The organism is Proteus sp. CA142267, assembly GCF_003336825.1.
Classification (GTDB): domain Bacteria; phylum Pseudomonadota; class Gammaproteobacteria; order Enterobacterales; family Enterobacteriaceae; genus Proteus; species Proteus terrae.
Genome location: NZ_QPMG01000001.1, coordinates 346,030 through 403,700, shown reverse-complemented (window position 1 = coordinate 403,700; position 57,671 = coordinate 346,030). Strand labels below are relative to the sequence as shown.

The following is a 57,671-nucleotide window of genomic DNA, read 5'->3' as shown; positions in this document are numbered from 1 at the left end:
CACAACATATTTTCTGCTCTTTTCGCCACGGTTTTAGTGTTGATAAGGTGTTTTGGCCCTACGTTTTCAGAAATGGAGTTACCACCCCATGAACCACAACCTAATGTTAGAGAAGGAGCAAGTTTAAAGTTGTATAAGTCACCAATACCACCTTGAGATGCTGGAGTATTGATTAAAATACGAGATGTTTTCATCTTGTCGCCGAAGTAGGCAACATGTTCAGGGCAGTTATCTTGATCTGTATATAAGCAAGAAGTATGACCGATACCACCCATCTCAACTAATTTTTCAGCTTTTAGTACTGCATCTTCAAATGATTGAGCATGATACATTGCTAATAGTGGAGATAATTTCTCGTGAGCAAACGGCTCAGCTTCGGTTGTTTCTTTTACTTCACCAATTAAAATTTTGGTATTTACGGGTACTTCAATGCCGGCCATTTCAGCAATTTTTGTTGCAGGTTGACCTACAATAGCTGCGTTTAAGTTACCGTCTTTTAAGATAATATCTTGAACAGCTTTTAATTCTTTACCTGTCAGCATGTAACCGCCGTGAGTAGAGAAACGCTCACGAACTTGTTTATAAATGCTGTCAACAACGATAACAGATTGCTCTGACGCACAAATTACGCCGTTATCGAAAGTTTTAGACATTAAGATTGAAGCTACGGCACGTTTGATATCAGCAGAGTCATCAATAACAACTGGTGTATTACCTGCGCCAACACCGATAGCTGGTTTACCAGAACTATACGCTGCTTTAACCATGCCTGGACCACCTGTCGCTAAGATCAGGTTAATATCATCATGGTGCATTAATGCGTTAGATAGAGCGACTGAAGGCTCATCAATCCAACCAATAATATCTTTTGGTGCGCCTGCTGCGATAGCTGCATTTAAGACGATTTCAGCCGCACGGTTTGTCGCTTCTTTTGCACGAGGGTGTGGAGAAAAGATAATACCATTACGTGTTTTTAAGCTAATTAATGCTTTAAAAATCGCAGTAGAAGTTGGGTTAGTTGTTGGTACGATACCACAGATGATCCCAATAGGTTCAGCGATGGTCATTGTGCCGTAAGTCAGATCTTCAGATAAGATCCCGCAGGTTTTTTCGTCTTTATACGCATTGTAGATATACTCAGAAGCAAAGTGGTTTTTAATCACTTTATCTTCAACGATACCCATACCAGACTCTTTAACAGCCAATTTTGCAAGAGGAATACGGGCATCAGCGGCAGCTAATGCAGCAGCACGGAAAATAGCATCAACTTGTTCTTGAGAGAAGTTAGCAAATTCACGTTGAGCTTTTTTTACACGAGCAACCAAATCATTGAGTTCAGTAACGTTAGTTACAGACATAAAGAGACTCCTGATAAAATGTTAAATTTTTTAAGCAAATTAGCCGTTTTCATCATAACTAATAAGAATAGCCTAGATAGATGATAGTGTGCTTATTTCAGTAATAATTATTAGAGGGCATAATTTGCTTAAAAAACTTAAAAAAAACAATAATAAAGACAAATATATTTTCGAAGTAACCCTCTTTCTTCGAATGATAACAGCTTATCATCTTTCTAATTAATTAACGTGATATATGTCACAAAAATAGCAAGCTGACACCTTTCAGCATGGCTATTTATGAGAATAATTCTTATATGCAATAAATGTTCAACGATTTTTTTGTCGTACAGTTTATTTCGATATAAAATTAAACCACTAGGTTTTGATCGGTTTACAAGAGAATATTTTAGGTAAAAACTTGTTAACTAATAGAATTAACTGGTTTATTGATTTAAAGTAACGCGCATTTTTTGGAGTTACTCTATCTTTTATAGAATAATTCGCATGTTTATTAGCCAAGAAGGGGCTTTTCATGGGGTCACTGCTGGATTTATCCGGTTATATTAAATTTTTTGTCGGTCTTTTTGCGATTGTAAACCCAATTGGTATTTTGCCTGTCTTTATCAGTATGACGAGTTATCAAACTGATGCAGGGCGTAACAAAACAAACTTAATTGCGAATGGCTCCGTTGCAATTATTTTAGTTTCTTCTCTGTTAATCGGTGATTCTATACTGAGTATTTTCGGTATTTCTATCGACTCGTTTCGTATAGCAGGGGGAATGCTGATTGTTACTATTGCGATGACCATGATAAATGGGCGTTTAGGAGAAGATAAACAAAATAATCAGGAACGAAACGAATCCGCAGTACGTAATAGTGTTGCTGTTGTGCCTTTAGCATTACCATTAATGGCCGGGCCTGGAGCAATCAGTTCTTGTATTGTGTGGAGTTCTCGTTGGGAAGGTTTTACTAACTTTTTAGGATTAGCCGCAACCAGCATCTTTTTTGCATTTTGTTGTTGGTTGCTGTTTCGCAGTGCAACACTATTAGTGAAATATTTAGGACAAACAGGCATTAACGTGGTTACTCGTATAATGGGTTTATTATTAATGTCGTTAGGTATTGAATTTATTGTGACCGGATTACGTTCTATTTTCCCGGGCTTATTAGTTTAAACACAGCGCAGAACAATTAAAAAACGGTACGACTAAACAGTACTATTAAAAACGAGCAGTATTAATAACGTAATACTGCTCGGTTCCTTTCTTTTATTTATTCTCTTTTATCTCAATCAAGACGATGTATCCCTTTTGATAACGCATCTCGATCGTAATGTTGTGTTAATTCACCATTTTCCATTAATGCCGCTCGGTCCGACATATGTGCAATAACATCTGCATCATGGCTGACAAGTAAATAAGTCATATTATGCTGTTTTTTCAGTGTGTTAAGCAGATTTAAGATCTCGGCTTGTACTGACATATCTAGCGCTGAAGTTGGTTCATCTAAAAGTAATAGTTGAGGTTGCAATAAAAGGGCTCTTGCAATGGCAACACGTTGACGTTGTCCTCCCGAAAGTTGATGAGGATAACGACTCGTCACATCGACAGGCAAACCAACTTGGGTTAATGCTTGCTCAATTGTCTCTTTATCAAAAGGAATTTGGTGGATTTTTAAAGGCTCAGAGAACGCTCGTTCAATACGGTGTTGAGGGTGTAAAGAGGCGTAGGGATCTTGAAACACCATTTGTATATTACGGCGCAAAGCCCCTTGAAAACGTTGTTGAGGTTTAATTGTTTGCCCTAAAAGCGATATATTACCTTGCCAATGAGGCAATAATCCTGCGATCACGCGCAACACAGTCGATTTTCCACAACCAGAACGACCAATTAAGCTAAAGGTTTCGCCTTGTTGAACATGTAGATTTATCCCTTTTACAACGTGCTTTGCTTGTTTACCTTGTTCAAATTGAACATGTAAATCATGAATATCAATTAGCATGATGTAGCCCCTTAAAATTAAGCGTTCTATCTAATACTGGCAATTGAGTGCCATAAGTGCTTGCATTAGGTCTACATGTCCAAAGTGTACGAGTATAAGGATGTGACGCAGTCGGTAGCGTTTTAGCATCGAGTTCATCAACTTGTTCGCCTTGATACATCACCATGACGCGCTCGCAATATTCAGCAACAAGGGGTAAATCATGGCTAATCAGCAATAAACCCATATTACGCTGTTCACACTGAGTAGTGATCAGTTCAAGGATTTGATGGCGTAACTGAGCATCCAGTGCAGATGTTGGCTCATCGGCAATTAAAATAGTCGGGTTATTAATTAGCGCAATAGCTATCATTGCTCGTTGCCCCATACCACCTGATAATTCACCGGGATAACGATAAATATTCTGTTCAGGTAAGCCGACAGACAGCAGGGTATCGATGATAAGTTGACGCCTATCTTGACGTGAAAGTTTTTGATGTTGTTTTACGGTTTCTTCTACTTGCTGATAAATAGTTTTTACAGGATTTAATGCATAGCGAGGATCTTGTAATACCATTGAAATCGTATTACCGCGGATGTTATTCCATTGGCGAGATGAAAAATCTAATAGATTATTTCCTTGTAGGTTCAGTGTCTCTGCACTGATTTTTCCCGGATGACGAACAAGCCCCATTAATGCACGAGCGGTCATTGATTTGCCAGAGCCAGATTCACCAACAACCGCCAAACGTTCTTGACCCAAAGTAAAAGAGACATTATTGACAACTCTTGCCTTTGGAAAATCGATGCAGAGGTTGTTTACCTCAATTAATGGTGTTTTATTCATGGGTATCTCCTAATACATCACGTAATCCATCACCCAATAAATTAAATGCCAGACTGCTGATTAAAATTGCCATACCCGGAATAGCTGCAACCCACCATTGATCAAAAATAACGGGCATACCTTCTGCGATCATCGCTCCCCATTCCGCCATCGGCGGGCGTGCACCTAATCCAAGGAAGCCCAATCCGGCTGCCGCGAGAATAATCACGGCTAAGTTCAGTGCTAAACGCACAATGGCTGAAGGTAAACATAGCGGTAAGATATGTCCCCATAACAGTCGAATACCTTTAATTCCCATCATTTCGGCAGCAGCAAGATAATCGCTATTGCGTAAATGTTGTATTTCACTACGAGATTGTCGTGCATAAGCTGGCCATGCAGTTAAAGCCAATGCTAACGCGCCATTCAGCAGACCAGGCCCCAACATTGCGACAAAGGCGAAGGCGAGAATAAGAGAAGGCATCGACATCACAATATCAGTGAATCGCATTAAAATGCGTTCAGTCCAACCACCGTAATACCCAGATAAAATCCCAATTAATAATCCTAAAGGTAGCGTAATAAGCGCCACCAGCCCCACTAAGCCTAGCATTGGGCGAGTACCGTAAATAAGTCGAGAAAGAATATCGCGCCCATAATTATCTGTCCCTAACCAATGTTCAGCATTGGGGGGTAATAAACGTTGGGCAGCATGTTGCAAATTCGGATCGTAAGGAGCTAACCAAGGTGCAAAAATAGCAATAATTAACAGCACAATAAGCAACGATAAACCGATAAATGCAGAAGGCGAACGCGCTATTTTTCTTAAAAATGGAGATGACATTAGCGGAGCCTCGGATCAGTCAAACGAATAACGATATCGGTCATATTATTGATAAAGACAAAGCATAAACCGATAACTAAAGTACCGCCCATAATGGCTGTGGTATCACCTGCAAAAAGTGCTGTTGTAAGATATCGACCAATTCCTGGCCAAGAAAAGACTGTTTCTGTTAATACGGCACCTTCTAACATGCCAGTGTAAGACAAGGCGATAATGGTCATTAAGACACCACAAATATTAGGCAGTACGTGATAAAAAAGAATACGTAATTCGCCAATACCTTTTGCTCTTGCTAACGTGACATACTCTTTATTCATTTCGTTTAAACAGGCTGAACGAGTTAAACGAGTAATAGAAGCAAGGGCAAAATAAGATAATAAAGAAACCGGTAAAATAAGGTGTGATAACGCATTAAAGAAAGCATCTTTATCGCCAGCTAATAACGTATCAATTAGTGCAAAACCCGTTACGGGTTCAATGGTGAATTGATAAATATCGTCTAATCGTCCGGGGCCTGCTGTCCATTGTAATGTGGCATAGAAAAGCAATAGCAAAATCAAACCTAGCCAGAAAATAGGGACTGAGCTCCCTAATAGCGTCAGAATTCGCAAAATAAAATCGAGCGGTGTTCCCACAAAACGTGCACATAAAACGCCGAATAAAATACCAAGACTGGCACCAATCAGTAATGCAACAGTTGCTAATTCCAATGTGGCGGGAAAAGTCGCCAATAAATCATCAAGAACGGGTTGTCCTGTTGATGTTGCTGTACCTAAATGCCCTTGTAACAGCGCTTCTACATAATGAAAAAACTGCATGTAGATAGGTAAATCTAGCCCTAATTCATGTTTTACTTGGTTATAGGTTTCGAGGCTTGCGTGATCACCAACAATTTGTAAGACAGGATCAACCGGCGAAAGAGCTGAAAGCGTAAAAGTGATGACAAGAAGCCCTAAAAGAGTCAGTACCAGAGTCAATATTCCTTGAGCAAAGGTAATTAACTGATCTTTTAAACGAATAGGTAACGTCATAGCAGTATTCATACAGCAATAGCCTAGTGAAATGGCAAAAATAGACCATCCACAGTAACATGACTGTGGATGGTTTCAGAAAAAATATTACTTAGTTACTTTGTCATAATAGACCATATCTGCATTTAGACCTTGCGCATAACCGTTGACGTTATCGCGCATGACTATCTGGTTTTTACCTTGGTCAATAAACACATAAGGTGAACTACGCTGTAACTCTTTTTGCATTTCAGTATAGAGCGATTGGCGTTTTACTTTGTCCGCTTCATTAAGTGCAGATAATGTCTGCTGGCTTAACTCAGGGATTTTCCAGCCATTTAACCAAGCAACAGTATTGGATTGTCCATCATTATAAGCGAAGGCACTGGCATTTGAGTGCGCATCAAAATAATCAGGGATCCAAAAACGAATGGCTGCTTGATGTTGTTTAGCGCGTACACGGCTATACACTTGGCTACCTGCTGCGGGTAATAAATCAACTTGTACACCCGCTTGAGCAAAGCTTGCTTGAATAGATTGCGCCACAGTGATGTAAGGAACTTTGTTCTCAACATCTAATGTAAAGCGTGCATTGGTAATACCCGCTTTAGCTAAAATTGCTTTAGCTTTTTCGGGATCAAAAGTAAAAGGATTATCTTTTAATGCACCCGGTAAGCCTACAGGTAAGAAGCTTTGGTGAATAAAGTACTGACCACGCATTAAATTTTCAGTAATGCCTTTGTAGTCAATTAAATAACGAGACGCTTCCCAAAAAGCGGGGTTACTCAGCGCTGGGTTTCCACTGGCGGTATTAAAAGCCATATAAACTTGCTCAGCAGAAGGAATATCTAAAATTTTGATACCAGTTTTACCCGCTAAAGCTGCAGTTTGATCAGTACCTAAGTCACGCGCAATATCCGCATCACCTTTTTCAATTAATAAACGACGCGATGCCGGATCGGGCACGTTTTTAATAATAATATTGGCTATTTTAGGCGCGCCAGTTGGTGAGAGTGGGTTAGCTTCTAACACAATAGCTTGACGTGGTTGATAGGCACGCATTTTGTATGCGCCACTTCCTGCTGAGTTCATCTTCAGCCAGCTATTCCCAAAGTCATTATTTTTAACATGAGCGGAAACCAGTTTTTCATCAACAATAGACGCAATTGGAGTTGAAAGGATATTTAGCACAACATCAGGGCTGACATCGGCTGTCCAACGCACTTCTAATTCATTATCACTGACTTTTTTCAGCAGTGAATTAATGTTATCTGTTTTCCAACCCAGCACATTTAGAATAAAAGCAGGTGATTTGTTCATGGTGATCGCACGCTGATAAGAGAAGATAATATCTTCAGGACGTACAGCGTTACCTGATGCAAATTTTGCATCTGGCTTAATTTTAAATACGATCGTTTTTTGTTCAGGGTTCGCTTGCCAGCTTTCAACTAAAATCGGTTCATTAATTTCTGGATTATCACGATTAGGTTGAACAATACGTTGATATAAACTAGGTACAGTTTGAATACTGGATAGTTCATTACTTTCAGCAGGATCAAGGCTGACAATATCATCAAGCCCTTGTACCACAATTAATGTATTAGCAGGTGTTGCTGCAAATGCCGGTACGGAAAGGGCACCCACAACGAATAATGATAATAATTTTGTTTTCATGAGACGCTCCCTGAAACGGTGTAGCTAAAATCGTTATGTCAATAACTTATTAGAGCGTGTTAGCCTTTTATGGTCAATTTTTATTCGAATTAAAAGCATTTTAGGCAAGGCGATAAACACTAGCCTAGTGAACTAAGCTAGTGTTTATCAACGCAGAATAAAATGAGTAAAACGTCTTTTAATCGAACCTGTAAGGCAGCTTTCAACACTTGTTTTTATCTTAAGTGGACATTATTAATGGCAATCAATGTCTATACTCGTTGAGTCGTTTGCTTTACTCGGTTTTCTTGCTGTAAAAATAAGCAAAAAAGGTTAACACGCTCTAATTATTATTACTTTGTGAAATTAACTTAGGCAAAACGTGACCAATGCGCAAAGTTTTAATTACGCTTACATATAACTCTTCGTTATAAGTGGCTAAAATTAATTATGGTAGAAGAATAATTAACCGCAAGAACATGATGATAAAATACTCCTTTAGTAGTAACTCATTGACTATTAAGTTGTAGTAGCTGAATTGATTAAGCTGTATTTGATATCCATCAATATCTCTTATGAGTAGTTTCGTATTTTAGCCTTAGAAATCTTTAAATCTGAGGCAAAAATGAGCAAGAAAACACTCGCAATCATCGGTAACGGTATGGTGGGACACCGTTATATCGAAGAGTTGATTGATAAAGGTGGCAATGAAGAATTTAATATTGTTGTCTTTTGTGAAGAACCTCGCGTTGCATATGATAGAGTCCATCTCTCCTCTTATTTTTCACATCACACCGCTGAAGAGCTCTCCTTAGTTAAACAAGGTTATTATGAAAAACACCAAATAGAAGTATTAATTGGTGAGCGCGTGATAACCATTAATCGTGACGAAAAAGTGGTACACACGAATACTGGACGTTGTGTCAGTTACGATAAATTAGTGATGGCAACAGGCTCTTATCCGTGGGTTCCTCCAATTAAGGGAAATAACTCGCCAGACTGTTTTGTCTATCGAACTATTGAAGATTTAAACGCTATCGAATCTTGCGCACGTATTAGTCGTAAAGGGGCGGTGATTGGTGGTGGGCTGCTAGGTTTAGAAGCAGCTGGTGCGTTAAAAAGCTTAGGTATTGAAACTCACGTTATCGAGTTTGCTCCAACCTTAATGGCAGAGCAGCTGGATACATTAGGTGGTGAGCAACTTAAGCGAAAAATAGAGCGTATGGGTGTAAAAGTTCATACCTCTAAAAACACCCAAGAAATATTATCGACAGGAGAAAGCGCGCGTAAAACACTGCAATTTGCAGATGGTACTTCTCTTGAGGTTGATTTTATTGTGTTTTCTACAGGTATTCGCCCGAAAGATAAGTTAGCTCGTCAGTGTGATTTAGATATTGCCCCACGAGGCGGCATTGTTATTAATGATTATTGTCAAACAACAGATCCTGATATTTATGCTATAGGTGAGTGTGCATCTTGGCAAAATAAAACCTTCGGCTTAGTGGCGCCAGGCTACAAAATGGCACAAGTTGCTGTTGATAATTTATTAGGGCATCACTCTGTCTTTCAGGGGGCTGATTTAAGTGCAAAATTAAAACTTCTTGGTGTTGATGTCGGCGGTATTGGTGATGCCCATGGGCAACACACAGGGTGTCGTAGCTATATTTATCTGGACGAAGGCAAAGAAATTTATAAGCGCCTGATTGTTAGTGAAGATAATAAATATCTATTAGGTGCTGTATTAGTGGGTGATACCGAAGATTATGGTAATCTTTTACAACTATCACTCAATACCATTGAATTACCAGAACACCCAGACTCTTTGATTTTACCTACACATGCTGGAAGTAAGCCGGCAATTGGTGTTGATTCACTACCTGAAACCGCACAAATTTGCTCTTGTTTTGATGTTACAAAAGGCGACATTATTCGAGCAATTGAACGAGGATGTCATACGGTTGCTGCAATTAAGGCAGAAACCAAAGCGGGTACAGGATGTGGTGGCTGTATTCCTCTTGTGACTCAAGTCTTAAATGCAGAATTAGCCAAACAAGGTATCGAAGTTAATCACCATCTTTGTGAGCATTTCCACTATTCTCGCCAAGAGCTTTATCATCTTATTCGTGTAGAAGGACTAAAAAGCTTTGATGAGTTATTGAAAAAACACGGTCAAGGCTATGGTTGTGAAGTGTGTAAACCAACAGTCGGTTCATTGCTTGCTTCATGTTGGAATGATTATATCTTGCGTGATGATTTAGTTTCTCTGCAAGATACTAACGATAACTTCCTTGCGAATATGCAAAAAGATGGGACTTATTCCATTATTCCTCGCTCTCCTGGTGGTGAAATTACCCCAGCAGGTATTATTGCTATTGGGCAAATCGCTCAAGAATACAATTTGTATACCAAAATTACTGGATCGCAACGAATGGCGATGTTCGGTGCGCACAAACAGGATTTACCCGCTATTTGGGAAAAACTGATAGCGGCGGGTTTTGAAACAGGCCATGCCTATGCGAAAGCACTGCGAATGGTAAAAACATGTGTAGGCAGTAGTTGGTGTCGTTTCGGTGTGGGTGACAGTGTTGGTTTGGGCGTTGCACTAGAGCATCGTTATAAAGGCATTAGAACACCTCATAAGATGAAATTTGGCGTATCAGGTTGTACTCGTGAATGTTCTGAAGCACAAGGAAAAGATGTCGGTATTATCGCCACAGATAAAGGCTGGAACCTCTATTTCGGTGGAAATGGTGGTATGAAACCACGCCATGGAGATCTCTTTGCTTCCGATCTCGATGAAGAAACTTTAGTGCATTATATCGACCGTTTTATGATGTTCTATATTCGAACTGCCGACAAGCTGCAACGCACTTCAGTGTGGTTAGATAATTTAGAAGGCGGTATTGAATATTTACGTGATGTCATAATTAACGACAAATTAGGTTTAAATGCACAACTGGAAAAAGAACTTAAAACCTTACAAGAACGCGTTGCTTGTGAATGGAAAGAAACAGTTGATTCTCCAAAAGCATTAAAACGGTTTGCCCACTTTATTAATAATCCAATGCCTGATCCAACAGTGCAAACAGTAAAAGAACGATTTCAGCATCGTCCCGCACGTTTACATGAACGTATTGATATCAAACAGATCACTGAGGAGGCGCAATTATGAGCCAATGGATAGCTGTTTGCCAATTAGATGATATTACTCCGGGAACGGGCGTTTGTGCGCTGGTGGAACAAGATCACGTTGCCATATTTCGTCCTTATTCTGATGCGCGTTTATATGCGTTAAGCAATATAGATCCCTTTGCACATTCTAGTGTTCTGTCTCGAGGATTGATCGCTGAACATGAAAATGAGCTGTATATCGTCAGTCCGCTAAAAAAACAGCATTTTCGTTTAACGGATGGTTTTTGCCTTGAAGATGAGAATTTCTCGATCACTCATTTTGATATCAAGGTTGAAGGTAACACCGTTAGCGTGCGTAGTCGTAATAAGTCATCACAATAAATAGGGGAACGGATATGGATTACTTTCCAATATTCTGTCAGCTAAAAGATAAACCTTGTTTATTAGTAGGAGGTGGTGAGATTGCTGAACGTAAAGCGAGATTGCTTATGGAGGCAGGCGCCATTATTTCTGTTGTTGCCCCTTCATTTACAGGGCAATTTATGCAGTGGCATACGGAGCAAAAACTAAACTGTATTACAGGAATATTTAATGAGGTTCATTTGTCTGGTAAATGGCTTGTTATTGCTGCAACAGATAGCGAGCAAGTGAATCAACAGGTTTTTCAAACAGCAACAGAAAAACAGATATTTTGTAATGTGGTGGATTCACCAGAGCAAGCCAGTTTTATTATGCCTTCTGTTATCGATCGCTCTCCTATCGTGGTGGCAATTTCATCGGGCGGAAAAGCACCTGTGTTAGCTCGTATTTTGCGAGAAAAAATTGAGCAATTACTTCCTAATTATCTTGGTGCGCTAGCACAACTTGCCGGAAAATTACGAGAGCAAATAAAACAACGTTTTTCATCGATGAGTGCCAGACGTTATTTTTGGGAGCAATTTTTCGAGGATAAATCATTACAAGCTGAAATAGATGCGCAAAGAGATGACGGTATTGAGCGACGTATTAGCGCACTGTTATCTGAAAATCAGCAACCTCAAGGCAGCGTTGTTTTAGTCGGAGCAGGACCGGGTGATGCTGGGTTAATGACCATTAAAGGTTTACAGCAGTGCCAGCAAGCTGATGTGGTGGTTTACGATAGACTAGTGTCTGATGAAGTAATGGCATTAGTTCGTAGAGATGCACAACGTATTTATGTTGGTAAGCAAGCGGGATTTCACTGCGTTCCTCAAGACGAAATCAATCAAATCTTAATCAAAGAAGCCATGGCAGGAAAACGAGTGGTGAGATTAAAAGGGGGCGATCCCTTTATTTTTGGCCGAGGCAGTGAAGAACTAGAAGCTTTGATTGAACATCAGATCCCATTTTCTGTGATCCCCGGAATTACGGCTGCATCAGGTTGCACGACTTATGCGGGTATTCCTTTAACGCATCGAGATTATGCACAAAGTGTTCGCTTTATTACGGGGCATGGGAAAGGATTAAATGAAGCACAGTGGCAATGTATTGCACAAAAAAATCAGACCTTAGTGTTTTATATGGGATTAAGTAAAGCCCATTATATTCAGCAAATGCTACTTAGCCAAAACATGTGCGCGACTATGCCTGTCGCCATTATCGAAAAGGGGACGTTAACAACACAAAAAGTGATTGTTGGTCAATTACGTCAACTGGCAGAGATGGCAGAAACAATGGAAAGCCCAGCACTGATTATCGTGGGAGAGGTCGTCTCATTGAATGAGAAGCTACAATGGTTTCAATCAAAGTCGGCTCAATAGCTGAAAAAAATTGAAGTTATTATTTTAAAATAAAAAACCTCTTTAATATTCGAGATGTATATTAAAGAGGTTTTTATCTAACTCATAGAAATATAAATGAAAATTTTTTTATTTTTATTTCCATTAAACATTTAGATTAAATTTTAAAAATAAACAATAAAAGTGAATATTTAATAATCTATAAATATTTTTAGATTAGAATTGTTATTCAGCCTAAAGATGAATTTATTGTTATTTGTAATTAATTTCAAAGAGAAACTCTTTACAAATAAAGCATCATAAAGTTCTGCAAGTCAGTTAAAAGCCATCCTAATTATATTAATTTTGTGAGCTAAGTAGGTTTTCTATCTATAAAACTTGCATGATGTTAATTTAATGTTTATTTGTTGTTTTGCCTCTCTTGATATGTACTTTTTATTTTCTCAAGATAGAACGCTAGAGGGCTCAATAAAGTTAAGTGATAAGAATACCGCATTAATTGACAAAATTTACGATAAGTGTAAAAAAGAAGTGTGTTGTTATCATTTTTATCTCGTTAATATCAGCAAATATCTAAGAGCCATAAATATTACAATCAAAATTTAACAACGATACTTATCGTTAATTGATCGACCCCGCTATAAATTATTGTTTATTAGGAGAGGTACCCATGAAAAATAAAGTTACGTTAAAAACAGTGTTTCCGCTCAGTATTATGTCACTTGTCTTAACCTCCTTTTTTTCTCATGCCGTCACTCTTCCTGAAGGTACTATTCTGGCGAAACAGCAGAATATTGTGATTAATAACGGAACTGAAGTTTCATCACTTGATCCACATAAAGTAGAAGGTGCACCAGAAACTAATATTATTTTAAATTTATTAGAAGGTCTGACTTATGTTGGGCCGAATGGTGAAAGTATGCCAGGCGTTGCACAACGCTGGGAAACTGATGATAACAAGGTGTGGACATTCTATTTGCGAGAAGATGCAAAGTGGAGTGATGGTTCCCCAGTTACTGCTGAAGATTTTGTTTATAGCTGGCGTCGAGTGGTAGATCCTAAAACAGGTTCACCTTATGCCAGCTACCTCGAATATGCTTATGTTGAAAATATTGCAGATATTCTTAGTGGCAAAAAATCCCCTGAAACATTAGGTGTGAAAGCGATTGATCCTCACACTTTGCAAGTTAATTTAACCAAGCCAATTCCTTATTTAATCGATATGGTGAGTCACACACCATTAAAGCCCGTTAAAAAAGAGATTGTTGAAAAATATGGCGTAAATTGGACTCGTCCTGAAAACTTTGTTGGCAATGGTGCTTATGTTATTGAAAATTGGGTTGTGAATGAAAAGGTGACTTTAAAGCGTAATCCACTTTATTGGGATAATAAAAATACCATTATTGAACAAGCCATATTTTTACCAATAAGCTCAGAAACCAGTGATGTTAATCGCTATCGTAGTGGTGAAATCGATATCACTAATAGCGCAATTCCTCCTGTTCTTTATAAAAAAATGAAGCAAGAACAACCAGAGAATTTACATGTCACACCGTATTTATGTACTTTCTATTATGAATTAAATAATAAAAAAGCGCCTTTTGATGATCCGCGAGTTCGAGAAGCGGTAAAGCTTACTCTTGATAGAGAAGTGATTGCCGAAAAAATAATGGGGCAAGGACAAATACCTGCTTATTCTTTTACACCTTCTTTTATTGGTAACGGTAATTTTAAAGCTCCTAAATGGGCTTATTGGACGCAACAACAACGTAATGAAAGGGCGCGTGAATTATTAAAAGAAGCGGGGTTTGATGGGAAAAATCCTCTGACTTTTACATTGCTCTACAATACTTCAGATCAAAATAAACAGCAGGCAATAGCGGCAGCATCAATGTGGAAAAAAAGTATTGGTGCAAATGTAACGTTGCAAAATCAAGAATGGAAAACGGCATTAGAAAACCGTAATCAAGGAAATTACCAAGTTGCAAGAGCAACATGGTGCGCAGATTACAATGAACCTACCTCATTTTTGAATTCATTTCTTTCCACAAGCAGTCTAAATACCGTTTTTTATGAAAATAAAGATTACGACGATGCATTAAATAATGCCTTAATCGCAGTGGATAAAGGGGCTAGGCATCAACTCTATCAACGTGCTGAAGCCTTGCTAGACAAGGATTCGGCGATAGTGCCTGTTTATTATCGTGTCAGTGTTAGATTAGTTAGTCCAAAAGTAGGTGGATTTACAGGTAAAGACCCCTTTGATTATACGGACTTAAAGCGCTATTTTATAAAGGCAGATAACTAAAACTGGTAAATTATCGATATTCTATAGTTATGTGTGATTTAACTTATTAAAAGTTACTTAAAAAGTAGTAACACAATAAAAAGCTACACAAAAAAGCTAGCGGCATAAAAAAATTATAAGGCTATCAAGCAATTAAGCACAGATGGCAAATAAGCAAGATTGATTTATTTTTTGTAAAAACAATAAGTTGTGTAAACCGTTCTAAAACACAACTGAACATCACAGAATGGTTGTCAAACAACCAACTCACTAACTGGGAGTATTTTATAAGATGAGTAATTTAACTAAAAAGAGTGCGTTGGCGATTGCTATAAGCGCAATCTTTGGATTATCAGCATTAACAGCTAATGCTGCTATTGTTCCAGACGGAGTGAAACTAGCTGAAAAACAAGTGCTTGTACGTAATAACGGCTCTGAACCACAATCGCTTGATCCTCATAAAATCGAAGGTGTTCCTGAATCTGCATTAGCGCGTGATCTTTTCGAAGGTGTGACAATTGTTGGTCCAGATGGTGAGATTTTACCGGGCTCTGCAACTAGCTGGGAAAATAAAGACTTTACCGTTTGGACATTCAAAATTCGTGAAGGCGCTAAATGGTCAAATGGTGAACCTGTTACAGCACAAGATTTCGTCTATAGCTGGCAACGTTTAGCTGATCCTAATACGGCATCTCCTTATGAAAGCTATCTGCAATATGCGCATATTGTAAATATCGACGATATTATTGCCGGTAAGAAAAAAGCCACAGAATTAGGTGTTAAGGCATTAGATAACAACACATTAGAAGTCACTTTATCTGAAGCGGTGCCTTATTTACCAAAATTATTAGCTCACTCCTCCATGTCGCCAGTAAACCAAAGAGTCATTGAAAAATTTGGCGAAAAATGGACGCAACCTGCTAACTTCGTCGGCAATGGTGCTTATGATTTAAAAGACTGGACAGTCAACGAACGTATTGTTTTAGAGCGCAGCCCAACTTATTGGGATAACAAAAGTACCGTTATTGATAAGGTCACGTTCCTGCCTATCTCATCAGAAGTCACCGATGTAAACCGCTATCGTGCGGGTGAAATTGACATGACATACAGCAATTTACCGATCGAATTTTTCCAAAAGCTGAAAAAAGAGATCCCAGATGAATTGCGTATAAGCCCATATTTATGTACTTATTATTATGAAATTAATAATGAGAAAGCACCGTTTAACGATCCACGTGTTCGTGAAGCACTTAAGCTTTCAATGGATAGAGATATCATCACTTATAAAGTGAAAAACCAAGGTGATATTCCAGCTTACGGCTTTACCCCTCCATTCACTGATGGCATTAAAGAGAGTAAACCAGAGTGGTTTGCGACTTGGACTCAAGAACAACGTAATGAAAAAGCACGTCAATTGTTAGAAGAGGCGGGCTATAACAAAGCCAATCCACTGAAATTTAAACTGCTGTACAACACTTCTGATCTTCACAAAAAAGTGGCCATTGCTGCCTCTTCAATTTGGAAGAAAAACTTAGGTGCAGATGTATCTCTTGAAAACCAAGAGTGGAAAACTTTCTTAGATACACGTCACCAAGGAACTTATGATGTCGCACGTGCGGGCTGGTGTGCGGATTATAACGAACCTTCTTCATTCCTGAACATGATGTTGTCTTACAGCAGTAACAACACCGTTCACTATAAAAACACAGAATTTGACGCATTGATCAAAGAGTCTTTACGTGTGAAAACTGATGACGAACGTGCCGCTATTTATCAAAAAGCTGAAGGCGTATTAGATAAAGATTCGGCCATTGTTCCACTTTACTACTATGTAAACACCCGTTTAGTTAAACCTTATGTGGGTGGTTATTCAGGTAAAGATCCATTAGATAATTTACATACTAAAGACTTGTATATTATTGCTAAGTAATCGGGCGAGACCTTGTCTTTTTTAAGGCAAGGTCTTTTTATCGTCACGCCTGAATAGGTTTGTGTTATAGGAACGGGCAATGCTCAAATTTATTTTTCGTCGCTTTTTAGAAGCGATACCGACTCTATTTATTCTAATAACGATTTCGTTTTTTATGATGCGCTTAGCACCCGGTAGCCCTTTTACAGGTGAAAGGAAACTTCCACCGGAGGTTATGGCAAACATTGAAGCGAAATATCACTTAAACGATCCCATTTATAAACAATACTTCGATTATTTAATTCAATTGTCGAAAGGGGATTTAGGGCCTTCTTTTAAATATAAAGACTACAGTGTAAACACCTTAGTCGGTAAAGCATTCCCTGTTTCAGCTAAATTAGGGCTGTCGGCATTTATTTTTGCTGTCATTTTAGGTGTGGGGGCAGGCGTAATAGCCGCACTGAATCAAAACACCAAATGGGATTATACCGTCATGACTTTTGCCATGACGGGGGTTGTAATACCGAGTTTCGTTGTCGCACCACTGCTAGTTCTTATTTTCGCTATCTCGCTAAGGTGGCTACCGGCTGGTGGTTGGAATGGCGGTGCGGTGCAATATATGCTGCTACCGATGATTGCGCTGTCGCTTTCTTATATCGCCAGTATTTCACGTATTACCCGTAGTTCAATGATTGAAGTGTTACATTCAAACTTTATCAGAACGGCAAAAGCGAAAGGCTTGCCGATGAAAAGAATTGTACTGCGTCATGCTTTAAAACCTGCGTTGCTACCTGTTATCTCTTATATGGGGCCTGCATTCGTCGGTATTATTACGGGCTCAATGGTTATTGAAACCATCTTTGGATTGCCAGGTATCGGACAATTATTTGTTAATGGTGCTTTAAACCGTGATTACTCATTAGTATTAAGCTTAACCATTATCGTAGGTGCATTAACGATTTTCTTTAATGCGATTGTCGATATTTTATATGCCGTTATTGATCCGAAAATTCGTTATTAATAGACACTGGAGCGCGTTATGTTATCACTGAAGGAAAACAGCGAAGCTCTGGGGAATTTCTCGGAGCAGCTAGATATTGAAGGCCGTAGTTTATGGCAAGACGCTCGTCGTCGTTTTATGCACAATAAAGCGGCTATCACGAGTCTTGTATTACTTTTCTTTATTTTATTATTTGTTATTTTTGCCCCAATGTTATCGCCCTTTGTTTATGACGATACAGATTGGGAAATGATGTCAATGGCACCTGATTTTGCCTCCTCTCACTATTTTGGCACTGACTCATCTGGGCGTGACTTATTAGTCCGTGTTGCGATTGGTGGGCGTATTTCATTAATGGTTGGTATTGCTGCCGCTTTTGTTGCTGTTATTGTTGGTACGCTGTATGGCGCAATGGCAGGCTATATTGGTGGACGTGTTGACTCTGTGATGATGCGTTTACTGGAAATCTTAAACTCATTCCCATTTATGTTCTTTGTTATCTTATTAGTGACATTTTTTGGTCAAAATATCTTACTGATTTTCGTTGCGATCGGGATGGTATCTTGGCTGGATATGGCGCGTATTGTAAGAGGGCAGACCTTAAGTCTAAAACGTAAAGAGTTTATTGAAGCCGCATTAGTCTGTGGTGTGTCATCACGGAATATTGTGTTAAGACATATCGTGCCTAACGTATTAGGTGTGGTGGTGGTTTATGCCTCTCTATTAGTGCCTAGTATGATTTTATTTGAATCCTTCTTAAGCTTCTTAGGTTTAGGAACACAAGAGCCATTAAGTAGTTGGGGCGCACTATTAAGTGATGGTGCAAACTCAATGGAAGTTTCTCCTTGGTTGTTACTTTTCCCGGCTTCGTTCTTAGTTGTCACACTGTTTTGCTTTAACTTTATCGGTGATGGCTTACGTGACGCATTAGACCCGAAAGATCGTTAAGGAGAACAAAATGACAAATTCAACAAGCAAGTCGTTATTAAGTGTTAAAGATCTCTGTGTGACTTTTGGTACACCAGATGGTGATGTTACTGCCGTTAATAAACTCAACTTTGAATTAGCCGCAGGTGAAACCCTAGGGATCGTCGGTGAATCGGGTTCAGGTAAATCCCAAACCGCATTCGCATTGATGGGATTATTAGCGAAAAATGGTCGTACAGCAGGTAGCGCAAATTTTAATGGTCGTGAGATCTTAAATCTTCGCCAAAGTGAATTAAATAAAATGCGCGCTGAAGAAATATCCATGATATTCCAAGATCCAATGACTTCATTAAATCCCTATATGAAAGTCGGCGCACAGCTTATTGAAGTATTAATGTTGCATAAAGGCATGAGCAAAAATGATGCTTATGCAGAATCTGTGCGTATGTTAGATGCGGTAAAAATGCCTGAAGCGCATAAACGTATGAGTATGTATCCTCATGAGTTTTCAGGTGGTATGCGCCAACGTGTCATGATTGCGATGGCATTGCTTTGTAAGCCAAAACTTTTAATTGCAGATGAACCAACAACGGCACTTGATGTGACGGTTCAAGCACAAATCATGACCTTACTCAATGAGCTTAAGAATGATTTAAATACCGCGATTATTATGATCACCCATGACTTGGGCGTGGTTGCGGGTATTTGCGATAAAGTATTGGTGATGTATGCAGGGCGTACTATGGAGTACGGTAAAGCGCGTGATATTTTCTATCAACCTTCACATCCATACTCTATCGGCTTGTTACAGGCTGTTCCTCGCTTAGACGGTGAAGATGAGCGACTCGCTACCATTCCGGGTAATCCGCCTAATTTATTACGTTTGCCAAAAGGCTGTCCATTCCAACCTCGTTGCCAATATGCAACAGAGCAATGCTTAACGAGCGAACCTCAATTAGAGCAATTTGCACAAGGGCGATTACGTGCCTGTTTTAAAGCGGTGGAGGAATTGGTATGACTCAAGCCATATTACAAGATAGAAAAGTTATTCTTGAAGTGAATGACTTAAAAGTTTATTTCGATGTTCAAGATAATAAACAGTGGTTTTGGCAACCTAAAAAAAGCCTCAAAGCCGTTGATGGTGTCACACTGCGTTTATATGAAGGTGAAACACTCGGCGTTGTTGGTGAATCTGGTTGTGGTAAATCGACATTTGCTCGAGCCATTATTGGATTAGTCAAAGCCTCTGGCGGTACAGTCACTTGGTTAGGTAATGATTTACTGGGAATGGGAAATAAACAATGGCGCGATATTCGCCAAGATATCCAGATGATTTTCCAAGATCCGCTGGCTTCTCTAAACCCAAGAATGACGATTGGCGATATCATAGCCGAACCGCTTAAAACTTATCATCCTAAAATGAAACAGGCTGAAATTGTTGAAAAAGTGAAAGCAATGATGATGCGAGTCGGATTATTGCCAAACTTAATCAACCGTTACCCACACGAATTCTCAGGTGGACAATGCCAACGTATCGGCATTGCTCGCGCGTTAATTCTAGAGCCTAAATTAGTAATTTGTGATGAACCCGTTTCAGCATTAGACGTATCAATTCAGGCTCAAGTGGTTAACTTGCTGAAAGATATTCAAAAAGAGATGGGATTATCGTTAATCTTTATTGCGCACGATCTGGCAGTGGTAAAACATATTTCAGATCGTGTGTTGGTGATGTATTTAGGACATGCGGTGGAATTAGGGACTTATGATGAAGTTTATCATCATCCATTACACCCTTATACTAAAGCGTTGATGTCAGCAGTGCCTATTCCTGATCCCGATAAAGAGCGTAACAAGCATATTGATTTATTAGAGGGGGAATTACCTTCTCCGATTAATCCACCATCAGGCTGTATATTCCGTACACGTTGTCCGATGGCTGATGAAGAATGTGCAAAAACACGTCCTTTACTAGAAGGGAGCTTCCGCCATGCAGTCTCTTGCTTAAAAGTGGATCCGCTTTAAGACCTCATTTATTTAAATTGAGTGACTAATGCCTGATATTTATCAGGCATTTTTTATGGGTAAAAGATAAAAATTTAATATTAGATTGATTTTTTGCATCTCGAAATAACTTTGTGGATTGTATCACTGCGTCATATTTTCAGTGTGATAGTTTATTGTTGATTATCCATTAGCATTCTGTTTATTTTTCGGGGAAATTATGAAAAAGAGTGGAATATCTATCCTAGTCAGCACTGGTGTATTATTGTCATCAATGGCAGTAGCAAACACCACAGGCTCAGAAATCCTTGCTGTACAATAAGGTGTATCAAAATAATAAACCAACACTAAAAGTAGCTACCTATAATATTGGTAAAAATGAAGTTTCAGTGGATGTCACCAATTTTGATAAGCTCAACCAAGCAATCAAAAATATCGATGCTGATGTTATTGTTGTCACTGAAGTTGATAATAAAACCGCACGTAGTAAAAATATTAACCAGCTTGAAGAGTTAGCAAAAGCCAATAATATGCAGTTTGCTTTTGGTAAGGCGCTCGATTTTGATGGTGGGCAATATGGTGTTGGCATTTTATCAAAATACAAAATTGATAAATCACAGGTCGTTAATTTGCCTTCAGGTAATGCAGAACAACGTATTGTTTTATTATCGCAAATTACTAAACCGGGGTTTGATTCACCGATTATTATTATGGGAACACACCTTGATTGGCAAATAGATCCCACTATTCGTATCGATCAAGTAAGACATATTCTAGATGCTGCAATTGGCGATACAGAGACAGGCTTTGATAATATTTCAACATCAATAAAAATATATTGGCGGGTGATTTTAGCTCTACAGCCAATGAACAACCAATCCAAGAAATTAACTATTTGAATGGGTTTTCAGATTTAAATGGTATGGATATCTAAATCCAAACACCCATACACACTAACCTTAGGAAACATTATGAATATTAAAAAGAAAACGTTGGCATTGATGGTGGATATTGCTTGCAGTGGATTACTTTATGGGGTTAATGCCAATGCATTGATTACATATATATGATAAAAGTCATCTGATGTTATTTTTTAATGAGATTAATATGAAGTCGGCAGTCGGCGTCATCAAGCTAGGTGATGTGGTTTAACGTTCGGTATCAATGCAACTTATTATTCTTCCTGAGTATAATATTGTGTAAAAGCCCGAGTCCGGTTGACAATGCATTTTTCTGATTTTAGTCAGCGGTCAAACATGATGAGCATTGATGCTCATCATAATCTCGGGTATAAAACAAAAATCTTAAATCAAGCTCGTAGGGGCAAAACATTCCCCCGCTCTTGTCGTTATTCGATATGCAGTAGAGAAGTTTTTTCTTGAATTTTTTTGAGCTTTCATCGCTTTTTCTGAAACTGTACGCCCTTGTTATCGTCTTTTTCGCTTATCCATCACCATGCTCTCGTCTTGTGGTGGGTAGATAAAAGAACGCTCTGAGTCCGGCACAATATCTAAATTAATCGGAGATGACAGCGGGAGCGTTTCAATCGACTCGTTTTCGTTTTCCGTTAACGCCATCAGCGGTGCTAAAAACTCCTTGAGTGAGAGATTAAAACAAAGACATATTGTGACAATAGCATCGATAGACAATGTGGTGACGCCATTTTCATAACGTGAAACCTGTTGCTGGCTGATATCTAGTATCTTACCCAGTTGCGAGCCATTAATACCTTGCTCTGAACGTAATTTTTTTAGCTGTTGCCCAATAATAAAGTCAATATCGTTTTTAGTCATTTCAGTTCGGTTAGGAGTATGACCATAGGATAGCTCGTTTTTTATTTGTTGCTGTTTGGGAAATGATGTCATTCTGCTCTCTCCAATGGGTTTAATTGCGTATTATGAAAATGACCTTGCTCTTGAGCTTGAAATTGCATTAGCGTTTGATTACGTAGCTTTTTAAATTGTCGATTTGCCATACGTAGGTTGGCGAACCCACAACTCTTGACTAAAACATCCAAATCAGTATCTGGCATATTCCGGATGGTCATCGCCAGTAATTCACAACGAGCAGAAGCCAGTAATTCGGAGAAAGACAGCTGATAGCGAGCAAGTTTGTACTGCAACATGCGTATTGTCATACCGTAGTGGTTGGCTAACTCGTTGATACTGTAATGGGGATTAGCCATATTCTGGCGTATCAGGTGGGCAATAGCACAAATATCAAAATTGGGAATAAAATTTGTTTTGTTAAAATTACACGGACAGGCGACTTGCTCACTTTGTAAGGTAAGCAGTGTTTTTATGCCATTAAGTAATTGCTTGTAACAGGTATCGCTCAGGGGGGCATAATAATCACAGAGTAAATTATTGACCATATTACCATAACGTAAATGGTTGCCGACTTTCCAAAACAGTTCTGACAAGGACTGGCGTTTCAATCCTGTCTCATGAATATCAAGATTAAAAATCAGCCCATAATGATGAGATAGACTCTTTAACGTGAAAGGCTCCCAAGCAGGAATGAGCATATAACTGCCTGCAGGAAGATGGATATCTTTCTTTTGCGCATTGACAATCAAGCTGGATAACGAATGAATGAGCACGCAATGTTGTTGGCAATGTGAGGCGCAATCCGCATGAATGAAATGCGTGGTATGGGTAAACATATCCAGTTTAACTGCTTGAATAAAAGGTAAAGAAGTAAAGGTATCAACACAAATCGAGCCTTTAAAAAGTGGGTTAAGTGCGGTGACATTGACCTGATGAAAAGCAAGATAGTCAGTCAGTGTTTGCTGGCAAAGTGGAATATCGGTGATACTTTTGACGTTAATCCGATGTTGGTTATGCATAATGGTGTATCCCTGAAGCAATACTAAAAATAATGAATTTAATAAAATATTGTTTTTTTGATTTTTTAATAAAGGTGAAATGTTTATGTTAGTGTTGTTTACATTTACCTTTGACTCACTTTTTCTGTTTAATTTGTTATGCCGAATTGAAGGTATTTTAGGGTAATATCCAACTAATCTTCTGACCTTGATGGGGTTTACTGCGTTTAATCAATCCCTGTAGATGAAGAACACCCAAACAATAGCGAGCTTTGTAGACGGAAATACAAAAATGTAAAGCAACTGACTTGGTAGTGAACGGTTGATCTAACACACCTCGTTGCTCGAGGAATTCTAAAAGCTGTTCATAAGAAATCAGTTGATTGGGTTTGAGTGTTTCTGCGGTCATGGCAACTCCTTATCTCTAAAATGCAAAAGGCATAACAAGGTATCAATCCTACGTTATGAAAGAGGAATGCTGATGATTAAATCTACTCATAGAACACGGATTTTCATCGGTCTTCACGGTAAGTGTTTATACTTATATTTTAGCCATCATAGAAAGGCTTTCCCCTATTTTTTTCATTTCACTATTCGAGTTAAAATGAATAAACATACTTATTTCTAAGCATTATTTTAATTTATTGACATTATATGAATATTAAACTGGATATAAATAAATTGATTTCCATATTGGTTATTACGCAAAATAAATTAAAAAGAGTCAATAAAAATAAGAAATAAATAAAATTTCGTATTGTTTCCTATTTTATTCGCAATATGGTTTTTTGTTTAAATAGTTTGATATATATCATTCCCCCATTGGCTAAAAACAACCATTAAATAACTTTCTTTATGCAATTAATTTCTTATTTTCATAATTTATAATCAACATAATATATTGATATTATTGTGTTAATTTATTTTTCTTTTAGTTTATAAGTTATTTTGTCGAGATTGCGAGCTCTTTATTGTAAACATTATTTAATTTAATTATTTCATAAGTTATGACGTCTTTTGTTTCACATTTTATCAAATAATAATTTTTATCATTTTTACGATCTTTTATTTTAACCAATATATTTTTTCAAGGTGTTTAATTCTTAACTTAAAAACAAAATAGAGATTAAATCCTTTTTTTCTTGTTTTTGATTGGACATAAAGATCGCAAATAATCAATTTGATAGTAAATGTGACCAAGATTAAGATCCGTATGATTAGGGTAAGGAAATTTCTACCACTAACCTTAATTGAATAAGCGGGTTCGATAGAGCAATTATATTCGTGATAGGTGCGGTAGGCGTAATTTTTAAATTCATTTTCAGTACGTTAATCATTCAATAAATAAGGATAATAAAATATGAGTTTTACAGTAAAAAAAGTAGCTTTGGCGGTCGTAGCCTGTTCAGTGATGGCGTTATCTGCATCATCAATGGCAAGCACGCTCGTCTTTACCGGTGCAGTAACATCGTCTACCTGTGATGTGCAGGCGGTTTCGTCAGCAGGTGTCGTCACCCCTGAAATCCAGTTAGGGAATGTTGCTCCCGACACCACAACTGCACTTCCCGTTGCAGTGGCTTTTAAATTATCACCCATTAATACAGCATCTTGTACTCAAACTAAAGCAGATATTACCTGGAGTTCTCCTAACTTAATCCAGGCAGGTCTTGCGAATACCGGCACCGCGACCGGGGTTCATATTGAGTTGAAACCTCAGACAACAGGTAACGCTCTTGATGGCGCATCAGATGTTCATGCGAATGATGTTATCAGAGGGGGATTAAATACGGTCAAATATTCAGTTACTAACGGTGCACTTAACGGTTCATTCGATTATACCGCTCAGTTAGTACGCGACGCAGGTGTGACACCTACTGCAGGTACTGTTGGTTCAATGGTCACTTACACCGTTGCCTACTATTAATCACTGTTTTTAATTTATTAAATAAAATAAAAACAGTGAATTAAAAATAATTGAAGTAGAAAAAGAGAGATAAATAAAAAGCCTTCTTGGTTTTGCGGGGAGGCTATCGATATAAATATGTTTATATCGATATAGGCATCATTATTTTTGATAGCAGCGCTGTATTTTTTAGTACATATTTACAACAGGGTAACCGATTGAATCTATTTGCTTTTATTTATTAACTCAATAGATTAAATATTTTTAATTCCTATTTATTTCTTCTTAGCCAGTTTATTAAATTTTCAAAGGAAAAATAAATAGTGAGAGATTAAAGTCGAGCCTGGCGCCAAAAATAACCAACGTGGTTAAAAATTAAAATAAGCAACAAGACGCAATTAATAACTTTAATCAGTATTCGTTGACCATTAAATAACTTAGATAATGGCGTATTCCGAAGCTGTTGAGTGGTAAATTCAGGGGAATTATTATGCGAAAAGGCAGGAATAAAAACAGTTCCTACTTATCAATGGCGAGGATTAATAACATCAATATTAGTAACAGGACTTACCATGCATTGGTGTTTTCCACTAAATCAGCATGCTCTGGTGATAGCCGGCAATTTCCCTTTATAGGATTTAAGCTCAATACACTCACTCGCTTACTTTGCTTGTCTTTCATTTCCGGGTATCTTGCTCTATCCCAGACGGCAGACGCAACTGAACTGAACCTTAATTTTATCCACGGTACTGACAAACAACATGTCCCTGCCATTTTGCAAGAAGGCACTCAGTTTCCATCAGGGCAGTATGTTGTTGATGTCATCTTCAATCATCAGCAGTTATCGCGCCAGATGTTGACGATTAGCGCTGAAGATGCAAAAACGCTGTGTTTAACACCAGATTGGTTGAACCAAGCACACCTATTGCTAAACTTAGACATGTTTAAAACTCAATATAACCGTGATAGAGACTGTTACCGCATTGGTGAATATCCTGCGGCATCGGTTCGTTTTGATTACGGGACTCAAACGTTATACATCAGTGAACCGCAAGTGACGCTACTGCCGTTAGAGCCCGGTGATGATTGGGATTATGGCATCGCAGGTTTAAAGCTTCGTTACAACACCAACGTCAGTAAAAGTCAACAAAGAGAAGCGGTGTATTACGGCAACATTGACCTCAATGCGAATGTCGGTCGTTGGGTGCTCAGTGGCAGCACCTATGGGGTTTCAGGACGCGGCTTTGAATCACCACAAGCGATGGTATCTACAGTGGTTGCGCCTTTACGGGGTAATTTAGAGCTCGGGAAAACGCGCACTCGCAGTACATTGATGTCGGATTTTGGTTTCTATGGTGCCTCGTTGCGTTCGGATAACAGCATGATACCGTGGTCTACACGCGGGTACGCGCCCATTATTTCTGGCGTGGCAAATAGTAATGCGCGTATTACGGTAGCGCAAGGCGGATATACCCTATCCTCTCAGGTAGTTCCTCCCGGTGAGTATGCACTGAAAGACATTTCACCCATTGGTAATGGCGATATTACCGTGACGGTGGAAGAAGAAGATGGGAGTCAAACAACACGAGTCTACCCGGTAACTACACTCCCTACTTTATTAAGAGCCCATGATTTTAATTACAACTTGTCAGTCGGTACGCGTAGTGATGACAGCCAAGCCAAAGGGGTATTTGTTGCAGGTAGTTTAGACTATGGTTTTGAACCGGCAACATTAAATTTATCGGGTATATTACATCGACAATATCAAGGGGTAGGCGTTGGGCTCAGTCGCAATATGGGTAAATGGGGGGCATTAGAAGGCAGTGTTAACCTCTCTCGCAGTGTGTTTGATAACCATGAGCCGTATTCACTTCGATTGTCTGCGCATACAGATGATCCACAAGAGCAAATACAAAATGCACGTAATGATTGGTTGTGGAATAGCTACAGCGGAGGGAGATTGGCATCCGGTCCACAAACGGGGCTCAGTGCCACGATAAAATACGCCAAAAGTCTGGGAGAAAAAACGAATCTCCACCTTCTAACGTGGCGCTACACGGGGGAAAAATATGTGGACTTTGCCAGTTTCAATCCGCGTCAGGTTTGGCTAAATGAAAATCGTAAGGAACGCTATGAAGCAACGATTAGTCATGGTATCGGGAGCTCATACCTCAATTTCTCTGGATGGACACAAAGTTACCGGAACCGCAGTAGTAATGACAGTGGGGTGAATACCTCCTTCAACACGAGTGTAGGGGGGGCAGCGGTTGGGTTGTATGCCAGTTACAGTCACACCCCTTGGTCACCCAATGACTACAGTCTTTCAATGAATGTCAGTATTCCGTTTGATATCGCAGGTAAGCAGCAGTTCAGCTCAACAGGCATTAATTATTACCGTAACAGAGGCACGCAAATGAACACATCCGTGTCAGGTAATCCGACTGAGAACATGAACTATAACGTCAATGCCAGTGTAGGGCGCGATAACCGCAATATTTCTGTATCTGCAGGATATGCGATGGATGCATTGCAACTGGGGGGGGCTCTGACTCAAGCTCATTACCGTTATGGAGGGAGCCAGACCTCGAGTTCACTGAGTGCTTCTGGGGCGGTGTTGGGAACGACCGAAACGGGCTTGATGTTTACTCGTGAACAAAATGCGACGGTGGCGGTGGTGAAAATTAAAGATATCCCCGGCGTGACATTTAATGGCTCTCGCCCCACAAGTTACCGAGGGGTAACGGCACTTCCTTTATCGGAGTACAGTCGAAATGATATCCGTATTAACCCGGATAACGTCCCAGATAATATTGACCTATTAGACACGGTATTCAGTGTTGTTCCGACGCGTCAGGCGATTGTGTACCGAGAGTTTGGTTATACACAGGTGAAGCGGTATGTATTAAAAATGACGGGTTTTGATAGAAAACCGCTTCCTCAAGGCAGTACGGTGTTGACCTCAAACGGATTAGATGCAGGGTTTATCACCCAAGGCGGTGTTTTGTTGGCTAATTTGTTGACTGAGCCTGATTTTCTGACCGTAATGACTCCACAGGGTACACAGTGCCGAGTGAATATGACGGGCGTAAAATCGGATGCAGGAAATTTGACGGAGGTACATTGTGAATAACGAGTCTTTACAAAATAGCCAACATCGTCCACATGACCTACAAAATGGGCGTTTGGAAAAAAAACGCACCCAAAGTGATTTTTGTCTCTTGTGGGTAACGATATTAGCCATGGGGTTGGTGGTATTGATGTTAGGTGGCGCCATCACGTTGTTAATCCAGCAGGCAATGGCAGCAGGAACAGCGAGTACAATATTGACATTGAAATCTCGAGTGACGCGCGCCACGTGTAACATTCTCACCACCGATGGAGGTGTAGTACAACTGCCCACGATAAACCCCACGACGATAGGCTCTGATGAATGGCTAAGTGCGGTGACGCCACTCAATATTGGTGTGAATTGTTCATCTGAACCCGAATCCTGGCTGACCCTGTCGATGTCGGTGACGCCAACCTATACACGCAGTGGTGATTACGGCAGTGACAATGATAAAGCCATTGGCTCTCGGCGGCCAGAAAACACAGCGGGACCGGATTTATTTTTGGTTGACAGTGATAACGGTCATCAATGGGTATCATTTACCCCTGTTTTAGCGAAAAGCCAAACGGATTGTGACCGATATCTCGGACAGTCTTGCGTGAATATGACGCCCCTGTTTCCAGGGAATTATCGTTTGCCCTTGGGGGTGCAGATGGTAATTCCGGTTGGTGATATACGCAATGAGATGATAGCCCCGGGTCTTTGGCAGGCAACCCTAAATATCGATATCACTTACCAATAATGAGCATGCGCAAATTCATCTGAAACGACGGTAGATAACACATAAAACATCACTGATAACACACCATCGAGAACACGATAAGGACAAATAATGACGATATATCGAAAACTGGGCTTCCTGTTAGTGGGGCTTCTGATTAGCAGTCAATCTATGGCGGCATTTACTCTCAACGGAACCCGGTTTATTTACGAAGGTGGAAGTAAAAACAGCTCATTTGAAGTTACGAATCATGCAGCCGATATGTGGGGTGGTCAGGTCTGGATTGACAATGTCTCTTTGCCGACAGATACCGTAACACTGATACCCGCTCCCACCTTTTTTAAGGTAGACGGTGAACAAAAGCAAGTTGTTCGCGTGCTGAATGTGAATGATAGCGTCTTACCTAAAGATAAAGAAAGTTTATTTCGCCTAAATGTGCAGGAAATTCCACCCGCCCCGAAAACGGGAAATAATGTCTTATCGCTGGCGATGAACACGCAAGTTAAACTGCTGTATCGTCCTGAAGCACTGAAAGCAGGTCGACCCGATGCAGAAAAACAGTTGCGTCTTGAGCAACGGAGAGGGAACAGTGTGTTGGTTAACCCGACCCCTTATTATTTTGCTGTGATGAAATTGTATGCAGGAACTTCAGATAAAGCACCGGTGATACCGACGTCTGCTCAGTCAACAGAAGCATTGAATACATTAGCGCCGTATGCTGAAGTTTCGTTAGGTAAAACGGTGACACTACCCATCACCGTGACTGCAGTCGATGATTACGGCGCTAATCGCAACTATACCCTCGAGAAATAACAGAAAATAGGGAGTCATTGTGCGATGAAAATAAATGAAGATAACCGAACTAAAACGGATGTGAGTGAACATCAAACTTATTGGTCACTGCTCACGGGGGCAAGTCTGGCACTTTTATTGATGGTTGGATTGAGTCGTGACGCCAGCGCGTTAACCATTACTATTCCGTATGATTATACCATTACGGCAAATACCTGTTGGTTAAGCTCTGAAACCAGAGGAGGCTCAGGTTCATTTGTGGGTCAATTTGGCGATTTTACACTGACATGGGATGGTGCGCTCGATACATACAATGTTACGGGTTACACAAAAAGCATGAAGACATTTGGTTTCAATATGAACTGTGATGGTGATATCTATCAGCCGAGGCTAACCATTACCGCCACAAATCCTCAATATGATGAGCCTTCTCATGTGATGTACACAACGGATACAACGAATTCAGCGATGGGATTTGCGGTTCAATTTAATAACGATAATACCGACAGCACGCAATTAAATCCAAGCATGACCCCCACCAATGGAATGATGATTAATGTGTCTGAAGTTAACCCAAGTAACGTAAAAGTTATTCGACTGAATGCATGGCCCACATTAATGCCTAATAAATCAATGAGGGATGTTACGGGTGGGATGGACGTCAAGGGAACCGTGACGATTGAAGTGCGGTATAACTGAGAAAAGGGGGCACAATGAAGTTATCCATATTCCCTATTATTCGGCTGACGTTGGGGTTGTTCTGTCTCATCCCGGGAGTGAGCTCTGCTGAAACGGTCGCGACGGCAGTCTATCATTTAAGCGCAAAGGTGGCAGCATCGACTTGTGAAACACAATTGACGACATTTAATCACGTTAGTCCCGATATCGACTTTGGTCTTTTAACGGCAGAAAGTCCGGAAAAAACAAAGGAAATAACTGTAGTGCTTGACTGTACGAATACCATTTTTCAACCCCAGACCATAAAGCTCTCATTTGGGCCCTCAGCCACGGGTTATGTTGACCCCAATAACGAAGGGAGACTTTATTCAAGGATATCAGGAAGTTCGCCACAATCGGTAGGAACAGGACTGTACTACGATTGGCAATGGGGTGCTATCTTTAGCATAGATAATACAATTTCGGTAAATAAAATATTTCCTTATACGACCGTAAACCTCAGAGACAACTCAACGAACACATATCCCCTAATAGAAGGAGCCGATGTTTACGATTTTCCTCTTATTATCACACGCAGAGTGAATAATTTTTCTGAGGTAACAGCAGGAGAGTATGAGACATCGGTGATAGTGAATATCAGTTATCAATGACATATGAAGATATAAATAGCCTAAGCGCAGAAAAACGGATGAATGATGAACGTCTCTGGACGTTATGGCAACAAGTAGCCTGTTGGTTGTGGAAACAAGAAACAACGCAGACAGGCTCCATCGGGTTCAGATGTCTGGGATTTACGTCTTCACTGGGAGCGCCGACAAGATGAACTTTTTCGTCAAGTGGTACAAGGGCAGTATTGTTTAAAACCGATGTTATGGTATCAAACCCGAAATAGCGAACGAGTGATGCTGTGGGCTGTCGATGATACATTGGTGCTGCTGTCGATGATACATTGGTGCTGAAGTGGTTAGCCTTACAATTGGGTGGAAAACTGCCGGTGCATGAACGTTGTGAACACCGTAAACACGGCGGGGGTGTCAAAGCATCTGTTAGGCGATTACACCATGCGATACGGGATGAAGACTATACCTTCGTTTACCGAACTGACATACGGGGGTATTACCGACACATCCGCAAACCGCAGGTGGATACCCTGTTTTGCCGAAATGTTGGCGAACCGATACTGTGGAATCTGTTCAGGCAATACTTATACTACAGAATAGAAGATGGCGGTGAAATAGAGACGCCTAAAGTTGGGATAGCGTGGAGCTGTTCGCTCAGCCCTTTGGTAGGAGCGAGTTTATTATACCATTATGACGGCGATTTTGGACAACGAGAGGGGATTTATTATGCCCGCTATATGGATGATTTTATGGTGTTTGCGAAAACCTGCTGGCATTTGCGCCGGAGTATTCAGCGGCTTAATGAATACATGGATATCGGTGGTTTTGAAGTACATCCGGATAAAACCTATATAGACCGGATACAACACGGATTTGACTTGTTAGGTGTGTATTTTGATGGAACGGGTATCACCTGACTCAGTGAACGAGCAATAAAACGGCATCGAGAACGGTGTCTGCGGCTTTACGAGCAAGCATATTGTGATGGACTGCCTGAGGCAGAGATTAATGAACGTGTGCAGGCATATCGGATCCGATGGAAAAATTGGGTATGGGGATTGTTGAATACCCCTATGTATATCGATCAATAATGCGAGGTTACCAAATGTCCTCTTTATTACGAATGTTTAAAAGATCTTCTTTGCGATCCCTACCATTTCATATGATTAGAGGCCTCTCCCTGTGGGGCGATCAGGTGTTATTTAAAATGGACTCGAACCTTAATAGACTTCTTATACTATCAATATTATTTCCAAGTTTGAGTTTTGGTAGCTCCCTGTCGTTCCAACCTGTTCCCCCTAATTTCGTTATGTGTGGCTGCACAGGAGTATTCGCCGATAATCGTACCACATGGGGAACCGCATATATGTTACCTTCCCGCGCCATCGGTATACATACTGCATCAATTACCACGCTATCTTTCACACAAACTTCTGTCTCGATCTCTCCTCAATATCGTAATTACGGTGTATTTCTCAATACGGGGACATTGCAGGGTTGGGTTGACCAAAGCAAGTATCGATACAGCCAGTCAACGGTCGAACTCCCCTATGTCCTATTGCACGATTTCAAGGTACCCGATGTAGAGGGTAGAGTGTTATCAGCTTGGTCTTCCGACGCTGTTTCATCCGGGTGTTCTCCTTCAAACACCCCCTCCCCATTACTCAGTGCGACTAATTTGACAGATCTTGTTTTCGAAAACATTAACTTTTCCGAACCCATTGAAACTCGATTACTTCCTGGTAGACATACCGGAACGTATCAAATTGAAATTCCTGAATCGCTAACTGATCAGACTTGTTCATCTATGAGTCACCATTACTTTTAATAGATCCCGTGATTCTACGCTAAATCAAAATTTGATGAGGAGAGCGTGAAGGATGAAATTATTGCTTGCAAAGAAAAGAGTGTAACAGCGCTATCTGGTGCGATCATTCCTGCCTGATTTGTTGGAGTCTTGTATGATCATTAACTCTTTGAAAAGGACTATACCCTTTCTGGTGAGATTCATGTCTGGTAGTGCTTGCTAAGTTAGGTTAAACCCTGTCTGGATTTCGAAAATTTATATATGTTAAACCTGTTTTTTTATCAGTTATCTTATGAACAACATCCCGAACGCTGAAGTAAACAACTTCGCAATTGGAACTACTTACAGGAGGTTTATATGAACCGGAAAAAGAGGTTGCATAGCGTAATTTTATTACAATAGGCGACAAATTCCTTGAAAAACACAGTGATGTACTATCAATCATGTTCAATAATTATCCGTTGCTTATCCACGCCCAGAGGGAAGAGAGAACAGCAAGTGAACACTGCGCAATCACTACACCTCCTTAATGTTGCACCTCACATTCCCATCAACACTAAAGGGTCTCTATACTGTTTATCACCAATTATTCCACGGAATCTAAATATTTGTGCCAAAATAAAAAGAAAATCTATGAAAATTAATAACCGATAATCAGGTTGTTTTGGAAAAAATAATATTTAATAAAAAGCTTTTATAAATATATTACTAGCCAATAGCAACAATAATAAATGAATGTATTATTTTGTGTAAAATAACCCTTTTGAATGAATACATAATAGGTAATACTCACCTACTTGTAATGGGATTGTATTAATGATAGTCAAATCAAGGTATTGACCGTTAATACTAATGACAACATCACTAGTCATACCTTTAAATTGGTATTTTTCTAATACAACCATCACGCCTCTATGAGAAGGAACGGAGTTAATTTGATTTAAGGTAATATTTTCTGGCCGTAATATTATTTTACCGTGATGACCATCATAAGTACCATCATGTGTAACCGTAATTTCACCCAACAGGGTTATCACCTTTCCTGAATGATATTCACCTTTTAATATATTGACATCACCAATAGAGTAGGCGGTGGAAATATCTACTGGGTAACGATAGATGTTTTGTGGGGTATCAATCTGCACTAATCTGCCTCCACGTAATATTGCAATATAGTCAGAACATTGTATAGCCTCTTCCCGATCATGAGTCACGATAATTGCTGATTGTCCCGTTTCCCTCAAAATATTTATGATTTCAGCGCGTAACTCAACACGTAACGCACTATCCATTGCAGAGAAAGGTTCATCAAATAGGATCAGTTCAGGTGATGGAGCTAATGCTCTTGCCAATGCAACTCGTTGCTGTTGTCCTCCAGAAAGTTCATGGGGCATAGACTGAGCCAATTCAGGTATCTTCATTAAATGAAGAATAGAATTAATTCGATTTTGTTCTAATGGCAGTTGACCTTTACCATTTCCTAAACCATAAGCTACGTTCTGATAAACATTAAGGTGTGGAAATAAGATACCTTCCTGTACAACATAACCAATATGGCGATCTTTGGCATGCACGAAAGTTCCTGATGATGATAATATTCGGTTATATAAGGTAATTTCCCCACTGTCGGGTCTTTCAAATCCGGCAATTAATCGTAGCAGCGTCGTTTTTCCACAGCCAGAAGGACCCAGTAATGAAAGGATTTCTCCTTTATTTAAAGTAAAGCTAATATCTTCGCTGACTTTTACTTTTCCATCAAAGCTTTTGTTAATGTTATGTAATGACAATACCGTGTTTTTATTCATTTTTTCCATCCCTGTTATTGTTTTATCAGAAAGATAGTAATGACTTATCCATTTGATTTTAAATATTCTAGAATAGTTAATCACCGCTCCTCAATCATATTTCATTCTCTGTTTAGCGATAACTATGGGCTTATTTATTAAATCAGAAAAAAGTGAGAGGTACGATAACTAATAAAGTAAATAATTTAGATTCTCATTCCCATTATTATTATCATTATGATAAAGTATTTTGGTTTACAAATCGATACATGAGGCTAATAAATGAAAAAAAGGTATCAGCTGCTTATTTCATCACTTACGCTCAGTGGTGTTTTATTTTCAGAAATCGCTCAGGCTGACTTGTTAATTTATAATGGGCAACATAAGGATGGCGGAATAGAACAGGTTGCTGCGGAATTTACACAAAAAACAGGGATCCCGGTTAAGTTAAAATACGGTAAGTCTTCCGAACTTGCCGGTTTACTGAAGGAAGAACAGGATAAATCCCCGGCAGATATTTTTGTTGCGGAAAGTACAGGACCTTTTCTGTCATTAAGTGCTGAAAAATTATTAGTACCCATTAATGCCGATGCGTTAACCAATGTGAATTCTGATACTATCCCTTCCGCATCGAAACAGGATTTTGTTTCCATTGGCGTTCGCAGCCGTGTTTTGGCCTATAATCCGGATAAAGTTAAAGAAAGTGACATTCCTAAAACATGGACAAAAATGGTAAATGATCCTGCATGGAAAAATCGTTTCTCTTATCACCCGGGATCAGGTGCGCTTGTTGATCAAATAGCTGTTTATAAAAAATTACATGGATTAGAGGCGACAAAAGCGTTTTTAGCTGCGATGAAAGAAAATGGTCAATCGATCAAAGGGCATATGGCGGCGTTAAAGAAAATCGATCAAGGTGATTTGGATGTTGCAATGATCAACCAATACTATTTATACCGTCTTTATAAAGAAAAAGGCGGTGCAGATAATGTTAAGGCAAAAATTTACTACATGCGTAATGGCGATGCAGATTCAGCATTAAGTTTTTCTGCTGCCGGAATATTACGTTCATCACAACATCAATCGGAAGCACAACAGTTTATCACTTTCTTAACGAGCAAGGCAGGACAGGAACTGTATGTCCAAAATTCGGCAGAGTGGCCGGCCAATACTCAGGCCGTATCGCCAGTGAGCTACTTAGTGAAACTTGATAGCCTAGATCCGCCTAAAACGTCATTTACAACTAAGGAAGAAAGTGATGAGGCAAAAGCGTTAATAAAAGAGGCTGGGATCCAGTAATACCATTGTTCAGGAAAATTATTTTTTTCAATGAGATAAAAGGAGCTGGTGTATTTTTTCATACCAGGAAAACAAAACAACCGCCGTTACTTCTGGCGGTTGTTATTGTGATTATTACATTACCAATGTTGTTACCCATTCTCTATATTTTACAATATGGAATAACATTAGATATTCATCAGACTTATCACCTTATTTTTCGTGCAGAAACATTTTTACTTTTACGAAATACGTTACTTTTGTGTTTTACAGTGACATTGATAAGTGTGTTATTAGGGGGACTATGTGCATTTTTACTTGAACGTTGTCAGGTAAGAGGAAAGAACTTACTCAGTGTATTAATTAGTTTACCTCTTTGTATCCCGGGTATTGTCAGCGGCTTCACCTGGTTTAGCCTTAATACACGCATTTTTTCAGGCTTTTTAGGGGCGAGCCTTGTAATGACGCTCGTGTCTTTTCCATTAGCATTTTTACCTATATCAGCTGCATTAAAACGCATTGACTCAACGTGGGAGGAAGTGAGTTATTCATTAGGGCGTTCCCGGTTTTATACTTTTCTTCATGTCCTGCTACCGCAATTAAAACCCGCAATAGGCAGTGCTGTTCTTCTGATTGCTTTGCATTTACTGATTGAATTCGGTGTTATTGCAATTATGGGTTATGATACTTTCAGTACCGCTATTTTTGCAGAATTTGAAGCTTATTATAATACTCAAACGGCTGCGGTACTCTGTTTTGTCCTGGTGCTTTTATGTTTATGCATTATTGGTTTTGAATTAAAAATCCGAGGACAGGCAAATCGGGTTCGTTCAGGTAAGGGGGTTGTTCACCCACCAAAACTTATTTATTTAGGTTATGGAGAGTGGTTTGTCATTGGATTTGTTTCTTTAATTTTTATTTTAGGTGTTGTTGTACCTGTCATTGTGTTATGTCAGTGGATTTATGAAGGAACGGCCATTCATAGTGAGTATTTTTCCTGGAAAACCTATTTTAATGTCATTGCCGATACGATATTTATTTCGTTAATTTCTGCGGCAATAACAGTATTGACGGCGTCCCCTTTAGTCTGGTTTTCTGTTCGTTATTCGAGTTTTCTCTCCCGGTGGCTGGAGCGCTTACCTTTTATTTTACACGCAATTCCATCGATTGTTGTTGGTTTGGCTATTGCACGATACACGGTCTTATATGCAGGTATTTTCTATCAGACCTATTATGTGTTAATTCCGGCCTATTTGATGCTTTATCTGCCATTAGCCCAGACAACACTGCGCTCTGCTGTGGAACAACTTCCTTACCATATTGAAGAAGTTTCTGATTCCTTAGGGCAAAAAAGAGCCACTTTATTAATGCGGGTTATTTTACCTTCAGTCCGTCCCGGAGTCATTGCCGGACTGGCACTGTGCTTTTTGCAGATGATGAAAGAATTAACTGCAACTCTTATTTTATCACCTGCGGGTATGTCAACAATCGCTATTGAGATTTGGCATGCTCAGGAAGGTTTATCTTATTCTATAGTTGCTGTTTATGGTCTATCTTTAATTTTATTTTCAGGTATTCCGGTTTATTTATTGAAAAGACATTACTCAGGATGAATAGGTTCGTGATACTATTTTTATCACTTAAGTTTACCCTGACAGCATCGTTTACACTGATAATTTTGTCAGTTATGACGTACTGGTTGTGTGAGATTTTAAGCATTGTAGGATCAACTACAGCACCCAGTTTGTTGATAAAAAGACCGGCAACATCACATCAGGGGCATAGAGAATTTTTGGAACTAGGCGAAGTGTTTTATATGTGTAAATTTAATGGCATTCCGAAGGCACATTTTGAGCGGTATCTAAAGGAATGTGAGTGACGCTTTAACACACCAAGCACAAAACAACAATTAACTACGCGAAAACAGATAGTTAAAATTTAAATCTTATCTAGGACAGCCCCAAATAATTTTTTATTTTCATTTATGTTTAAATAATCATCTCATAAGGTTGCGTTTTCAGCAACATTTAAATGGTCGGATGCAAGTGATCATCTTCCTGTTATTGCTGAGTTAGAATTACAAGAACAGTAATAAATAACAGTAAATAAAAACGCCCTTGATATTATTTTCAAGGGCGTTATTTCATCAACCAATAAAATAAGCATTAAATCAGATTAAATCCAACCTTTAGCTCTAAAGGCTTTTAATGTAATAACGAAATAGCTCATCTCTTCTGGTGTGCCTAACGTTAAACGGCTCCAACCAAAAGCAGGAGGAAATTCACGACCTACCATAATATTCGCCTCTTTCATTCTATTTTGATAGGTTTTTACATCGCCTTTAACTTTATGAAAAATAAAGTTTGCATGAGAAGGTGCGTATTCAATATTCAACTCTTTTAAGGCATCCACGACCATCTGACGTGAAACATCAATCGATTTACGGCTATATTCCACATAAGCTTTATCTTTTAGTGAGGCTAATGCGGCAACTGCACCTGCAGTATTAGTATTATCAATAGAAACAAAGGCATCAATTTGTGAGATTACTTCTGGGACGGCAACGCCATAACCCACACGCAGTCCTGCTAAAGCATAAATTTTAGAGAATGTACGAGTAACAATCAGGTTTTTATAACCTTCTGCTACTAACGTAATAGCACTGATAAATTCAGGTGTTGAAACAAACTCAGCATAAGCTTCATCAATAATAAAAAAGACATTCTCTTTTGCTGATTTCACCCAATTCGATAAATCTGCACTAGGAGTTAACATTGCGGTTGGGTTATTCGGATTGCACAAATACACCATGCTAATACCATCAAACTCTTGTGCTTTTTTCTGCATAGTTGCTAAATCGAAAGCGAGAGTATTATCAACAGGCACTTTAACGATTTTTACACCTAAAGGTTCTGCATAAAGCTCCGCATAATTAAATGTCGGATCAGGAACAATAAGCTGAGCTTCTTTACCTTCTTTTTGTGCTTTATTTGCCACAAATTGCACGGCTGCTTGAATTGTTTCAGATGAACCGTTTCCCAAGGTGATATGTTTATCCGAAAGTTTAAATTCCTTCCCTAATTCGCTAATTAATTCGCTACGCGCATCATCTGGATATCTAAATGCATTGGGTAAAGCATCGATAATTGCTTTTTGAGCGTTAGGCGACATGCCTAATGAGTTTTCATTGAAATTAAGCAGTAACGGATTTTCTGCATTAAATACCAATTTATTTTTTAGTATTTCATTGGCATAAGCAGAACTTACAAAAGAACTTAATGATAATCCGCCAATAACAAGGCTTGATGATGTTAAGAATGAACGACGATTCATGTTATGTTTCCCAAGTAAATTATTCTATGTTTTATTAGTTCTCATAGATTACTAAAAAAAAGATAGAAGTAAATAAATATGATAAAAAAATAATTATTTATTCACTCTGTTTTCATGGGAGCAAACAGGTAGCTGAGTATTTTTGAGATAAAAATAGGATTATCTCTGTGATCCTTCTGTCTCTATTGCGCATTTTTCCGCTTCAGCAATGATCCAGTTTTTAAACTTATCTTGCTTTGAGTCAGGCATGATTTCACTTGGAGAGAGCAAGTAGTAGCTTGAGTTATCTTTAACAAAGCCATGTGTAGCGATAAGCTGTTGATCTTTTAATTCATCTTGCACCATAAGGAAAGAGGCAATGGTTGTACCTAATCCAGCAAGGGTAGCCTGAATAGCAAGATAAAAATGCTCATACTGACTGATACTGGTAAAAGTAGATTGTATACCTGAATATTGATACCAATCTTGCCAAGCTTGAGGGCGAGAGAGTGTTGTTAATTGCTTGTCTGAATGATGGATATTATTAGGTTTTATGACAGCACCAATTCGTTCATCACATATTTTTGTTGCATAAATATTCTTATGCCATGAAAAATCATCTCGTCGAAATGCTAAATCGACACCTTCTTTATTAAAATCAATAGCGCCACCTGCGGCAACTAGATGCAACGTGGTTTCAGGGTGTAACGCATAAAAGTGAGATAAGCGAGGAATAAGCCATTTCATCGCAATAGTGGGTTCACAAGAAACCACTAACACCGGATTATTTAAAGGGGAACGCAGATGCGAGACAGTTTCTTCTAGCTGCTCAAAAATTGAAGAAGTTGTTTTATATAAATATCGACCTGCTTCATTTAAATAAACTGCGCGATTGCGCCGTTCAAATAAAGGAATACCTAATTCATCTTCTAATAATCGTATCTGGCGACTTACTGCACTGTGGGTGACATGAAGTTGTTCCGCTGCATTAACAAAACTACCTGTTTGAGCGGCACTATTAAAAAAACGCAATGACGTTAAAGAGGGTGTTTTCATAAAGATAAGTGATAAAGTTGGGTTGTAAAAATAGATGATGAAAAGTCACAGATATACTGCAAGATAAATCGCTTTTTATTTTTAGTCAAGACAGCAAAATAGGGTAATTAGTGGTGAGTTAAATAGGTTTTTATTAAAAGAAGAACATATTTTATGTCACTTTTTATTACTTATTATTGATCCAAAAGTGAGAGTGAGAAGAACAATGAGTGAACTAATTGCTGTGGCGATGATTACAATATTGGCGGTTATTAGTCCGGGGCCGGATTTTGCTATGGTGACAAAAAATAGTTATTCCTATGGTGTAAGAGTAGGGTTAATGACAGCAATTGGTATTGCGATTGGAGTGCAAGTACATGTTTTTTACACTGTATTTGGTATCTCTTTTATTATTATGGGATCGCCAACGCTTTTTTTTATTATGAAATTATTAGGTGTTGGATATTTAATTTATCTTGGGGTTAAATCGTTAACGAATAAAACTCAACTGACCATTGAGAATGCGGTCAATTTAGCACCTAATATGTTTCAAGCATTACGTGTTGGTTTTTTTACTAATGCTTTAAATCCTAAAACTATGTTGTTTGTTATTGCACTTTATACGCAAGTTGCCAACTTAAGTAATCCACTTTGGATAAATCTTTCTTATGGAATGTTTATTTCAATCGTACACTGGGTATGGTTTAGTTGCGTTGCTCTTTTTTTCTCTACACCCCTTTTACGAACCAAAATACTTTCTCACCAGCAAGTGGCCGATAAGATTATTGGTGTGTTATTAATTCTTTTAGGTGTGGGATTGCTGTTTATTTCAGTAAAATAGAAAATTAATCGCATAAAAAAGGAGATCAAATAATGATCTCCTTTCTTTATTTTAAGTGAGGATTTAATTTGATTCAGGGAACGTTAATGTTGCCCCTGGTGCTTCACGACTAAGATGAATAAAATTTAGATGCTTTTCATATTGATCTAAAATATCTGTAATTACCTGCTCTTTGGTGTAATCCATTAAGTCATTTCCTTGGGAGCCTTCCCATAAATAAGTCTCTAAACGGTAATAATCTGATTTACCTCGACGAGCACGATAGGTAAATGCGGGCACTGAATATTTCTGCGGCCAAATTTGATAAACAAAATTTTGTTCTTGGTCAAGATCGACCACAAGCTCTAAATGATGCAAGCGTTCATTATCTTCAATTGGGTAATAATTAAATTCGACTTTAGCTCCACGTAGTAAAAGCTCTTTAGCCACATCTTGCATTGCCGGCATACAAGTTAAATCTAACATGCGTTGTGTATAGGTCGTTCCTGGGAAATTCATAACCCGCCCTAAACGCTGTTTCCAATTCATCGTAGTATTACCATAAAGTGGTGCTGGCGCATTGGTATTTAGCGAACTAACACGCCTGAAATCTTCGACTTTTAATGATTTATAAAGTCCGGCCATAATAAAGAAAATAACAAAGCTAAAGGGTAATCCCATTATTATAGTTGTGTTTTGTAAGGCAGAAATACCATCTGCCATTAACATACCTAACGTTAATAAGCCAATAGCAATAGACCAGAAAATGCGAAGCCAATTTGGGGCGTCGTTATTAACATGGCTTAATTGAGAGGTGAAATTACCTAATACTAATGAACCAGAGTCGGCAGAAGTGACATAAAATAATAATCCAGTAATTGTAGCAACAGAAGCCGTTAAACCAAAACCTGGATAGAGTTCTAATAATGAATAAAATCCTTTTTCGGGTGCTTCTAATACTGTTTGTGCGAGTGCTTTATTGCCATGGATCACTTCATATAAAGCGCTATTACCAAAAATGGATAACCATAACAGTGTAAAAACAAAGGGAATAATTAAGGTACCTATGACGAATTGTCGAATTGTTCGTCCTCTTGAGATACGTGCTAAAAAGAGTCCAACAAAAGGTGACCATGCAACCCACCAAGCCCAGAAAAAGAGTGTCCAGCTATTCATCCAATCTGTTGGTTTATCAAATGCAAAGCTATTTAATGTCATACCTAAAAAGCGATTAGTGTAATCACCGACATTTAATACCAGTGCATTTAATAAAAACTCAGTATCACCCGCAAATAAGATAAATAAAATAAGCCCCAATGCGAGTAGTACATTCAGTTCAGATAAAATTCTGATCCCTTTGTTAACACCCGATGTTGCCGAAATAACGGCCATAATTACAGATAATAGAATTAATCCGCCTTGAACGCCCAAACCTTGGGGCAAATCAAAAAGAACTTTTAGCCCATAATTAAGTTGTACAACACCAATACCTAATGTTGTTGCAATACCAAAAATAGTTCCCAATACAGCAGCAATATCAACCGTATGACCAATTGGACCATAAATACGATTTCCAAAGATAGGATAAAGTGCAGAACGTATGGTTAATGGCAAATTATAACGATAGCTAAAATAGCCCAGTGCAATGCCAATAAGTGCATACATAGACCAGCCCGTCAGGCCATAGTGGAATAAAGTCCACACCATCGACTGACGGGCTGCTTCTATTGTTTCACCTTCGCCTGTTGGCGGTAACATATATTGCGTAATGGGCTCTGCCACAGAGAAAAACATCAAATCAATCCCAATACCTGCTGCAAATAACATCGCAGACCAGCTTAAAACACTAAATTCAGGTTTCGATTGCTCAGGCCCTAATTTGATATTTCCAAAACGAGAAGTGGCAACAAAAATAACAAAAACAATGTATAGCGTTGCTGCTAATAAATAGTACCAACCAAAGGTTTTTGATACCCATCCCAGCGTTGACACGATCCATGTATTTGCTGTTTCTGTCATCAAAATAGTGAAAAAAGAAAACGCTAAAATCAGCGTTGCTGAAGCGAAAAAAACAACAGAATTTAGCTTGTCTTTCTGTGGTTTTTTTGTGCTGTTAAGAGTTGTCATCAGAAATTCCAAAAATTTATTTATCTAAAAGTTAAAAGTTGCATTCTTTGTTAACTAATTGAATTAGTTGCAAAGATTCAAATTTTCACAATGTCCTCCCATATAGAAATGTAAATTAATTGTGATAAACAATAGTTAATATTGATTGAATGTTCAATTAAAAAAACGTTTAATAAAAGCGTTCAATGTATTTTTTAGGTCTTTAAAACATGCCGAAGATAGGAATGCAGTCGATACGTAAACAGCAATTAATCCAAGCAACGTTAGCAGTGATTAATGAGGTTGGAATGCAAGAGGCGAGCATCGCATTGATAGCTCGAAAAGCCGGTGTTTCTAACGGCATTATTAGTCACTACTTTCGTGATAAAAATGGATTGCTGGAAGCTGCAATGCGCCATATCCAGTATCAATTGGGTTTTGCGGTGGCGATACGTTTAAGGATGTTAAGTGATGCAACAGCTAAACAACGTATTCAAGCTATTGTTGAAGGTAACTTTGATACCTCTCAAACCAGCGAAGCTGCAATGAAAACATGGCTAGCCTTTTGGGCGAGTAGTATGCATCAGCCTAATTTGAATCGTCTACAAAAGGTCAATGATAGAAGGCTTTATTCCAACTTAAGTTACGAGTTTGGGCGCGTTCTTACGAAAGATCAAGCACGTTTAGCTGCGAAAGGTTTAGCCGCATTAATCGATGGTTTATGGCTACGAAGTGCATTAAGTCATGCACCATTTTCTCTTGAAGAGGCCAAAACCATTACTAATGAATATATCGATATGCAACTAACAAATCGGAGTCAAATAAAGACTTAATAAACTAATAATAAAGGAGAAACTATGCCAAACCCGCCGTTACATAAGCTCTATATTCATGGTGGATATGTTGATTGCGCACAACCTGAGTGTGAACAATTTGAAGCGATTAATCCGGCTAATGGTGAAGTGATCGCACATTTACAATCTGCAAGTGAAGAAGATATCAATTGGGCGTTCGAGAGCGCGAAGCAAGGGCAAAAAATTTGGCGTGCGCTGACAGCGATGGAACGCTCTCGAATTTTGCGACGTGCTGTTGATATTTTGCGTGAACGTAATGATGAATTGGCTCATTTAGAAACTTTAGATACAGGCAAACCCTTATCTGAAACACGTTATGTCGATATTGTAACGGGTGCCGATGTTTTAGAGTATTACGCAGGCCTTATTCCCGCACTTGAAGGTGAGCAAATTCCGCTTAGAGAAACCGCTTTTGCTTATACTCGCCGTGAACCTTTGGGAATTGTTGCTGGTATCGGTGCTTGGAATTACCCCATTCAAATAGCGTTGTGGAAATCTGCACCTGCACTTGCCGCAGGTAATGCCATGATCTTTAAACCAAGTGAGATGACTTCATTAACCGCATTAAAACTTGCCGAAATATACACTGAGGCAGGATTGCCAAAGGGCGTTTTTAACGTTGTTACAGGGAAAGCTAATGTGGGGCAATGGTTAACACAGCATCCTGATATCGCGAAGGTTTCTTTTACTGGTGGAATTGAAACGGGTAAAAAGGTGATGGCAAATGCCTCTGCTTCAAGTTTAAAAGAAGTAACCATGGAGCTTGGTGGAAAATCGCCTTTAATTATTTTTGATGATGCAGATTTAGATACCGCCGCTGATATTGCGATGATGGCGAATTTCTATAGTTCAGGCCAAGTTTGCACCAATGGAACGCGCGTATTTGTACCAGAAAAGTTAAAAAAAGCATTTGAAACCAAAATCACTGAGCGTGTCTCCCGTATTCGAATCGGCTCTCCTCTTGAAATGGACACCAATTTTGGTCCTCTGGTCAGTTTTCCTCATCTTGAAAAAGTCTTGAATTATATTGAGTTAGGCAAAACCCAAGGGGCAAGATTACTTTGTGGTGGTCATCGTTTATTAGAAGGCAATTTTGCTCAAGGTGCTTATGTTGCACCGACAGTTTTTACAGATTGCACCGATGATATGAATATCACGCAAGATGAAATCTTCGGTCCTGTGATGAGTATTATTAGTTATCAAACTGAAGATGAAGTGATTTTACGCGCAAATAATAGTGTTTATGGTTTGGCCGCAGGTCTTGTCACCAAAGATCTCACAACAGCTCATCGCGTTATTCACCAATTAGAAGCTGGAATTTGTTGGATTAATACATGGGGCGAGTCTCCAGCAGAAATGCCAGTTGGTGGCTATAAACATTCTGGGGTGGGACGTGAAAACGGGCTTGTTACACTACAGAATTATACTCAAATAAAATCTATTCAAGTTGAACTTGGGGAGTTTTCATCCGTTTTTTAATCCATTTTTTTTAATGACTGAAACAGAGGAGATAACAATGGTCTATGACTACATTATTATCGGTGCTGGTTCAGCCGGTAACGTTCTTGCTACCCGCTTGACAGAAGATCCTGAAGTTACTGTGCTGCTCCTTGAAGCTGGAGGTCTGGACTACAGGTTCGATTTTCGTACACAAATGCCAGCGGCATTAGCTTATCCGTTACAAGGTAGGCGATATAATTGGGCTTATGAAACAGAGCCCGAACCTTATATGAATAACCGACGCATGGAATGTGGTCGAGGAAAAGGGCTTGGTGGTTCATCGCTAATTAATGGCATGTGTTATATCCGTGGTAATGCGATGGACTTTGATAGCTGGGCTAAATTACCAGGGCTTGAAGAGTGGGATTATTTAAGCTGCCTACCTTATTTTCGTAAAGCAGAAACGCGCGATATTGGTGCTGATGATTATCATGGTGATAAAGGCCCCGTGAGTGTGACTACGCCGAAAAAAGACAATAATATCTTATTTCAAGCAATGATTGAGGCGGGTGTACAAGCAGGATATCCAAGAACGATTGACCTTAACGGCTATCAGCAAGAAGGCTTTGGCCCAATGGATAGAACGGTTACACCTAAAGGCCGCCGAGCAAGTACAGCAAGAGGTTATCTTGATCAAGCAAAAGTGCGTAAAAACTTAACGATAGAGACACATGCAACGACTGATGTTATTGAGTTTGAAGGAAAAAAAGCCGTGGGCGTCCGTTATTTTTCAGGGGAAAACACTACGCCTCGTCATGTTAAAGTTAATCGAGAAGTGTTGCTGTGTGCTGGTGCAATTGCTTCACCTCAAATTTTACAACGTTCTGGTATTGGTCCTGAAAAGGTATTAAACGAATTTAATATTTCACCTATACATGTATTACCTGGTGTTGGGGAAAATTTGCAAGATCATTTAGAAATGTATTTACAGTATGAATGTAAAAAACCTGTTTCACTTTATCCTGCTTTAAAATGGTATAACCAACCTAAGATTGGCGCGCAATGGCTATTCAAAGGAATAGGAATAGGTGCAAGTAATCAATTTGAAGCTGGTGGATTCATTCGTTCAAGCGAAAAGTATGCGTGGCCAAACATTCAATTCCACTTTCTACCCGTTGCCATTAACTATAACGGAACCAATGCCGTAGAAATTCATGGCTTTCAAGCACACGTAGGCTCTATGCGCTCGCCGAGCCGAGGACGTGTAAAACTAACATCTATAGATCCTCATCAACATCCAAGTATCTTGTTTAATTACATGTCCACAGAACAGGATTGGGAAGAGTTTCGTTCAGCTATCCGTATTACGCGAGAAATAATGGCACAACCGGCATTAGATGCTTATCGTGGAGAGGAAATTAGCCCAGGGAAACATATTCAAAGTGATGAAGAGCTTGATGCTTTTGTCAGAGAACGTGCTGAAACAGCATTCCATCCTTGCGGCACGTGTAAAATGGGGACAGATGAAATGGCAGTTGTCGATGGGGAAGGTCGAGTACACGGCATAGAAAACTTAAGAGTTATTGATGCATCCATCATGCCACTAATAATCACTGGGAATTTGAATGCGACTACCATTATGATTGCAGAAAAGTTAGCAGATAAGGTGAGAGGAGTTAAATCTTTACCTAAAAGCCAAGCTGACTATTATGTTGCAGGAGATCAACCTGTAAGAAAAACAAATATAAGCCTATAAATTAAGGTAGACAAAAGAGGAATGTAAATTCCTTTTTTGTCTTTTCATTATTATTCCCTCTTTGTGACATTTAGATTATATAAAAATAATTTATATAAAACCTAAATATTCAGGAAAAAATATGATTAATTTTTATCATAAATATTTCTAAATGAAATCCATTAATAAAGAACACTCAAGATAATCAGGTAAATTCAAGCAATACAACGATTTTTCTCCTATTTATGTGATGGGTATCAATTCTTCAAAAGTAAAGCATTCCATTAATTATCGTAAACAGACAACGAAAACGTTTGCATAATATTTTTATGCAGATAGAATTCGTCAGATTTTTTTGGCCTGGTGAAATTAATAGGGGGTTAAAGTGTCTCAGGACAACAATTATAGTCAGGGCCCAGTGCCCATATCCGCAAGAAAGGGTGGATTGGCGTTAACCTTTGTGATGTTGGGATTAACGTTTTTTTCAGCCAGTATGTGGACTGGCGGCGCTCTTGGTACTGGTCTTTCCTTTAATGATTTCTTCCTCGCAGTTCTAATTGGTAATCTTCTTCTTGGTATCTACACCGCATTTCTTGGTTTTATTGGTTCAAAAACAGGTCTTACTACTCATCTCCTCGCGCGTTACTCTTTCGGTATTAAAGGTTCTTGGCTTCCCTCATTTTTACTCGGTGGTACTCAGGTTGGTTGGTTTGGTGTGGGTGTGGCAATGTTTGCCATCCCGGTAGGAAAAGCTACTGGTATTGATATTAATCTCCTTATTGCCGTTTCCGGCATTTTAATGACCATCACTGTATTCTTCGGTATTTCCGCTCTCACTGTTCTCTCTATCATTGCTGTTCCTGCTATCGCAATCCTTGGAAGTTACTCTGTTTATCTTGCTATACATGATATGGGCGGGCTTTCAACGCTAATGAATGTTAAACCAACTCAGCCATTAGATTTTAATTTAGCGCTGGCGATGGTTGTCGGATCGTTTATTAGTGCGGGAACACTTACGGCTGATTTCGTACGCTTCGGACGAAACCCCAAAGTAGCGGTGGTGGTTGCAATTATCGCCTTCTTCTTAGGCAATACATTAATGTTTGTCTTTGGCGCTGCAGGTGCTGCTTCACTAGGAATGGCAGATATTTCGGATGTGATGATTGCGCAAGGATTATTACTTCCAGCTATCGTGGTGCTAGGGTTAAATATTTGGACAACCAATGATAATGCGTTATATGCCTCTGGATTAGGTTTTGCCAATATTACAGGCTTATCAAGTAAAAAGCTTTCAGTGATAAATGGCATTGTCGGTACACTGTGTGCATTATGGCTCTATAATAACTTTGTAGGTTGGTTAACCTTTTTATCTGCTGCAATTCCACCTGTTGGTGGTGTTATTATTGCAGATTATCTGATGAATAAAGCACGCTACAACACCTTTAATATTGCTACAATGCAATCGGTTAACTGGGTAGCGCTACTTGCTGTTGCGATAGGTATTGTTGCAGGGCATTGGTTACCGGGTATTGTACCTGTCAACGCAGTATTAGGTGGTGCAATTAGCTACGCCGTGTTAAATCCAATATTAAATCGTCGTACAGCTCGACAAGCGGAGATAAGTCATGCTGGGTAAGAATATCGAACAAATTAATCATGCTCGTCTAGTTGGAAAAGAAGGTTTGTGGCGCATTACGCTTAAAAACAACAAAATTGAAGCGATAGAGCCACAATCTGAAACTAATTTTCATCCTGAAGCATTAGATGCGCAAGGTGGTTTAGTTCACGCTCCTTTTGTTGAACCTCATATTCATTTAGATACAACACAAACAGCAGGGCAACCGAATTGGAATCAATCGGGAACATTATTTGAAGGCATTGAGCGTTGGGCTGAAAGAAAAGCACTGTTAACTCATGATGATGTTAAACAACGTGCATGGCAAACGCTCCAATGGCAAATTGCTAATGGTATTCAACATGTTAGAACCCATGTGGATGTTTCAGATGCTTCGCTAACAGCATTAAAAGCAATGCTGGAAGTGAAAGAAGAAATTAAACCTTGGGTTGATTTACAAATTGTTGCTTTTCCACAAGAAGGTATTTTGTCTTACCCTAATGGTGAAGCATTATTAGAAGAAGCATTAAAATTAGGTGCTGATGTTGTAGGTGCTATTCCACACTTTGAATTTACGCGTGAATATGGTGTTGAATCACTGCATAAAACCTTTGCGTTAGCACAAAAATATGATCGTTTAATAGATGTTCATTGTGATGAAATTGATGATGAACAATCTCGCTTTGTTGAAACGGTTGCCGCTTTAGCACATAAAGAGAATATGGGCTCACGAGTGACAGCCAGTCATACAACCGCAATGCATTCTTATAATGGCGCTTATACTTCACGTTTATTCCGACTATTAAGAATGTCTGGAATTAACTTTGTGGCGAATCCTTTAGTTAATATTCACTTGCAAGGTCGTTTCGATACCTATCCAAAACGTCGTGGTATTACTCGCGTAAAAGAGATGCTAGAAAGTAATATTAATGTCTGTTTTGGTCATGATGATGTCTTTGATCCTTGGTATCCATTAGGTACAGCAAATATGCTCCAAGTTTTACATATGGGATTGCATGTTTGCCAATTAATGGGCTATGGTCAAATAGATAACGGATTACAGTTAATTAGCCACAACAGCGCAAAAACACTTGCTTTAACGGATTATGGTGTTGATGTAGGAAATAGTGCAAACTTTATTATTCTGCCAGCAGATAACGGATTTGATGCTTTACGTCGTCAAGTACCTGTGCGTTATTCTATTCGTCAAGGTAAAGTTATTGCACAAACAGAGCCGGCAAAAACAGAAATTATGTTAGATAAGCCAACTCGAATTACTTACAAGTAATTTTTAATTTATCTTAATAATGGATCAGTAAATAATAACTGATCCATTATCACCAAATTTTTTATCGCCAAATATAATCCGAAAATGCAAGCATAATCACAGGGGTGGCGATCACATCCGCCACAAGTGTGAGTGGGGTAATGATAATATTATTCGCTAAATTACCCGGTTTAAATGAGCCTCTCTTTTCATAAGTATACAGTTCAACTTTATAATTTTCGTTTAATTTGTCTTTCAATGTTGCAGGAATTTCCATAACATCTTTCTGAAATACGTATCCTTTGATAGGTATTGTTTTTACCCATGAACTGTCATCAGAATTACGTGTTTCTTTAAATCCTAAATTTTTTAATACTTCTGTTTGCTTGTCAGTTAATGTGAATTTTTTACTGATGTAAACATAGTAATTTTCTTTAAATTCAATGACATTATCATTTTTTTGGGTAAGTTCTAATCTAATGATACCTTCAGAATTATCAAATGCTTTCAATGGGATTGTTTTAATGATTTCATTTAATTGCATTAACTCATCAGCACCTTGAGTTAGTATATAAATATAGTTTTCACCTAAGAACCCATACCCAGATCCTGGCAATTGAATAGGTGCTAGGTTTTCATTATTTTGATTATATTTAATTCTGAGATTTTTATACTCAAAAGCACCTACTATATTATCATTTACACTGGCCTTTTTTTTGTATTCTGAATCCACGACAGGATTACTATACCAAATAGCACCTGTTACACATCCAGTTGTACTTAAAATTAATAAGCTTAAAAAGAAGAATGCTATTTTTTTCATTTTTTATTCTCGAGTTAAATTTATTCAATCATAACAGATTAAACTAGTTAGTTATTTAACACCATGGTTGGTGTGTTCATTATTCTCTTTTTATATTAAACATTCAGTATAATATTTTGTTTTTCCGTTTTTAAATAATATAACTTAATTATTAAGGATAATTGCGTATAGAGATAAAGGACATCTTTTATTATTAAGTTTAGAATTTTATTTTTATCATGTATTATACACATTGTTAGACCCTCTCCGTATTACTGCGGCTGCTATTCCTTTAATCTGAGAGGTTTTTATGTCTACACAAAGAGATCGTGGTTGGCGTCAATGTGTTAACCGCAAAAATAAACATCAAGAAATGGGTTGTTCACGAGTGATGTTTAAACCAGAAAAAAAATGGTCTAATTTATATACTCGATCACTTAAAATGACCAGAGCTGCACAACTAGGAATTGAATATCCAAGAGTTTCTCGTAGTCAGCGCCGATTAAATGCGTTATCTGATAGTGAGTAATGATGAATATCTTATTTATTTGCAGTAAAAATCAATGGCGAAGCCCAACCGCAGAACTGTTGTTTGCAAATAGAGAAGGCATTAGTACACTTTCAGCGGGTACGCGTAAAGATGCGCAATGTGTGGTTGATAACGAATTACTTAAATGGACTGATTTAGTGCTAGTCATGGAATCTAAACATTTAAATCGATTATCTGCACATTTTCCTGCGACCATGCGCTATAAAAAAGCACATGTATTGGGAATACCTGATAATTATCGTTTTAACGATCCGGCATTAATTGAACTCCTTGAACAGAAAGTTCAGCCTTATTTACCGATGGAAGCAAAGCTTTCAACTAAATAATGTTTTTAATCTTGATAAAAAAACGCTCAGCTTAAAATAAGACTGGGCGTTTTTTATATCTAAAAATTTTATGTAGGTATAAAAAGAGCAGGTTGGATTTTTAATATTGATTATTTTTTCTGATCAGTGCTGCAAGTTGTGCAAGCTCTTCATCACTTGCTCGCTCAAAATCGTGAGATGAAAGATAACCCGGATATTTATCAAAGAAAATCTTCTGCTTATTTTCAATAGGCGCCCATTTTTTCATATCACCAGTACCATGCATTGGGCTAAGTTTGCTATGAACATGATCAACCCCAAATCCTTCAAAAAACATTCCTGAACGCGAAACATCAGGGAATGTTTTATCTAAGATTTTTGCCACTTTTTTTGTCGCAATCACTAATAACGCTAAGGCTTCATCACTGAGATCAAAGGCATAACTTGGATAGTGTTTTTTAGGAATAACAACCGTAAAGCCTTTGGTATTCGGAAATATAGAAAGAAAAGCAAGGTGGTGTTCGTCTTCCCAAATTTTATGGCAAGGGGCTTTTCCAGCAACGATTTGACAGAAAATGCAGTTATCCATATTAACCTCATAATTAAGTACTCGTTATATACTTCAAGTTGCAGCGTTGTTGGCTGAGCATTATTGCAATTGCCACTTAGCTGCATCTTGAATTATTCAGAGTATAAGGTGGTTAAAGTAGGTTTCTTTCAGCTAAATCCAGTGCGAAATAAGATAGAATTAAATCTGCACCAGCACGCTTAATTGAACCTAAAGTCTCCATTACTACACGATCTTCATCGATTGCACCGGCTAATGCTGCAAATTTAATTTGAGCATATTCACCGCTGATTTGATAAGCCGCTAAAGGTAATAAAGTACGTTCACGCACATCACGAATAATATCTAAATAAGCACCTGCCGGTTTAACCATCAGCATATCAGCGCCTTCTTGCTCATCAATTAATGACTCACGGATCGCTTCACGGCGGTTCATTGGATTCATTTGATAAGTTTTACGATCACCAATTAAGCGAGAGCCAGCTGCATCACGGAAAGGGCCATATAAGGCAGAAGCAAATTTAGTCGAATAAGAAACAATGCCAGTATCGCTAAACCCTGCTTTATCAAGTGCAGCACGAATAGCCGCGACCTGACCGTCCATTGCCGCAGATGGTGCGATAAAATCCGCGCCAGCTTGTGCCGCAGCAACAGCTTGAAGGCCTAAATTATAGATAGTTTCATCATTATCAACATGTTCGCCATGTAAAACACCACAGTGACCATGTGATGTGTATTCACAAAAACAGGTATCAGACATGACAATCATTTCTGGTACTGCATCTTTACAAATACGAGACATGCGAGAAACTAAGCCATCACTTTTCCAAGCATCACTCCCTGTTTCATCAAGGTGATGCGATACCCCAAAAGTCATGACAGTTTTAATGCCTGCTTTTGCAATACGTTCAATTTCATAAGCAAGACGCTTTTCAGGAATACGAACGACACCCGGCATACTTTTAATAGGTTGGTAATCATCAAGCCCTTCTTCTACGAATATAGGTAGAGCGAGATCATTTTTAGTTAACGTTGTTTCTTGAAAGAGCGCACGCAGGTTTTCGGACTGGCGTAGTCTTCTTAAACGCTGGATGGATTGTTCGTTGCTCACAATATCTCCTTTTTATGGCCAGTACTAACAAGTATTTACCGAGGTATTATAAACCTTAATATCGATAGATAGATACTCTATAATTGATACTCGTCATACTTCAAGCCGTAGCTTCATTCGCACTAGCCACACCTCGAATTATTTAGAGTATAGAGAGTTAGTTATAGAGAAAAAAGCGAAAGGGAAGAAGAACAAGTGGTGGAGAGGGGAAATAAAAAAGAGCAGGATGATTTCTACTCTTTAAATTGATTGCTACTCATTCTTTAATGAGAAGATTATTTTTTTTGCTCTTCTAATGCGGCGATCATTTGAATTTTACAAGCGGCAACAATTTGAGTTAGGCCTTCTTGGAATTCTGCGCGAGAGCCAATTTCAGCTTTTGCGTCACGTAAAGAGTTAACAACTTCGATAGTGCCTTCAGTAAATTGCGCTTCAGTTGCTTCTAATTTTGCAAAATCAAATTTCTTTGCATTTAAAGAGGCTACTGCATCTTTAGCAATTTTCTCTGCGGGCTCTTTTGTATCATAAGCTTTAATTGAGATATCTTTAAAAGTATCACAGTAATCATCAGCCATTTTTGTTGGGTTAGCAAAAGCAACAGCAGGTAATAATAGCAGAGATAAGAGAAGTGGTTTCATTTTAGCCTCATGTTTATTTTTAGTACGTACTTATTGAGTGTAACATATAAACAGGAGTGACGATAAATCAGAATAAGTGTAAAAATATAAATAGTTAATATTCTTAATTCAATGAGTTTTAACCCGTATTGTTATAATTGTGTTTAGGGACAATAAGCTAGCATTTTTTGGCTGAATAAAAGTTCACAATTTACAACAACTGAAACAACTAAAAATATAATAATATTAGGATTTATCTTTATTTACATTTCATAAGGTGGTTTTTATTTGTGTTAAAAATAACAAAATGTGTGATTTAAATATAAAAATAAGAATAAAAAAATTAAAATAACCATCTGTTAACATTGGGGTGATTTTAATACATTGTATTTAATAGGTTAATTTCTAATCGTGTTAGTTATGACAAGAAGACTTTTAATACTGCTATTTAATTCAAATAACATTAAAAACATTAAACAAAAAGAAGTTATTGATATAAATCCTTAGATGAAATTATCGAAAAGAAAGAAAACTCATTATCATTCAGGTGATATGAAAATAATTCAAATAGGAAAATCGAGGATGGGTAAAAGAGAAAAAAATCCCCTCTACAAGGATAGAGGGGTAGCTAAATGAATAAAGAATGGTTTATTTCGAGATTGAGTATATAGGAGATTTGAAACTAAATTTTGTTTATTTGTGCAGCACAAAAAGTTTAGAAAATAGAATAAAAATATGTGCAAGTACTTAACTCGAAAATAAACACATTATTGGCGATAGGCCGTCTTAATTTGGCTAATTGTATTACGGAATGTCTCTGCTTGTTTTTCGTCATCAACTTCTGCAATAGCACGTTCAATATTTAAAATAACGCGTCCAGCATCTGCTTGACCTAATGCTTTTAACATATAGGTGACTAATGTTTTTAAACAAGCCACTTCTTCTGCTAATGTTTCCACATCTGCTTGTGTTTTAAACTTCTCGTTCATTATCTACGTTCCTTTGTCTTTAATTTATAAATCATATCAGGCTAGGTCATTAGAATAGCAAAGTCTCAGCAAGGTATGAATAGTGATAATGAAAGCATTTTATCATATTGAAATTGTTAGCTTGATAAAGAGACAAAATAGTCAGTTATCCCATTTATTTGTTGAAATCACGCTATACTTTGAACGTTATGTTTTGAACGTTAATACAAACAGATGTGGTATGGCAATCATTGCCAGCAATAAGAAAAAATGCAGAAAAAGGAGGGAATGAAAATAATATGAATGAAGAACAACTATTACACGCGATCACTCATTATCCCGCACTTTATCAGCGCAAGTCAGGGAATACACATAAAGGAACATTTGGCACATTAGGCATTGTAGGTAGCGCAGAAGGAATGAGCGGCGCGATTGTATTAGCCGGTAAAAGTGCATTGAAAGCAGGGTGTGGAAAGGTATTTCTTGGTTTTGCTCAGCCACAACTTCCTGTTCCTTTTATTGATAGTGCGCTAGAGCTTATGCTCAAAACAGCACTGACATTGATGAATCAACAAGATATTTCTGCTTGGGCGGTTGGATGTGGATTAGGATTATCTGCAAATTCTGAAGAGATCTTATCAATAGCTTTGGCGCAACGTAATGAAAATATACCCTATGTTTTTGATGCAGATGCATTAGTGTTAATGGCTAAATTAAAATCAGAATTCTCACTTAATCAGCATTGTGTATTAACACCACACCCTAAAGAAGCCTCTATTTTGCTTAATTGCACGCTAAATGATATTCAAAATAATAGAGAAGAAGCGGCGAAAGAGATTGCGAAGCTTTATCATTGTTGGGCAATAATCAAAGGCCAAAATACTGTGGTGACATCTCCGAAAGGGGAAATCACAATTAATAAAACCGGTAATAGTGGATTATCAACCGCAGGGAGTGGTGATGTGCTAACAGGTGTTATGGGCAGTTTTTTGGCACAAGGAATGACAATGTCTGATGCAGTAAAAAGTGCGGTTTGGATACATGGAATGGCGGCGGATATGTTAGTTGAAAAAGGTATTGGGCCAATAGGATTAACTGCATCAGAATTGATTGATACTATCCGAAATATTCGCAATCAAATATGGACGTTAGCACAGCAACATAATGCAAACTATTTTGAATGATCACTTTTATTTTTTAGCTTAACGTATTAATAATTAAAGTAGGTTTATATTAAGATTAGGTTGTTTTTAGTTAATTCACTCACAGTAATCTTTTGGTTATTGCGATAGGATTAAGGCAAATGGAGAGTTGAGAGGAGTTATTATGTATAAAACGATTTTAGTGCCTATTGATATTGTGGAAGAAGAGTTAACCAGTAAAGCGGTACGACATGCGGTGTATTTAGCAAAAGAAACGGGAGCTAATTTACATTTAATTCATGTTCTTCCTATCTCTTCAGCAATCATTAATGCTTATTCATTGGGTTATCCAGAAATTAAAGATAAAGCGACAGTGAAAGCAGAGAATGATATGCAAATGTTGGTAGATTCGGTGGATTTACCTGCTGAAAAGGTCGCTTATACGGTTACTTTTGGCTCACCGCGTGATGAAATTTTAGTTACAGCAAAAGATATTCACGCAGACTTAATTGTGATTGGTTCACGTAGACCTAATATCAGCACTCATTTATTAGGCTCAACAGCTGCGGGTGTTGTTCGCTATGCTGAAATTTCAGTGTTAGTGGTTCGTTAATATATTACTAATATGCTATGAGTATTCCTCATAGCATATTTTTAATTTTTTTGCGTAGCTTATCTTATTTATTCAATAAGCCGTTTATCGAATAAACAGTCTAGAAAGTGGATAAGAATGGAAAAATTTACCCAAGAACTTTTAAGGCTTGATCATTTTATTCTACGCATCTTACGCTATTATGTAATAGGCTCTATTTTCTTTTTCTTAGGGTTATTACCCGGCGTATTAGGGTTTTATTTAATTGAAGGACATAGTTTTATGGAATCTTCATTAAATGCAATCTCTATGTTAAGTGGTCAACCGGTAGAGCCAGCACCTGCAACCCCAACAGGACGCTTTTTTATTGCAATTTATGGTTTATTTCTTCAGTGTGTTTTTATTTTATCAATTGGGCTTGTAGTGACACCTTTTATTCATCGACAATTGCATAAATGGCATCTTGAGGAAGATTAAATAAGCAAGCTGTGGGATTAACGCTACAATAATAAACAGACAATAATCTGATAATGAGGAGTTGCTATGTACAAGACAATTCTAGTACCTGTTGATATTTCAGAAGATGAGTTAACGACTAAAGCTTTACAACACGCTGTTTATATTGCTAAATTAGAAGGCGCAAAA

At 38.5% G+C, this 57,671-nt stretch carries 49 protein-coding genes and 2 pseudogenes (2 of these 51 only partly in view); 33 read left to right on the top strand and 18 right to left on the bottom strand.

Going from position 1 to position 57,671, the window contains the following annotated elements; all coding sequences use genetic code 11:
* Window positions 1–1,358: the 5' portion of a bifunctional acetaldehyde-CoA/alcohol dehydrogenase gene (adhE, locus tag C0T34_RS01880; RefSeq protein WP_109849623.1), read on the bottom strand. It extends 1,309 nt beyond the left edge of the window; the window shows 1,358 of its 2,667 coding nt (coding positions 1–1,358); it begins with the start codon at window positions 1,356–1,358; the stop codon falls past the left edge of the window.
* Window positions 1,359–1,872: 514 nt separating this feature from the next.
* Here adhE and C0T34_RS01875 point away from each other — a divergent pair.
* Window positions 1,873–2,517, top strand: a complete 645-nt coding sequence (locus C0T34_RS01875) for a YchE family NAAT transporter (RefSeq protein WP_088495370.1) — start codon at window positions 1,873–1,875, stop codon at window positions 2,515–2,517.
* A 112-nt stretch (window positions 2,518–2,629) separates the two neighbouring features.
* Here the strand turns inward: C0T34_RS01875 and C0T34_RS01870 are convergent, their stop codons facing one another.
* The 5 genes from C0T34_RS01870 to C0T34_RS01850 form a co-directional block, all read right to left on the bottom strand.
* The gene (locus tag C0T34_RS01870) at window positions 2,630–3,343 is read right to left on the bottom strand and encodes an ABC transporter ATP-binding protein (protein ID WP_109849622.1); all 714 of its coding nucleotides are present in this window, start codon (window positions 3,341–3,343) and stop codon (window positions 2,630–2,632) included.
* On the bottom strand, window positions 3,333–4,169 hold the full coding sequence (locus C0T34_RS01865) for an ABC transporter ATP-binding protein (RefSeq protein WP_098942567.1): 837 nt from the start codon (window positions 4,167–4,169) through the stop codon (window positions 3,333–3,335). The genes C0T34_RS01870 and C0T34_RS01865 overlap by 11 nt, the downstream gene beginning before the upstream one ends.
* Window positions 4,162–4,992 (bottom strand): ABC transporter permease, encoded by an 831-nt coding sequence (locus C0T34_RS01860; RefSeq protein ID WP_098942568.1) that lies wholly within the window; start codon window positions 4,990–4,992, stop codon window positions 4,162–4,164. The genes C0T34_RS01865 and C0T34_RS01860 overlap by 8 nt, the downstream gene beginning before the upstream one ends.
* Window positions 4,992–6,035, bottom strand: coding sequence for an ABC transporter permease (locus tag C0T34_RS01855; RefSeq protein WP_109849621.1), 1,044 nt, complete (start codon window positions 6,033–6,035; stop codon window positions 4,992–4,994). The genes C0T34_RS01860 and C0T34_RS01855 overlap by 1 nt, the downstream gene beginning before the upstream one ends.
* 75 nt (window positions 6,036–6,110) lie before the next feature.
* On the bottom strand, window positions 6,111–7,676 hold the full coding sequence (locus tag C0T34_RS01850) for an ABC transporter substrate-binding protein (protein WP_109849620.1): 1,566 nt from the start codon (window positions 7,674–7,676) through the stop codon (window positions 6,111–6,113).
* A 604-nt stretch (window positions 7,677–8,280) separates the two neighbouring features.
* Between C0T34_RS01850 and nirB the strand changes: the two genes are divergently transcribed.
* From nirB to C0T34_RS01800, 10 genes and pseudogenes are all read left to right on the top strand, one after another.
* Window positions 8,281–10,827, top strand: a complete 2,547-nt coding sequence (nirB, locus tag C0T34_RS01845; protein ID WP_109849619.1) for a nitrite reductase large subunit NirB — start codon at window positions 8,281–8,283, stop codon at window positions 10,825–10,827.
* On the top strand, window positions 10,824–11,168 hold the full coding sequence (nirD, locus tag C0T34_RS01840) for a nitrite reductase small subunit NirD (RefSeq protein WP_075673950.1): 345 nt from the start codon (window positions 10,824–10,826) through the stop codon (window positions 11,166–11,168). The genes nirB and nirD overlap by 4 nt, the downstream gene beginning before the upstream one ends.
* Window positions 11,169–11,182: 14 nt before the next feature.
* Complete coding sequence (cysG, locus tag C0T34_RS01835; RefSeq protein WP_109849618.1) at window positions 11,183–12,565, top strand: siroheme synthase CysG; 1,383 nt, start codon at window positions 11,183–11,185, stop codon at window positions 12,563–12,565.
* A 649-nt stretch (window positions 12,566–13,214) separates the two neighbouring features.
* Window positions 13,215–14,852 (top strand): ABC transporter substrate-binding protein, encoded by a 1,638-nt coding sequence (locus C0T34_RS01830; protein WP_098942573.1) that lies wholly within the window; start codon window positions 13,215–13,217, stop codon window positions 14,850–14,852.
* Window positions 14,853–15,123: 271 nt separating this feature from the next.
* The gene (gene oppA, locus C0T34_RS01825) at window positions 15,124–16,761 is read left to right on the top strand and encodes an oligopeptide ABC transporter substrate-binding protein OppA (protein WP_109849617.1); all 1,638 of its coding nucleotides are present in this window, start codon (window positions 15,124–15,126) and stop codon (window positions 16,759–16,761) included.
* A gap of 79 nt (window positions 16,762–16,840) precedes the next feature.
* The gene (gene oppB, locus C0T34_RS01820; protein ID WP_069368989.1) at window positions 16,841–17,761 is read left to right on the top strand and encodes an oligopeptide ABC transporter permease OppB; all 921 of its coding nucleotides are present in this window, start codon (window positions 16,841–16,843) and stop codon (window positions 17,759–17,761) included.
* An 18-nt stretch (window positions 17,762–17,779) separates the two neighbouring features.
* On the top strand, window positions 17,780–18,688 hold the full coding sequence (gene oppC, locus C0T34_RS01815) for an oligopeptide ABC transporter permease OppC (RefSeq protein WP_023581989.1): 909 nt from the start codon (window positions 17,780–17,782) through the stop codon (window positions 18,686–18,688).
* A 10-nt stretch (window positions 18,689–18,698) separates the two neighbouring features.
* Window positions 18,699–19,685 (top strand): ABC transporter ATP-binding protein, encoded by a 987-nt coding sequence (locus C0T34_RS01810; protein WP_075673767.1) that lies wholly within the window; start codon window positions 18,699–18,701, stop codon window positions 19,683–19,685.
* Window positions 19,682–20,689 (top strand): murein tripeptide/oligopeptide ABC transporter ATP binding protein OppF, encoded by a 1,008-nt coding sequence (oppF, locus tag C0T34_RS01805; protein WP_098942575.1) that lies wholly within the window; start codon window positions 19,682–19,684, stop codon window positions 20,687–20,689. Before C0T34_RS01810 ends, oppF begins: the two co-directional genes overlap by 4 nt.
* A 199-nt stretch (window positions 20,690–20,888) precedes the next feature.
* A pseudogene (locus tag C0T34_RS01800) lies at window positions 20,889–21,563 on the top strand (endonuclease/exonuclease/phosphatase family protein); the annotation flags it as partial.
* A gap of 532 nt (window positions 21,564–22,095) precedes the next feature.
* Here C0T34_RS01800 and C0T34_RS01795 read toward each other — a convergent pair.
* From C0T34_RS01795 to C0T34_RS01785, 3 genes are all read right to left on the bottom strand, one after another.
* Window positions 22,096–22,533, bottom strand: a complete 438-nt coding sequence (locus C0T34_RS01795) for a helix-turn-helix transcriptional regulator (protein ID WP_109849616.1) — start codon at window positions 22,531–22,533, stop codon at window positions 22,096–22,098.
* Window positions 22,530–23,516 (bottom strand): helix-turn-helix transcriptional regulator, encoded by a 987-nt coding sequence (locus C0T34_RS01790; protein ID WP_109849615.1) that lies wholly within the window; start codon window positions 23,514–23,516, stop codon window positions 22,530–22,532. The genes C0T34_RS01795 and C0T34_RS01790 overlap by 4 nt, the downstream gene beginning before the upstream one ends.
* A 157-nt stretch (window positions 23,517–23,673) precedes the next feature.
* The gene (locus tag C0T34_RS01785; RefSeq protein WP_109849614.1) at window positions 23,674–23,904 is read right to left on the bottom strand and encodes a FaeA/PapI family transcriptional regulator; all 231 of its coding nucleotides are present in this window, start codon (window positions 23,902–23,904) and stop codon (window positions 23,674–23,676) included.
* A gap of 951 nt (window positions 23,905–24,855) precedes the next feature.
* Between C0T34_RS01785 and C0T34_RS01780 the strand changes: the two genes are divergently transcribed.
* The 7 genes from C0T34_RS01780 (at window position 24,856) to C0T34_RS01750 (ending at window position 32,235) form a co-directional block, all read left to right on the top strand.
* The gene (locus tag C0T34_RS01780) at window positions 24,856–25,419 is read left to right on the top strand and encodes a fimbrial protein (RefSeq protein ID WP_109849613.1); all 564 of its coding nucleotides are present in this window, start codon (window positions 24,856–24,858) and stop codon (window positions 25,417–25,419) included.
* Between the two features lie 649 nt (window positions 25,420–26,068).
* A complete protein-coding gene (gene pefC / locus C0T34_RS01775; RefSeq protein WP_239450319.1) occupies window positions 26,069–28,528 on the top strand; it encodes a PefC/AfrB family outer membrane usher protein in 2,460 nt (819 codons plus the stop codon).
* Complete coding sequence (locus tag C0T34_RS01770; RefSeq protein ID WP_109849611.1) at window positions 28,521–29,249, top strand: type 1 fimbrial protein; 729 nt, start codon at window positions 28,521–28,523, stop codon at window positions 29,247–29,249. The genes pefC and C0T34_RS01770 overlap by 8 nt, the downstream gene beginning before the upstream one ends.
* 90 nt (window positions 29,250–29,339) lie before the next feature.
* A complete protein-coding gene (locus tag C0T34_RS01765) occupies window positions 29,340–30,041 on the top strand; it encodes a fimbrial chaperone (RefSeq protein ID WP_109849610.1) in 702 nt (233 codons plus the stop codon).
* Window positions 30,042–30,065: 24 nt separating this feature from the next.
* On the top strand, window positions 30,066–30,719 hold the full coding sequence (locus C0T34_RS01760; RefSeq protein ID WP_109849609.1) for a hypothetical protein: 654 nt from the start codon (window positions 30,066–30,068) through the stop codon (window positions 30,717–30,719).
* A gap of 14 nt (window positions 30,720–30,733) precedes the next feature.
* Window positions 30,734–31,348: a type 1 fimbrial protein gene (locus C0T34_RS01755; protein ID WP_109849608.1), complete on the top strand. Its 615-nt coding sequence runs from the start codon at window positions 30,734–30,736 to the stop codon at window positions 31,346–31,348.
* Window positions 31,349–31,650: 302 nt separating this feature from the next.
* A complete protein-coding gene (locus C0T34_RS01750) occupies window positions 31,651–32,235 on the top strand; it encodes a reverse transcriptase domain-containing protein (RefSeq protein ID WP_162556806.1) in 585 nt (194 codons plus the stop codon).
* Between the two features lie 1,630 nt (window positions 32,236–33,865).
* Here C0T34_RS01750 and C0T34_RS01740 read toward each other — a convergent pair.
* The gene (locus tag C0T34_RS01740) at window positions 33,866–34,930 is read right to left on the bottom strand and encodes an ABC transporter ATP-binding protein (RefSeq protein ID WP_196556135.1); all 1,065 of its coding nucleotides are present in this window, start codon (window positions 34,928–34,930) and stop codon (window positions 33,866–33,868) included.
* Window positions 34,931–35,191: 261 nt separating this feature from the next.
* On the opposite strand from C0T34_RS01740, the gene C0T34_RS01735 reads away from it, so the two are divergent.
* From C0T34_RS01735 to C0T34_RS01725, 3 genes and pseudogenes are all read left to right on the top strand, one after another.
* Window positions 35,192–36,208: an extracellular solute-binding protein gene (locus C0T34_RS01735; protein ID WP_109849604.1), complete on the top strand. Its 1,017-nt coding sequence runs from the start codon at window positions 35,192–35,194 to the stop codon at window positions 36,206–36,208.
* A gap of 107 nt (window positions 36,209–36,315) precedes the next feature.
* Window positions 36,316–37,800: an iron ABC transporter permease gene (locus C0T34_RS01730; RefSeq protein ID WP_109849603.1), complete on the top strand. Its 1,485-nt coding sequence runs from the start codon at window positions 36,316–36,318 to the stop codon at window positions 37,798–37,800.
* 31 nt (window positions 37,801–37,831) lie between these two features.
* Window positions 37,832–38,129: pseudogene (locus C0T34_RS01725) on the top strand (transposase); the annotation flags it as partial.
* Between the two features lie 233 nt (window positions 38,130–38,362).
* Here C0T34_RS01725 and C0T34_RS01720 read toward each other — a convergent pair.
* Together C0T34_RS01720 and C0T34_RS01715 are read right to left on the bottom strand one after the other, a co-directional pair.
* The gene (locus C0T34_RS01720) at window positions 38,363–39,520 is read right to left on the bottom strand and encodes an aminotransferase class I/II-fold pyridoxal phosphate-dependent enzyme (protein ID WP_109849602.1); all 1,158 of its coding nucleotides are present in this window, start codon (window positions 39,518–39,520) and stop codon (window positions 38,363–38,365) included.
* A gap of 159 nt (window positions 39,521–39,679) precedes the next feature.
* Window positions 39,680–40,555 carry a LysR family transcriptional regulator gene (locus tag C0T34_RS01715; protein ID WP_109849601.1) on the bottom strand — a complete coding sequence of 292 codons (876 nt, stop codon included), beginning with the start codon at window positions 40,553–40,555 and terminating at the stop codon, window positions 39,680–39,682.
* Between the two features lie 205 nt (window positions 40,556–40,760).
* Here C0T34_RS01715 and C0T34_RS01710 point away from each other — a divergent pair, with 205 nt between their 5' ends.
* Window positions 40,761–41,375 carry a LysE family translocator gene (locus C0T34_RS01710; protein WP_109393897.1) on the top strand — a complete coding sequence of 205 codons (615 nt, stop codon included), beginning with the start codon at window positions 40,761–40,763 and terminating at the stop codon, window positions 41,373–41,375.
* Between the two features lie 63 nt (window positions 41,376–41,438).
* Here C0T34_RS01710 and C0T34_RS01705 read toward each other — a convergent pair whose 3' ends face one another.
* Entirely contained in the window at window positions 41,439–43,481 is a 2,043-nt protein-coding gene (locus C0T34_RS01705) for a choline transporter (RefSeq protein WP_098942585.1), read from the bottom strand.
* 209 nt (window positions 43,482–43,690) lie between these two features.
* Here C0T34_RS01705 and betI point away from each other — a divergent pair, with 209 nt between their 5' ends.
* From betI to C0T34_RS01680, 5 genes are all read left to right on the top strand, one after another.
* Window positions 43,691–44,293: a transcriptional regulator BetI gene (betI, locus tag C0T34_RS01700; protein ID WP_098942586.1), complete on the top strand. Its 603-nt coding sequence runs from the start codon at window positions 43,691–43,693 to the stop codon at window positions 44,291–44,293.
* 24 nt (window positions 44,294–44,317) lie between these two features.
* Window positions 44,318–45,793: a betaine-aldehyde dehydrogenase gene (gene betB, locus C0T34_RS01695; protein ID WP_109849600.1), complete on the top strand. Its 1,476-nt coding sequence runs from the start codon at window positions 44,318–44,320 to the stop codon at window positions 45,791–45,793.
* 37 nt (window positions 45,794–45,830) lie between these two features.
* Window positions 45,831–47,510, top strand: coding sequence for a choline dehydrogenase (gene betA / locus C0T34_RS01690; RefSeq protein WP_109849599.1), 1,680 nt, complete (start codon window positions 45,831–45,833; stop codon window positions 47,508–47,510).
* 364 nt (window positions 47,511–47,874) lie between these two features.
* The gene (gene codB, locus C0T34_RS01685) at window positions 47,875–49,125 is read left to right on the top strand and encodes a cytosine permease (protein WP_109849598.1); all 1,251 of its coding nucleotides are present in this window, start codon (window positions 47,875–47,877) and stop codon (window positions 49,123–49,125) included.
* Window positions 49,115–50,392, top strand: coding sequence for a cytosine deaminase (locus tag C0T34_RS01680; protein WP_109849597.1), 1,278 nt, complete (start codon window positions 49,115–49,117; stop codon window positions 50,390–50,392). The genes codB and C0T34_RS01680 overlap by 11 nt, the downstream gene beginning before the upstream one ends.
* Window positions 50,393–50,453: 61 nt before the next feature.
* Here the strand turns inward: C0T34_RS01680 and C0T34_RS01675 are convergent, their stop codons facing one another.
* Window positions 50,454–51,194, bottom strand: coding sequence for a hypothetical protein (locus C0T34_RS01675; protein ID WP_109849596.1), 741 nt, complete (start codon window positions 51,192–51,194; stop codon window positions 50,454–50,456).
* 289 nt (window positions 51,195–51,483) lie between these two features.
* Here C0T34_RS01675 and C0T34_RS01670 point away from each other — a divergent pair, with 289 nt between their 5' ends.
* Window positions 51,484–51,702: a hypothetical protein gene (locus C0T34_RS01670; protein ID WP_109849595.1), complete on the top strand. Its 219-nt coding sequence runs from the start codon at window positions 51,484–51,486 to the stop codon at window positions 51,700–51,702.
* A 2-nt stretch (window positions 51,703–51,704) separates the two neighbouring features.
* The gene (locus C0T34_RS01665) at window positions 51,705–52,049 is read left to right on the top strand and encodes a phosphotyrosine protein phosphatase (protein WP_109849594.1); all 345 of its coding nucleotides are present in this window, start codon (window positions 51,705–51,707) and stop codon (window positions 52,047–52,049) included.
* 100 nt (window positions 52,050–52,149) lie between these two features.
* Here the strand turns inward: C0T34_RS01665 and C0T34_RS01660 are convergent, their stop codons facing one another.
* From C0T34_RS01660 to C0T34_RS01645, 4 genes are all read right to left on the bottom strand, one after another.
* On the bottom strand, window positions 52,150–52,617 hold the full coding sequence (locus C0T34_RS01660) for an HIT family protein (protein ID WP_098942593.1): 468 nt from the start codon (window positions 52,615–52,617) through the stop codon (window positions 52,150–52,152).
* Between the two features lie 112 nt (window positions 52,618–52,729).
* Window positions 52,730–53,707: a porphobilinogen synthase gene (hemB, locus tag C0T34_RS01655; protein WP_072064069.1), complete on the bottom strand. Its 978-nt coding sequence runs from the start codon at window positions 53,705–53,707 to the stop codon at window positions 52,730–52,732.
* Window positions 53,708–53,982: 275 nt separating this feature from the next.
* A complete protein-coding gene (locus C0T34_RS01650; RefSeq protein WP_098942594.1) occupies window positions 53,983–54,345 on the bottom strand; it encodes a hypothetical protein in 363 nt (120 codons plus the stop codon).
* Between the two features lie 746 nt (window positions 54,346–55,091).
* Complete coding sequence (locus C0T34_RS01645; RefSeq protein WP_269669713.1) at window positions 55,092–55,316, bottom strand: DUF2594 family protein; 225 nt, start codon at window positions 55,314–55,316, stop codon at window positions 55,092–55,094.
* 275 nt (window positions 55,317–55,591) lie between these two features.
* On the opposite strand from C0T34_RS01645, the gene C0T34_RS01640 reads away from it, so the two are divergent.
* From C0T34_RS01640 to C0T34_RS01625, 4 genes are all read left to right on the top strand, one after another.
* Window positions 55,592–56,476 (top strand): NAD(P)H-hydrate dehydratase, encoded by an 885-nt coding sequence (locus tag C0T34_RS01640; RefSeq protein WP_109849593.1) that lies wholly within the window; start codon window positions 55,592–55,594, stop codon window positions 56,474–56,476.
* Between the two features lie 142 nt (window positions 56,477–56,618).
* A complete protein-coding gene (locus C0T34_RS01635) occupies window positions 56,619–57,047 on the top strand; it encodes a universal stress protein (protein WP_075674297.1) in 429 nt (142 codons plus the stop codon).
* Window positions 57,048–57,164: 117 nt separating this feature from the next.
* Window positions 57,165–57,503, top strand: coding sequence for a hypothetical protein (locus C0T34_RS01630; protein ID WP_075674296.1), 339 nt, complete (start codon window positions 57,165–57,167; stop codon window positions 57,501–57,503).
* Window positions 57,504–57,569: 66 nt separating this feature from the next.
* Window positions 57,570–57,671: the beginning of a universal stress protein gene (locus C0T34_RS01625; RefSeq protein WP_098942597.1), read on the top strand. 336 nt of this gene lie beyond the right edge of the window; 102 of the gene's 438 nt are visible here — the first part of the coding sequence; the start codon lies at window positions 57,570–57,572; its stop codon lies beyond the right edge, outside the window.

What these genes read in the sequence shown, in the direction of transcription:
- C0T34_RS01875 (WP_088495370.1), top strand. Translation starts at nt 1,873, where the DNA reads ATGGGGTCACTGCTGGATTTATCCGGTTATATTAAATTTTTTGTCGGT.
- C0T34_RS01870 (WP_109849622.1), bottom strand. Translation starts at nt 3,343, where the DNA reads ATGCTAATTGATATTCATGATTTACATGTTCAATTTGAACAAGGTAAA.
- C0T34_RS01865 (WP_098942567.1), bottom strand. Translation starts at nt 4,169, where the DNA reads ATGAATAAAACACCATTAATTGAGGTAAACAACCTCTGCATCGATTTT.
- C0T34_RS01860 (WP_098942568.1), bottom strand. Translation starts at nt 4,992, where the DNA reads ATGTCATCTCCATTTTTAAGAAAAATAGCGCGTTCGCCTTCTGCATTT.
- C0T34_RS01855 (WP_109849621.1), bottom strand. Translation starts at nt 6,035, where the DNA reads ATGAATACTGCTATGACGTTACCTATTCGTTTAAAAGATCAGTTAATT.
- C0T34_RS01850 (WP_109849620.1), bottom strand. Translation starts at nt 7,676, where the DNA reads ATGAAAACAAAATTATTATCATTATTCGTTGTGGGTGCCCTTTCCGTA.
- nirB (WP_109849619.1), top strand. Translation starts at nt 8,281, where the DNA reads ATGAGCAAGAAAACACTCGCAATCATCGGTAACGGTATGGTGGGACAC.
- nirD (WP_075673950.1), top strand. Translation starts at nt 10,824, where the DNA reads ATGAGCCAATGGATAGCTGTTTGCCAATTAGATGATATTACTCCGGGA.
- cysG (WP_109849618.1), top strand. Translation starts at nt 11,183, where the DNA reads ATGGATTACTTTCCAATATTCTGTCAGCTAAAAGATAAACCTTGTTTA.
- C0T34_RS01830 (WP_098942573.1), top strand. Translation starts at nt 13,215, where the DNA reads ATGAAAAATAAAGTTACGTTAAAAACAGTGTTTCCGCTCAGTATTATG.
- oppA (WP_109849617.1), top strand. Translation starts at nt 15,124, where the DNA reads ATGAGTAATTTAACTAAAAAGAGTGCGTTGGCGATTGCTATAAGCGCA.
- oppB (WP_069368989.1), top strand. Translation starts at nt 16,841, where the DNA reads ATGCTCAAATTTATTTTTCGTCGCTTTTTAGAAGCGATACCGACTCTA.
- oppC (WP_023581989.1), top strand. Translation starts at nt 17,780, where the DNA reads ATGTTATCACTGAAGGAAAACAGCGAAGCTCTGGGGAATTTCTCGGAG.
- C0T34_RS01810 (WP_075673767.1), top strand. Translation starts at nt 18,699, where the DNA reads ATGACAAATTCAACAAGCAAGTCGTTATTAAGTGTTAAAGATCTCTGT.
- oppF (WP_098942575.1), top strand. Translation starts at nt 19,682, where the DNA reads ATGACTCAAGCCATATTACAAGATAGAAAAGTTATTCTTGAAGTGAAT.
- C0T34_RS01795 (WP_109849616.1), bottom strand. Translation starts at nt 22,533, where the DNA reads ATGACATCATTTCCCAAACAGCAACAAATAAAAAACGAGCTATCCTAT.
- C0T34_RS01790 (WP_109849615.1), bottom strand. Translation starts at nt 23,516, where the DNA reads ATGCATAACCAACATCGGATTAACGTCAAAAGTATCACCGATATTCCA.
- C0T34_RS01785 (WP_109849614.1), bottom strand. Translation starts at nt 23,904, where the DNA reads ATGACCGCAGAAACACTCAAACCCAATCAACTGATTTCTTATGAACAG.
- C0T34_RS01780 (WP_109849613.1), top strand. Translation starts at nt 24,856, where the DNA reads ATGAGTTTTACAGTAAAAAAAGTAGCTTTGGCGGTCGTAGCCTGTTCA.
- C0T34_RS01765 (WP_109849610.1), top strand. Translation starts at nt 29,340, where the DNA reads ATGACGATATATCGAAAACTGGGCTTCCTGTTAGTGGGGCTTCTGATT.
- C0T34_RS01760 (WP_109849609.1), top strand. Translation starts at nt 30,066, where the DNA reads ATGAAAATAAATGAAGATAACCGAACTAAAACGGATGTGAGTGAACAT.
- C0T34_RS01755 (WP_109849608.1), top strand. Translation starts at nt 30,734, where the DNA reads ATGAAGTTATCCATATTCCCTATTATTCGGCTGACGTTGGGGTTGTTC.
- C0T34_RS01740 (WP_196556135.1), bottom strand. Translation starts at nt 34,930, where the DNA reads ATGAATAAAAACACGGTATTGTCATTACATAACATTAACAAAAGCTTT.
- C0T34_RS01735 (WP_109849604.1), top strand. Translation starts at nt 35,192, where the DNA reads ATGAAAAAAAGGTATCAGCTGCTTATTTCATCACTTACGCTCAGTGGT.
- C0T34_RS01720 (WP_109849602.1), bottom strand. Translation starts at nt 39,520, where the DNA reads ATGAATCGTCGTTCATTCTTAACATCATCAAGCCTTGTTATTGGCGGA.
- C0T34_RS01715 (WP_109849601.1), bottom strand. Translation starts at nt 40,555, where the DNA reads ATGAAAACACCCTCTTTAACGTCATTGCGTTTTTTTAATAGTGCCGCT.
- C0T34_RS01710 (WP_109393897.1), top strand. Translation starts at nt 40,761, where the DNA reads ATGAGTGAACTAATTGCTGTGGCGATGATTACAATATTGGCGGTTATT.
- C0T34_RS01705 (WP_098942585.1), bottom strand. Translation starts at nt 43,481, where the DNA reads ATGACAACTCTTAACAGCACAAAAAAACCACAGAAAGACAAGCTAAAT.
- betI (WP_098942586.1), top strand. Translation starts at nt 43,691, where the DNA reads ATGCCGAAGATAGGAATGCAGTCGATACGTAAACAGCAATTAATCCAA.
- betB (WP_109849600.1), top strand. Translation starts at nt 44,318, where the DNA reads ATGCCAAACCCGCCGTTACATAAGCTCTATATTCATGGTGGATATGTT.
- betA (WP_109849599.1), top strand. Translation starts at nt 45,831, where the DNA reads ATGGTCTATGACTACATTATTATCGGTGCTGGTTCAGCCGGTAACGTT.
- C0T34_RS01680 (WP_109849597.1), top strand. Translation starts at nt 49,115, where the DNA reads ATGCTGGGTAAGAATATCGAACAAATTAATCATGCTCGTCTAGTTGGA.
- C0T34_RS01675 (WP_109849596.1), bottom strand. Translation starts at nt 51,194, where the DNA reads ATGAAAAAAATAGCATTCTTCTTTTTAAGCTTATTAATTTTAAGTACA.
- C0T34_RS01670 (WP_109849595.1), top strand. Translation starts at nt 51,484, where the DNA reads ATGTCTACACAAAGAGATCGTGGTTGGCGTCAATGTGTTAACCGCAAA.
- C0T34_RS01665 (WP_109849594.1), top strand. Translation starts at nt 51,705, where the DNA reads ATGAATATCTTATTTATTTGCAGTAAAAATCAATGGCGAAGCCCAACC.
- C0T34_RS01660 (WP_098942593.1), bottom strand. Translation starts at nt 52,617, where the DNA reads ATGGATAACTGCATTTTCTGTCAAATCGTTGCTGGAAAAGCCCCTTGC.
- C0T34_RS01650 (WP_098942594.1), bottom strand. Translation starts at nt 54,345, where the DNA reads ATGAAACCACTTCTCTTATCTCTGCTATTATTACCTGCTGTTGCTTTT.
- C0T34_RS01640 (WP_109849593.1), top strand. Translation starts at nt 55,592, where the DNA reads ATGAATGAAGAACAACTATTACACGCGATCACTCATTATCCCGCACTT.
- C0T34_RS01635 (WP_075674297.1), top strand. Translation starts at nt 56,619, where the DNA reads ATGTATAAAACGATTTTAGTGCCTATTGATATTGTGGAAGAAGAGTTA.
- C0T34_RS01630 (WP_075674296.1), top strand. Translation starts at nt 57,165, where the DNA reads ATGGAAAAATTTACCCAAGAACTTTTAAGGCTTGATCATTTTATTCTA.